Source organism: Paenibacillus sp. FSL H7-689, assembly GCF_000517905.1.
GTDB classification, from domain to species: Bacteria; Bacillota; Bacilli; order Paenibacillales; family Paenibacillaceae; genus Paenibacillus; species Paenibacillus amylolyticus.
Genome location: NZ_ASPU01000057.1, coordinates 346,028 through 403,698, shown reverse-complemented (window position 1 = coordinate 403,698; position 57,671 = coordinate 346,028). Strand labels below are relative to the sequence as shown.

Annotated in this window: 51 protein-coding genes (2 of these 51 running past the window's edge); 36 read left to right on the top strand and 15 right to left on the bottom strand. The window is 43.9% G+C overall.

Annotated features, from left to right (window positions below):
- Positions 1-760, bottom strand: the 5' portion of a protein-coding gene (locus C170_RS26635; RefSeq protein WP_036616030.1) for an ABC transporter substrate-binding protein. 554 nt of this gene lie to the left of the window's left edge; only the first 760 of its 1,314 coding nucleotides appear in the window; it begins with the start codon at positions 758-760; its stop codon lies off the left edge, out of view.
- Positions 761-966: 206 nt separating this feature from the next.
- Between C170_RS26635 and C170_RS26630 the strand changes: the two genes are divergently transcribed.
- From C170_RS26630 to C170_RS26620, 3 genes are all read left to right on the top strand, one after another.
- Complete coding sequence (locus tag C170_RS26630; RefSeq protein WP_036616028.1) at positions 967-2,730, top strand: sensor histidine kinase; 1,764 nt, start codon at positions 967-969, stop codon at positions 2,728-2,730.
- Between the two features lie 16 nt (positions 2,731-2,746).
- Positions 2,747-4,273 (top strand): response regulator, encoded by a 1,527-nt coding sequence (locus C170_RS26625; protein WP_036616026.1) that lies wholly within the window; start codon positions 2,747-2,749, stop codon positions 4,271-4,273.
- Between the two features lie 243 nt (positions 4,274-4,516).
- Positions 4,517-6,502 (top strand): methyl-accepting chemotaxis protein, encoded by a 1,986-nt coding sequence (locus tag C170_RS26620; protein WP_051447407.1) that lies wholly within the window; start codon positions 4,517-4,519, stop codon positions 6,500-6,502.
- A gap of 106 nt (positions 6,503-6,608) precedes the next feature.
- Here the strand turns inward: C170_RS26620 and C170_RS26615 are convergent, their stop codons facing one another.
- The gene (locus C170_RS26615; RefSeq protein ID WP_036616022.1) at positions 6,609-7,481 is read right to left on the bottom strand and encodes an AraC family transcriptional regulator; all 873 of its coding nucleotides are present in this window, start codon (positions 7,479-7,481) and stop codon (positions 6,609-6,611) included.
- A gap of 245 nt (positions 7,482-7,726) precedes the next feature.
- On the opposite strand from C170_RS26615, the gene C170_RS26610 reads away from it, so the two are divergent.
- On the top strand, positions 7,727-8,926 hold the full coding sequence (locus C170_RS26610) for an MFS transporter (RefSeq protein ID WP_036616020.1): 1,200 nt from the start codon (positions 7,727-7,729) through the stop codon (positions 8,924-8,926).
- A 214-nt stretch (positions 8,927-9,140) separates the two neighbouring features.
- Positions 9,141-9,896, top strand: coding sequence for a gamma-glutamyl-gamma-aminobutyrate hydrolase family protein (locus tag C170_RS26605; protein WP_051447416.1), 756 nt, complete (start codon positions 9,141-9,143; stop codon positions 9,894-9,896).
- Between the two features lie 107 nt (positions 9,897-10,003).
- Here C170_RS26605 and C170_RS26600 read toward each other — a convergent pair whose 3' ends face one another.
- Positions 10,004-12,328 carry an MMPL family transporter gene (locus C170_RS26600; protein WP_036616018.1) on the bottom strand — a complete coding sequence of 775 codons (2,325 nt, stop codon included), beginning with the start codon at positions 12,326-12,328 and terminating at the stop codon, positions 10,004-10,006.
- Positions 12,329-12,347: 19 nt separating this feature from the next.
- Positions 12,348-12,995 carry a TetR/AcrR family transcriptional regulator gene (locus tag C170_RS26595; protein WP_036616016.1) on the bottom strand — a complete coding sequence of 216 codons (648 nt, stop codon included), beginning with the start codon at positions 12,993-12,995 and terminating at the stop codon, positions 12,348-12,350.
- 236 nt (positions 12,996-13,231) lie between these two features.
- On the opposite strand from C170_RS26595, the gene C170_RS26590 reads away from it, so the two are divergent.
- The 4 genes from C170_RS26590 (at position 13,232) to nspC (ending at position 18,907) form a co-directional block, all read left to right on the top strand.
- Positions 13,232-14,125, top strand: coding sequence for a TetR/AcrR family transcriptional regulator (locus tag C170_RS26590; RefSeq protein ID WP_036616015.1), 894 nt, complete (start codon positions 13,232-13,234; stop codon positions 14,123-14,125).
- A 215-nt stretch (positions 14,126-14,340) separates the two neighbouring features.
- The gene (locus tag C170_RS26585; protein ID WP_036616012.1) at positions 14,341-15,600 is read left to right on the top strand and encodes a cytochrome P450 family protein; all 1,260 of its coding nucleotides are present in this window, start codon (positions 14,341-14,343) and stop codon (positions 15,598-15,600) included.
- A 939-nt stretch (positions 15,601-16,539) separates the two neighbouring features.
- Positions 16,540-17,778 carry a saccharopine dehydrogenase family protein gene (locus C170_RS26580; protein WP_036616010.1) on the top strand — a complete coding sequence of 413 codons (1,239 nt, stop codon included), beginning with the start codon at positions 16,540-16,542 and terminating at the stop codon, positions 17,776-17,778.
- A gap of 1 nt (position 17,779) precedes the next feature.
- Positions 17,780-18,907 carry a carboxynorspermidine decarboxylase gene (gene nspC / locus C170_RS26575; RefSeq protein WP_036616008.1) on the top strand — a complete coding sequence of 376 codons (1,128 nt, stop codon included), beginning with the start codon at positions 17,780-17,782 and terminating at the stop codon, positions 18,905-18,907.
- A 185-nt stretch (positions 18,908-19,092) separates the two neighbouring features.
- Here nspC and C170_RS26570 read toward each other — a convergent pair whose 3' ends face one another.
- Positions 19,093-19,866: an SDR family NAD(P)-dependent oxidoreductase gene (locus C170_RS26570; protein WP_036616005.1), complete on the bottom strand. Its 774-nt coding sequence runs from the start codon at positions 19,864-19,866 to the stop codon at positions 19,093-19,095.
- 111 nt (positions 19,867-19,977) lie between these two features.
- Here C170_RS26570 and C170_RS26565 point away from each other — a divergent pair, with 111 nt between their 5' ends.
- Positions 19,978-20,334 (top strand): MerR family transcriptional regulator, encoded by a 357-nt coding sequence (locus C170_RS26565; RefSeq protein WP_017688527.1) that lies wholly within the window; start codon positions 19,978-19,980, stop codon positions 20,332-20,334.
- A gap of 90 nt (positions 20,335-20,424) precedes the next feature.
- A complete protein-coding gene (locus tag C170_RS26560; RefSeq protein ID WP_017688526.1) occupies positions 20,425-21,297 on the top strand; it encodes a YitT family protein in 873 nt (290 codons plus the stop codon).
- 73 nt (positions 21,298-21,370) lie between these two features.
- On the opposite strand, the gene C170_RS26555 is transcribed toward C170_RS26560, so the two are convergent.
- Positions 21,371-22,027, bottom strand: coding sequence for a cyclase family protein (locus tag C170_RS26555; RefSeq protein WP_235200839.1), 657 nt, complete (start codon positions 22,025-22,027; stop codon positions 21,371-21,373).
- A 178-nt stretch (positions 22,028-22,205) separates the two neighbouring features.
- On the opposite strand from C170_RS26555, the gene C170_RS26550 reads away from it, so the two are divergent.
- The 3 genes from C170_RS26550 (at position 22,206) to C170_RS26540 (ending at position 25,174) form a co-directional block, all read left to right on the top strand.
- Positions 22,206-22,400, top strand: a complete 195-nt coding sequence (locus C170_RS26550; RefSeq protein ID WP_017688524.1) for a hypothetical protein — start codon at positions 22,206-22,208, stop codon at positions 22,398-22,400.
- A gap of 181 nt (positions 22,401-22,581) precedes the next feature.
- On the top strand, positions 22,582-24,552 hold the full coding sequence (locus C170_RS26545) for an AraC family transcriptional regulator (protein ID WP_036616001.1): 1,971 nt from the start codon (positions 22,582-22,584) through the stop codon (positions 24,550-24,552).
- Between the two features lie 31 nt (positions 24,553-24,583).
- Positions 24,584-25,174, top strand: a complete 591-nt coding sequence (locus tag C170_RS26540; protein ID WP_036615999.1) for a nitroreductase family protein — start codon at positions 24,584-24,586, stop codon at positions 25,172-25,174.
- Positions 25,175-25,280: 106 nt separating this feature from the next.
- Here the strand turns inward: C170_RS26540 and C170_RS26535 are convergent, their stop codons facing one another.
- The gene (locus C170_RS26535; protein ID WP_036615998.1) at positions 25,281-25,688 is read right to left on the bottom strand and encodes a MerR family transcriptional regulator; all 408 of its coding nucleotides are present in this window, start codon (positions 25,686-25,688) and stop codon (positions 25,281-25,283) included.
- A gap of 148 nt (positions 25,689-25,836) precedes the next feature.
- Here C170_RS26535 and C170_RS26530 point away from each other — a divergent pair, with 148 nt between their 5' ends.
- The 3 genes from C170_RS26530 (at position 25,837) to C170_RS26520 (ending at position 29,519) form a co-directional block, all read left to right on the top strand.
- Positions 25,837-26,691, top strand: coding sequence for an aldo/keto reductase (locus C170_RS26530; protein WP_036615995.1), 855 nt, complete (start codon positions 25,837-25,839; stop codon positions 26,689-26,691).
- 257 nt (positions 26,692-26,948) lie between these two features.
- A complete protein-coding gene (locus C170_RS26525; protein ID WP_036615994.1) occupies positions 26,949-28,082 on the top strand; it encodes a serine hydrolase domain-containing protein in 1,134 nt (377 codons plus the stop codon).
- A 294-nt stretch (positions 28,083-28,376) separates the two neighbouring features.
- A complete protein-coding gene (locus C170_RS26520; protein ID WP_036615991.1) occupies positions 28,377-29,519 on the top strand; it encodes a DUF4309 domain-containing protein in 1,143 nt (380 codons plus the stop codon).
- Positions 29,520-29,625: 106 nt separating this feature from the next.
- On the opposite strand, the gene C170_RS26515 is transcribed toward C170_RS26520, so the two are convergent.
- A complete protein-coding gene (locus C170_RS26515) occupies positions 29,626-30,594 on the bottom strand; it encodes a DMT family transporter (protein ID WP_143781000.1) in 969 nt (322 codons plus the stop codon).
- A gap of 160 nt (positions 30,595-30,754) precedes the next feature.
- Positions 30,755-31,315, bottom strand: coding sequence for a TetR/AcrR family transcriptional regulator (locus tag C170_RS26510; protein WP_036615989.1), 561 nt, complete (start codon positions 31,313-31,315; stop codon positions 30,755-30,757).
- Positions 31,316-31,515: 200 nt separating this feature from the next.
- On the opposite strand from C170_RS26510, the gene C170_RS26505 reads away from it, so the two are divergent.
- The 10 genes from C170_RS26505 (at position 31,516) to glyA (ending at position 41,470) form a co-directional block, all read left to right on the top strand.
- On the top strand, positions 31,516-31,923 hold the full coding sequence (locus tag C170_RS26505; RefSeq protein ID WP_036615986.1) for a cupin domain-containing protein: 408 nt from the start codon (positions 31,516-31,518) through the stop codon (positions 31,921-31,923).
- Between the two features lie 307 nt (positions 31,924-32,230).
- On the top strand, positions 32,231-33,220 hold the full coding sequence (locus C170_RS26500; protein ID WP_036615983.1) for a LacI family DNA-binding transcriptional regulator: 990 nt from the start codon (positions 32,231-32,233) through the stop codon (positions 33,218-33,220).
- The gene (gene rbsK / locus C170_RS26495; RefSeq protein ID WP_036615980.1) at positions 33,213-34,091 is read left to right on the top strand and encodes a ribokinase; all 879 of its coding nucleotides are present in this window, start codon (positions 33,213-33,215) and stop codon (positions 34,089-34,091) included. The genes C170_RS26500 and rbsK overlap by 8 nt, the downstream gene beginning before the upstream one ends.
- Positions 34,091-34,492: a D-ribose pyranase gene (gene rbsD, locus C170_RS26490; protein ID WP_036615977.1), complete on the top strand. Its 402-nt coding sequence runs from the start codon at positions 34,091-34,093 to the stop codon at positions 34,490-34,492. Before rbsK ends, rbsD begins: the two co-directional genes overlap by 1 nt.
- A 14-nt stretch (positions 34,493-34,506) precedes the next feature.
- A complete protein-coding gene (locus C170_RS26485) occupies positions 34,507-35,988 on the top strand; it encodes a sugar ABC transporter ATP-binding protein (RefSeq protein WP_036615975.1) in 1,482 nt (493 codons plus the stop codon).
- A 10-nt stretch (positions 35,989-35,998) separates the two neighbouring features.
- Complete coding sequence (locus tag C170_RS26480) at positions 35,999-36,961, top strand: ABC transporter permease subunit (protein ID WP_370511443.1); 963 nt, start codon at positions 35,999-36,001, stop codon at positions 36,959-36,961.
- Between the two features lie 14 nt (positions 36,962-36,975).
- Complete coding sequence (gene rbsB, locus C170_RS26475; protein WP_036615972.1) at positions 36,976-37,908, top strand: ribose ABC transporter substrate-binding protein RbsB; 933 nt, start codon at positions 36,976-36,978, stop codon at positions 37,906-37,908.
- Between the two features lie 323 nt (positions 37,909-38,231).
- Positions 38,232-38,975, top strand: coding sequence for a YggS family pyridoxal phosphate-dependent enzyme (locus tag C170_RS26470; protein WP_036615970.1), 744 nt, complete (start codon positions 38,232-38,234; stop codon positions 38,973-38,975).
- A 19-nt stretch (positions 38,976-38,994) separates the two neighbouring features.
- Positions 38,995-40,200 (top strand): benzoate/H(+) symporter BenE family transporter, encoded by a 1,206-nt coding sequence (locus C170_RS26465; RefSeq protein ID WP_036615968.1) that lies wholly within the window; start codon positions 38,995-38,997, stop codon positions 40,198-40,200.
- 25 nt (positions 40,201-40,225) lie between these two features.
- The gene (glyA, locus tag C170_RS26460) at positions 40,226-41,470 is read left to right on the top strand and encodes a serine hydroxymethyltransferase (RefSeq protein WP_036615966.1); all 1,245 of its coding nucleotides are present in this window, start codon (positions 40,226-40,228) and stop codon (positions 41,468-41,470) included.
- A 96-nt stretch (positions 41,471-41,566) separates the two neighbouring features.
- On the opposite strand, the gene C170_RS26455 is transcribed toward glyA, so the two are convergent.
- Both C170_RS26455 and pdxR read right to left on the bottom strand, forming a co-directional pair.
- Positions 41,567-42,187: an NAD(P)-dependent oxidoreductase gene (locus C170_RS26455; protein ID WP_036615963.1), complete on the bottom strand. Its 621-nt coding sequence runs from the start codon at positions 42,185-42,187 to the stop codon at positions 41,567-41,569.
- A gap of 45 nt (positions 42,188-42,232) precedes the next feature.
- Positions 42,233-43,663: a MocR-like pyridoxine biosynthesis transcription factor PdxR gene (pdxR, locus tag C170_RS26450; protein ID WP_036615960.1), complete on the bottom strand. Its 1,431-nt coding sequence runs from the start codon at positions 43,661-43,663 to the stop codon at positions 42,233-42,235.
- Positions 43,664-43,947: 284 nt separating this feature from the next.
- Here pdxR and C170_RS26445 point away from each other — a divergent pair, with 284 nt between their 5' ends.
- From C170_RS26445 to C170_RS26430, 4 genes are all read left to right on the top strand, one after another.
- Positions 43,948-46,053, top strand: a complete 2,106-nt coding sequence (locus C170_RS26445) for a serine hydrolase domain-containing protein (protein ID WP_036615958.1) — start codon at positions 43,948-43,950, stop codon at positions 46,051-46,053.
- Positions 46,054-46,397: 344 nt separating this feature from the next.
- Positions 46,398-47,843: an amino acid ABC transporter substrate-binding protein/permease gene (locus C170_RS26440; protein WP_036615955.1), complete on the top strand. Its 1,446-nt coding sequence runs from the start codon at positions 46,398-46,400 to the stop codon at positions 47,841-47,843.
- Positions 47,836-48,564, top strand: a complete 729-nt coding sequence (locus C170_RS26435; protein ID WP_036615952.1) for an amino acid ABC transporter ATP-binding protein — start codon at positions 47,836-47,838, stop codon at positions 48,562-48,564. Before C170_RS26440 ends, C170_RS26435 begins: the two co-directional genes overlap by 8 nt.
- Positions 48,565-48,685: 121 nt before the next feature.
- Positions 48,686-49,042, top strand: coding sequence for a hypothetical protein (locus C170_RS26430; RefSeq protein ID WP_036615949.1), 357 nt, complete (start codon positions 48,686-48,688; stop codon positions 49,040-49,042).
- Between the two features lie 58 nt (positions 49,043-49,100).
- Here C170_RS26430 and C170_RS26425 read toward each other — a convergent pair whose 3' ends face one another.
- From C170_RS26425 to C170_RS26415, 3 genes are all read right to left on the bottom strand, one after another.
- Positions 49,101-50,381 (bottom strand): glycoside hydrolase family 27 protein, encoded by a 1,281-nt coding sequence (locus tag C170_RS26425; protein ID WP_036615947.1) that lies wholly within the window; start codon positions 50,379-50,381, stop codon positions 49,101-49,103.
- Positions 50,382-50,489: 108 nt separating this feature from the next.
- Positions 50,490-51,371: a helix-turn-helix domain-containing protein gene (locus C170_RS26420; RefSeq protein ID WP_036615944.1), complete on the bottom strand. Its 882-nt coding sequence runs from the start codon at positions 51,369-51,371 to the stop codon at positions 50,490-50,492.
- Between the two features lie 27 nt (positions 51,372-51,398).
- Positions 51,399-52,010 carry a TetR/AcrR family transcriptional regulator gene (locus C170_RS26415; RefSeq protein WP_036615941.1) on the bottom strand — a complete coding sequence of 204 codons (612 nt, stop codon included), beginning with the start codon at positions 52,008-52,010 and terminating at the stop codon, positions 51,399-51,401.
- 139 nt (positions 52,011-52,149) lie between these two features.
- On the opposite strand from C170_RS26415, the gene C170_RS26410 reads away from it, so the two are divergent.
- The 4 genes from C170_RS26410 to C170_RS26395 all read left to right on the top strand — a co-directional run bounded on the left by C170_RS26410 (position 52,150) and on the right by C170_RS26395 (position 55,862).
- Positions 52,150-52,911 (top strand): alpha/beta hydrolase, encoded by a 762-nt coding sequence (locus tag C170_RS26410; protein WP_036615939.1) that lies wholly within the window; start codon positions 52,150-52,152, stop codon positions 52,909-52,911.
- A gap of 257 nt (positions 52,912-53,168) precedes the next feature.
- Complete coding sequence (locus C170_RS26405; protein WP_036615937.1) at positions 53,169-53,603, top strand: ribonuclease domain-containing protein; 435 nt, start codon at positions 53,169-53,171, stop codon at positions 53,601-53,603.
- A gap of 13 nt (positions 53,604-53,616) precedes the next feature.
- Positions 53,617-53,892 carry a barstar family protein gene (locus tag C170_RS26400; RefSeq protein WP_036615935.1) on the top strand — a complete coding sequence of 92 codons (276 nt, stop codon included), beginning with the start codon at positions 53,617-53,619 and terminating at the stop codon, positions 53,890-53,892.
- 275 nt (positions 53,893-54,167) lie between these two features.
- Positions 54,168-55,862 (top strand): ABC transporter substrate-binding protein, encoded by a 1,695-nt coding sequence (locus tag C170_RS26395; RefSeq protein ID WP_036615933.1) that lies wholly within the window; start codon positions 54,168-54,170, stop codon positions 55,860-55,862.
- A gap of 126 nt (positions 55,863-55,988) precedes the next feature.
- Here the strand turns inward: C170_RS26395 and C170_RS26390 are convergent, their stop codons facing one another.
- Positions 55,989-56,858 (bottom strand): AraC family transcriptional regulator, encoded by an 870-nt coding sequence (locus C170_RS26390; protein WP_036615931.1) that lies wholly within the window; start codon positions 56,856-56,858, stop codon positions 55,989-55,991.
- 163 nt (positions 56,859-57,021) lie between these two features.
- Here C170_RS26390 and C170_RS26385 point away from each other — a divergent pair, with 163 nt between their 5' ends.
- Positions 57,022-57,671: the start of a glycoside hydrolase family 43 protein gene (locus tag C170_RS26385; protein ID WP_036615929.1), read on the top strand. Its footprint extends 868 nt past the window's final position; the window shows 650 of its 1,518 coding nt (coding positions 1-650); the start codon lies at positions 57,022-57,024; its stop codon lies beyond the right edge, outside the window.

Below are 57,671 nucleotides of genomic sequence, written 5' to 3'. Positions count from 1 at the left end.
TAGTGTAAATCTCATATTGTTGTTCCAGGAATGTTTTGAATTCCGGGATATCAGACCATTTTTTCTTGTTGCTGTTCAAGTCATCAAAAAACGTCGGTTCATTTTTGGCTACAAAATCGGCAAAAGCTGCAGCAGGCCAGATGTTGGCAGCCCAGGCATCTTTGTAAGGCATGAATACAGGTGTAATGCCACTCGCTTTGATTTTTTCACAGATCGCCAGGAATTCTTCGTAGTTGGTTGGAATCGACAACCCGAGTTCTTCAAAGATTTGTTTGTTATATACGACCCCTTGCATCCCTGTATCTTGGCTGACATGGAAGCTGTAGAGATGGCCACCAGAAGAGAGGACGTCTTTGTTCATAATTCTGCTCGCCCAAGGCTCGTTATCCAGAATCTCGAAGTTACGTTCAAGGTTCAGGTCCGTGACTGCGCTCGCCAGATTGTACTGAATAATATCAGGCGTTTCATCTACAGCCAGTTTGGTTTGCAGTACAGTTGTTGTTTGTTCCGCTGGAATCAGCTGCAAATTGACACGAATGTTTGTTTGTTTTTCGAATGCATCGAGAATGTCCTGCTGGATAAAGGCAGAGTCCTGAGAACTTTTAGAGATTGCCAGCTCCAATGTGACTTTGCCACTCTTGCTGTCCCCGCCAGCAGCTGTGCCGGAATCCGTACCTACTGATCCACAAGCGGTTAACGAGACCGTTAATAAACTGGCCAGAATAATAGAAAACGCCTTTTTTCTTTTTATTGTTTTCAATGCAAATCCCCCTCTAAAACGTTTAGTGAATCCGTTTACAATTCCGATTATAGATTCTTTTCTGGGCCCGGTACATGTCTGTGCTTGAACGTTGATGTGTAAAATCCTGAACTTGAAATCGCTATTATTTCATGAAATACCGTGATAGAGTAGACATGAATATAAGGGATTTCACATCATGTCAGAACAGGAGGGCATCTCTGAGAATGGCAAAGCTCATACATAAAGCAACTCAATTCAGTTTGCAGACAAAGGTGTTTTTGACGTTTCTGGCTCTGCTTTTGTTCGTGCTGGGCTGTTTTATCGTTTATGTGAATGTGATCGTTGTCCGCCCGCTCAAACTGAAAACGGAGCAGGATACGCTCGTTACAGCTACGAAGGTAAGAGAGCAAGTTGATCTCTACGTAGAACAACAGAACCAGATGTCACAGCGAATATTATCCAGCAAAAATATATTTGCAGCCATGGACAAGAGCTCCTCAGCGCATAGTAATTATGAAAGGCTGAAACAGATTCGGATCATCAAAGACATTATGTTTCAGGCCATCGGGCCGAGTATGAATATTAAGGACATGTCCATCTACGACAATCACGGGGTTCTCCTGACATCATATTTGGGTTCGGGCAATCCTCCCGCAATCCTGAACACCATGATGGAGAGTAGTCAGGTCGGACGAGATTGGACGGAAAGTGGTTTTGTTCTGCTGCGTCAAGACGATACAATCTCCTTTGTGCGCACGATCAATGATCAGAACGGCAAGGTGTACGGTTATCTTAGCATCCAGATGGAACAGGCCTATATACAGAACCTAACGGAGGGCATCACCGCTGGAGATGTCTATATTCTGAATGAACAAGGGGAGCAGATGACGGGCTCGGAAGCGGGTGTGACATTTACCAACTGGACAAAGCCTTCATCAGACGAGGGACTGGATGTGGACAAAAACGACAATTATATCACGCATTCCACTTCACCCAGTACAGGTTGGATCACGTATATCATAACGCCCAAAAAATCTGTTCTAGGCTCGATTCATTCGGTTCAGACGATGTCCATTCTGCTGATTACAGCACTGATGCTGGTTTCGTTTGTGTATATCTTCTTGTCGACACGTAACCTGCTGCTGCCTATCCGCAAGCTACGCGGTCAGATCTGGCGCATGAACTACAGCAATATGAATCTGAAAGTGGATGAAACGCCGAAGAATAACGATCTCTTATTGCTAAATGAAGCCTTTCAGGATCTGATGGAGAGGCTGCAGCAATCCATTGACCGGGAAAAATCGGCGCTTCATGAAGAAGTAAAGGCGCGTAATTCGGCGCTGCAAGCCCAGATTGCACCGCATTTTATTCATAATGTTCTATACCTGATCAGTATTGCCGCCCAAGAGGGGAAGACCAAAGTTGTATCGGATATGTGCAAACATCTTTCGGACAGTCTGCGTTATATTGTCTCTTCACCATACGCGCATGTGACTTTGGCTGAGGAGCTTCAACATACGAGACATTATCTGTCCCTTGTACAACAAAAGTACGAAGAGGATCTGGAGTGGGACATCCATGCAGACGAGCTGGCGAACGATATCCGATTGCCGCGGTTGGTCATTCAGCCGTTTGTGGAAAACTGCATTGAACATGCCTTTGCCAACACCACGCCGCCTTGGCGTATCCAGATTACCGTGAAACAATATAACGGATTATGGGCTTTGGAGATCAAAGATAACGGAGAAGGCTTTCCACCGGATAAGATCCAGGAGATTTTAGCCAATATTCAGGCATCGGGTTCCGGAATGAACCAGACTGCCGATCGTGCCACAGCCCTTGGTAACATGGGGATCATCAACAGTGTCAATCGACTCAAACTAATGTATAACAACCGGCTTTTTATTAATATATTTAACAACCATGCGGAAGAGCAACATGGAGCAACGATTCAAATCATCGGCTCACTGACGAAGGATTTTTACTAACTAGGAGGCATAGGCGATGTATAACGTTATGATCGTTGAGGATAGCAAACCGATATTACGTAATATTAAAATGCTCTTGGAAACGCTGAGCTTCCCGATTCGTGTAACGGCTACGGCAACAAATGGAGAGGAAGCCTTGGCGGCGATAAAGCAGTCACCGATTGATCTGCTGTTGACCGATATACGAATGCCGAAAATGGACGGACTGTCCCTGATTGAGCAAGCCAAAATTGCCAACCCGGATCTGAAGGTCATCTTGATTAGCGGTTACAGCGATTTTGAATACACAAGAAAAGCATTGAACCTGCAAGTGTTTGACTATTTGTTAAAACCCGTCGAGCGAGAGGCGATTGAAGAAGTCATGGGTCGGGTAATTGACCAACTTGATCAACAGATGTCCAAGGAACTGCTGGATTTGCAGGAAATCATTCATCCCCAATGTGAGACTACGTCGAAACAGGGGGAGCATTTTCCGCCTTTATTCAGCCAGATGATGATCATTATGAGCAGACAGCCTTTTACCGCAGGGCATGAACGTTGGGTGCAGGTGGAACTTGAGGGTTTAGTGCAGGATTTTTTTGCATTCCATCCTTGTCGTGTTTACACCAGTCAAACTTCATATCAATTTATCGCTTTTGTCAACAAGAGTGCACTTGAGGTGTACTCTTCCGTACATGAATGTCTTGAATCGATGCGACGGCATTTGGTTGCGCATGACATCGATGCAATCATTGGAGGACAACTTCTATTCGCTGAGTCTGGTAATCTGCCGGAGCTCTATCACCGAATGTCGTCCATTTTGTCTGAGCAGCAACGGTTGAAACAAGGAATAGTGTTGGATACCGGGAATCCGGTGTCGATGGCCAGATCTGAGACAGGCTGTCTGGATCCGCTGCAGGAATCAGCTTTTGTACAGATGATACAGGCTCGGCAGAAAGAACGGTTTGCTTTTAAGTTATCCGAATTGCTGAATCGATGGGCAGAGGAAAATGTACATATGACCGAGGTGGAGCGGTTTATTGGATTGATTGTAGACACGTTTGCTCATCTGTACGAGGAACAGGGGTCGGGCATGAGATTGGGTCTGGAGCTTCGGTCAAGACAATTCGCCCAGGCACAGTCCTATGCCGATTTTTGCCGGGAACTGGCGGAATGGACGGGACAGTGCTTCGATATGCTGCAATCCCACGTTCGAAAAAGCAAGGCGATCCTGTTTGAACAGATTGACGATTACGTAAAACTAAATAAATACTCTCAATTATCTATCAACGACATTGCCATGAAGTTTCACGTTAGCCCGTCGTACGTCAGCAGAGTGATCAAAAATGCAACACAAATTACGTTTGTCCAGTATTACACCCGGCTTCGCATTCAGGAGGCCTGCAGACTGATGGAAAGTCAACCCGACATGAAGTTTAAGGAGGTTTCCGATTTACTTTCATTTAGCGACCAGCACTATTTCTCGAAGGTGTTCAAAGAGTATACGGGGCTAAGTCCTACGGATTATAAACAACAGATGTCTGGTATAAAGACCCAATCATAGTTAACAAACCCTTTTTAATTATGTTATAATACTAAACAAATACGGCTTGTTACTGAATTCATTCAGGCAATACCTATGTATATACATGCTCAAAGCTTCTTTGGGTGTGCATATATATGGGTTTTTTTGCGTTTACTGGCCGATTAGTTCTACCAAAAATGAATAAAGAGAGGAAGATTGAACTTGAAAAAGGAAAGTGAAAAAAGGTCATTTTATAAGAAAGGAGGAGCCGTTTTACGATTAATGAGCACTCGACTCATTGCAGCTTTCCTTGCGGTACTTATTATCCCGACTGCACTTATCGGTTATTTCTCATATGATAGTGCCAAAGATCAGGTACAACAAAAAATGACAGATCCCCTCAATACAATATTAACGATGACAGGACAGCATATTAACAATCTGGTGGGGGAAAAAGCAGCATTATTGAGTTATATCGACAGTATGTATGGTTCCGCTCCCAGTCAGGCGAACAACGAAGCGGTACAAGTAGGAATCGACCAATTAGCTGATACATATCCTGATATTCTTGCCATAACCGTAGGCAACGACCAAGGCAGTAATATATCTTCTCCAGCAATTGAGGATGCAACATATGATCCACGCAGCACAGATTGGTATTCTAATGGTGAAAGTAAGAATGGATCACTCTATTTTTCGAGTATTATGAAAGATCCGGTATCCGGGAAGATTTATGTAGAGATTTCAAAAGCTCTGTCAAATGAACAAGGTGTAGCAAGTATTAAACTTGATCTGGAGCCATTAGCAAAAGCGTTATCATATGTTGATGTAGGAGGCAATGGAAGTCTGATTGTGGTTGACTCCAATCGAACGATTGCGGCTTGGTCCGGTGCGATTGCAAAAGGTGGAGGAGGAGAGCTCGGCGGAGCACTTATTGAGGGGATTCCAGTCCATCCTAATACGGCTTCAAGTTCCGATGAACCGATGGCATTTTCCCAATTTGTTAGAACGGATCTGGCGTATGATCTGGAGGTATATAACGGTGTTAATGCTTTGACGGGTTGGAATGTCATTGCTTTGATGGGCCATGAAGATTTTATCGCCGCAGCGAAACCCATCATGATATCGAGTCTAACGGTCATTGTTATATCTGTATTGATTGCCGGTGTAATTATTTTCTTCATTCTGAGATCTTTTATTGTACCTATGCAAAAACTGCGAAAGGCCACCCGCAGCGTAAGCGAAGGGAATCTGTCTGAACGGGTTAATCTGAAAACCGAAAACGAATTTGGTATACTGGCAAATGATTTTGACCAAATGACCATCTCCCTTCAATCGGTGGTTGCTGAACTTCACCAGACGTCATCGTTGTTGAGCCACTCTTCCCAGATGATTCAGGAAAGTACAGAACAAACCACCCAATCGGTTCAACATGTGGCTGAAACCATGCAACAGACTGCGGAATCAGCTATCGTTGGGGCGGAGAATTCGGAACAAACCGCGAATGCCGTAGAAGAGATGGCGAGAGGCATCAGTACAATTGCAGAATCTGCGAGTGCGATTGTGGATTCGGCTGAAGAGACGGAGCGCGCTGTTGCTAATGGTGGGAAAACGATAAACCAGGTCGGAGAACAAATGGAACATATTCTCGGAGCTGTTGAAGAAACCTCGGCATTGATTAATGAGCTGTCCAGTCTCTCCGCCGAAGCCAATCGAATGAATGAAGCGATTGCGGATATCTCTCGGCAAACCAATCTTCTATCACTGAATGCCTCTATTGAAGCATCAAGAGCAGGAGAACACGGCAAAGGTTTTGCTGTCGTTGCAGGCGAGGTACGAACGTTATCGATGCAATCCAAACAAAGTGCGGACGAGATTGGCGCTACCATTGGTAAAATGCTTGATCTGATTGCCAAATCCACGTCTCTTATGAATGATAAAGTTCGTAATCAAGTTGGTGAAGGAATACGGATCAGCCAAGAGGCTTCAGTAACCATATCGAACATTGAACAGTATACAACGCATATCGTGGATCAAATTCAGGATATTTCCGCTGTCTCAGAACAGTTGTCAGCCAGTACGGAAGAAGTCTCGGCTACCGTTGCCGCGATGAGTCATATCTCTAAAGTGTCGGCTGATAGTGCTCAGACAACTTCAGCAGCAGCCCAAGAACAAATGGCGGCGATGCAGGAGATATCGGCATCATCTGCACAGCTATCCAAAACAGCTGAGAACATGCAAGAATTGGTTCGCCGGTTTAAGCTCTAGAGTAGAAGTAAGTAAATGTGTAAAGAAATATGTAAAGAAATATGCAAAGAGATATGTAAAGCACCAGGCGCTCCCCCAATGGAGCGCCTTTTTGCATGTAGTAAGATTAGTAAGAATGTGACACCTTATCCCCGAACATATCCTTTTGATTCTTTTTTCGGAAACTTCGTGGTGATTCACCAACCGTTTTGGTAAATAAAATCGTAAAGTAATTGGGGTTATCATAACCGACCAGTTTAGCGATCTCCCATATTTTTTTGTTGGTTGAGACTAATAATCGGGTGGCTTCACCCATTCTTCGTTGAATCAGGTAATGATAAGGAGAAGTGCCATAGTGATTTTTATACATATGAATTAAGTAATAAAAATCGATATGAAATTGATCTGCCAATTCTTTGAGTTTAATGTTCTGCCGATAGTTGGTATCCAAATAGTCTTTAATGCTCTCAGCAAGGGTATTGCTCTCAACGATCTCCCCACTAGGAAACTGTTGACGGGACTGCCGATCGATGATCAGAAGTATTGCTTTCAGGACATGTCCAGAGATCGACTCGTATCCATGTTCCCGGATTGAAAATTCATTGAAGAGAGTCTGCATTAACGAATGGAGCTCATCGGAATATCGGTTGGCTCGAATGATCGGATTGTTAGAGGGAGGGATGACCCAATCCTCAAGGGTCTGGGTGCCTTCTGCAAAACGAAAGCCGCAATAAAAGGTGGATAACGGGAATTCAGGATTGGACTTCTCCTCGTGAAGAGTACCCTTGTTATAAATGAGCATGTCCCCTTTTTGAGCCCAGTGTTTGGTACCGTCAATGGTGAACAATCCTTTGCCTTCAGTTACGTAGATAATCTCATGCAGATCGTCATGTTTATGCGTCGGAAGGCTCCAATGGGGATTGTCGGCCAGTTTTCCTACATAAATAATGGTGCAATCTCGATTTGGATGCCGTTGGCCGAATTCGTGGTGTGTATTCATCTATGTCTTCCCTTCAGAATCTGTAATGAAAGTCTGTGTTGAAATGACAACATATATAATGTTTTGCAATAAAACCACAACAACCTTGATTGTCGCCATGGTATATCTGACAGTACAATTTCACTATCCAAAATGTACTATATATCGAAAGTGAAGGGATGGGAAAGCAGAAAATACATGAATTAATGATCGTAGACAGAATTGAAGCGCTTGCAACAATAGAAAGGATTAGTGAGTATTGATTTATGACTAGAAATAGAGAGAACCTACTTATTTTAACGCTTACGCTTGTTAGCTTTGTACTGGGAACAACCGAGTATGTTATCGTGGGTGTGTTGAAGGAAATTGAAAGTTACATGAAAGTATCACTTGCTGCCGCGGGTATGCTTGTCTCCGGTTTTGCGATTGCATACGCAGTGGGTACACCATTTGCTGTGGCTTTCTTGGCCAAAATATCCAGAAGAAGTTCCATATTGATCGGATTTGCAATCGTGTTAGCATTAAATCTATTGACCGTGTTCTCAACAACGTTCTCTTCTCTGATGGCCATTCGCATCGTGTCGGCCGTTGCTTGTGGACTTACGATATCACTTTCGATCTCGATCGTAAGCGACGCAGTGAACCGGGAGCGAAGAGGGGAAGCTATCGCCTGGATTCTGGGCGGATTTTCAATCGCTAATGTGCTAGGTGTTCCGCTCGGTACATTTATCGGACAACATCTGAGCTGGTCCATGACGTTTGTTGTTACGGCATGCATAGGTGTTGTGCCGCTGGTGTTCATGTTCCGTATTCTGCCACGCCAAACAACAACGATTGCAGGTTCGTTCAGTGATCAGATGTCTCTCTTTTTAAAACCACGGATATTGCTGGCCTGTCTGATCCCTGTACTGGGAAACAGCTGTATTTTCGTCGTTTTTACGTACATTACGCCACTCCTGAGTGAGACGATGGGTGTGCCAGTACAATGGATTAGTGCCATACTCCTGATCTATGGCGCCTGTAGCATACTGAGTAACTGGATTGGTGCCAAAATAGCCAGGGGTGACTTCCTGCCCAAGCTCAAGCGGCTTTTCGTCATCCAAGCCATCCTGTTCCTTGGCATGAGTTTTACCGTTTCTAATGTGTGGCTCGGCTTGGCATTTCTATTCCTGATTGGATGTCTGTCATCCTCCATGAGCGCGGCATCCCAGTTATATTTGTTTGATGTGTCAGGATCGATCGCGCCGGGTTCCAAAGCATTTGCATCTACACTCCTGCCTGTGGCGGCCAATGTAGGTATAGCGCTAGGCTCTGGTGTCGGGGGAATTGCCGTTAATATGGGTGGTCTCCAGTGGGTGCCTCCAGTTGCTGTGATGCTTGCCTTGCTGGCTTTTGTCGTTACCCTGATATGCCAGCGTTCCATCCAAGTGAATTCAGACGAAGCAACCACTGTAAAAGCAGCTTGATGAGATGCTGTCTAAACTAAACGGATGAATGCATATATATGGTATATGAACTACAAACAAAGTCGCTGTTATGCGGCTTTGTTTGTTTTTTTAGTTTTCCAGCATTCCGGATGAAACGGGTTCGTAGATGATAGAGGTAGGATAATGCAATAATTCAGTGAATTTATATATGAAGAGATCTGATAAAATGAATGAAAAGATTGGAGGTAATGCCATGAAAAAGCCCATGATCGGTGTACTGCCTTTATATGATACTGACAAAAAAAGTTACTGGATGCTTCCAGATTATATGAACGCCATAGAAGGAGCAGACGGGATTCCAATTATGCTACCTTTGACAACGGATATCGAGATCATAGCAACGCTGGCTAATCAGTTCGACGGGTTCCTGTTCACCGGGGGACATGATCTCAATCCTGAGCTGTATCATGAGCATGCAGAGGTTACCTGCGGAGAGTTGTGTATTGAACGCGATATGATGGAGTCGATATTATTACAAAAGGTAATTGAGCTTGATAAACCTGCCTTTGGCATATGCCGTGGACTACAACTATTTAACGTTATGTTGGGTGGAACGTTATATCAAGACATTCCGACTAGTCTTCAGCTTCATGTGAACAAGTTCGTTAACCATAAGCAAAGTCCGCCGTATACGAATCTTGTACATGATGTACATATTGAGGAAAATAATTTGCTTCGTGATATCTTGCAAACCGATACGATAAAAGTGAACAGCTACCACCATCAGGGAATCAAAATGTTATCGGATAAGTTAACTGCTGTGGCCGTCGCTGAAGATGGACTCGTTGAATCCGTGGTCATGCCAAACCGCTCGTTTGTTTTGGCTGTGCAGTGGCATCCAGAGTACAGCTATAAAGTAGATGACTACAGTCAGAAGTTATTTGCGGCGTTTGTTAATGCTGCTAAATCCCCACGCTATACTATCCATATTGAAGACATCACCGCATAAAATGTGAAAAAGAAAAAAGACCTCCTGTTTATAAAAACAGAGGAGGTCTTTGTATTGGTGAATCTAGTCGTAATAGTAATCATGGTATCACCATTCTATTGGCAGGATTATTTTAATCCAGACTTCGTGTTGGCATGCTCTGCAGCATTCAGGGAAGCAATCAGCTTCTCGCCTTCAACATCCAGGTTTGGTAGAATGCGATCCAGCCATTTTGGAAGTGCCCAAGCTTTGTCTCCGAAAATAGCCATGATGGCAGGGACCAAGCCCATACGGATGATAAAAGCATCAATCAGAATGCCTACCGCCAAAGTGAAACCAATCTGCTTGATCATGACATCGTCAGTGAATATAAATCCTGCAAATACAGAGACCATAATCACTGCTGCGGCAACAACCACGCGACTTACCTGATTGTACCCATGAACAACGGATTCGGTCCCGCGATGACCATGCACATAGGATTCCCGCATGGAGCTCACAAGGAAGACTTGATAGTCCATCGCCAGGCCATACAGGATACCTGTTACGATGATCGGCATAAAGCTCAGCAACGGGCCGCCGGTATCGAAACCAAAGAGCGAATGCAGCCAGCCCCATTGGAATACAGCAGTGGTGATCCCGAATGTAGCCAGGATACTAAGCAGGAAGCCAATTGTTGCTTTGATGGGAACGATAATCGAACGGAATACGAGTAACAGGATGATCAGCGAGAGCAGGATGATGATGCCTACATAAATAGGGAACACCTGCGCCAGTTTGGCTGACATATCGATGTTAACAGCTGTGAGTCCAGTAACTCCGAGTTTCACATCATAGGTCTGTGCGATGCTGGAATCAGCCGCGCGTAGATCAGTGACCAGTGTTTTAGTGAGATTATCGTTAGGACCCGTTTTTGGAATGAGACTAAAGATAGCCAAATCTTCTGTCATCCCAAGCGGTGTAACCTGTGCAACGTTGTTTTGACCTTGAAGCTCCATCACCAGACCACCCAAGAGTTCCGGTGTAACTTTTGCGGAAGACTGATTAGGCTCTGCGACCAGAATAAGGGGTCCGTTGAATCCATCTCCGAAACCTTCGGAGATGGCATCGTAGCTTTGTCTTGCAGTTGTATCCAGATTCGCTGAGGAAGCGCCGGGGATACCCATTTCCATTTTCGCGATAGGTGTCGCGGCAAAACCAAGAATGACGATGATGGCGATAATGGTAGCCCAACGATTTTTGATAACGAATTTCACCCATCTGTTCGCGACTCCGTGGTTAGTGGCTTTAGGATGTTTCGTGCTTTTCTCACGAGCTTTGGCGGAACAGATGCGTTCTCCTACCAATCCCAGTAAAGCCGGCAACAGGGTTAAAGCAACAAATACGTTGATGAGCACGGTGGCAGCTGCGACTAAAGCCATCGTAGACAAGAATGTAAGACCGATGACAAGCATACCGCACAGTGCAATAATGACGGTTAATCCGGCAAAAAATACTGCGCTGCCCGATGTACCAATGGCTCTGGCCGTTGCTTCTTTTGCGCTCAAGCCTTGATCAATGATCATTCGACGTTGGCGATTAACAATGAAGAGCGCATAGTCGATTCCAACAGCCAATCCAACCATGAGAGCTAGAACGGAAGTGACACTAGGCATTTCAATGAATTTGGAGATGGAGAACGCACCACCAACTCCAATGGCAACTCCGAGGAGTGCAGTGATCAGAGGCAGACCTGCTGCAACAACGGAGCCAAGTGTGATCAGCAATACAATGATAGCAATGACCAGTCCGACAATTTCTGCCGAGCCGACTCCAATCGATACCGTTTTGAGCGTTTCGCCCGGCAACACCTTAATATTGGTTCCTTGCTCTACCGTCATAACGGACTGAATAACGGAATCAAATACATCCTGTGTTATGGCAGACTGTTCAATTGTAAATTGGAACTGGAACAGTGCAATGCTGCCGTCCGAAGAGATCAGCATTCCAGGTACAGGAACACCATCCACCATCAAAGGTCCATAGGGAGGAGGCGTGGTTGTTGCGGATTGCGCCATATCAGTAGCCTGAGCATTCTGAGCCATCTCCGCCTGAGCACCCGAATTACCCGCTTCAGCTGCATAGTCCGCAGGGTTAATGACTTTGTCTAATCCGTAAACTTCATTAACACCTTTCATCATGGCCGCCAAACGTTCAGGCGTATCCAAACGCTCGTTGTCTGGAGCTTTGAAGACAACACTTCCTTGACCGCCGGAGGCGGCAGGCAGTTCTTTTGCCAATTGATCCAGAACCTTCTGTGACTCTGTGCCTTCAATCTTCATTTCGGAACTGATGTGAATACCATTGATGCTGATCATGGAGATGACAATTCCCAGAATTAAAACCCAGCCAATGATGAAATAGGCAGGTTTGCTAAAAGCGGTTTTCCCCACTCTGTATAATAATGTAGACATTTCTCTATTTTACACTCCTCTATGATGAATGTGGATGGTTGGCATGTTCAAATCCTGCCCGTAAATGATTAAACGTGGTTTCCAAAAATTGATCGAATGTTAAAACACCGGGCTTGGTATCTTCAGTAATGACTTGTCCGGGCAGTAACACATTGAGTCTTCCATCAATTAATGGCAGTATTGTTCCATATAGTGCGTTGATCAAAAGATAAGTATAGATCTCGTCATACTTCCCGTTAGATAAGTCTAATAAGGTATCTTGTGCCTGCGTCTGCATCCGGTGCATGGCTCCAAGGTAATGCGGTTCAAGCACGGGATAGGTCTGGGATAGCGATAGTAGCTGATGAAGTCTTCCTATTAGTTCTGTTGTAAGCTGCATCTTGATCAGGTTATACAGTACGTCAAGCAAGGAGACGTTGTCGGGCAATTCGGTAAGTAACTCTTCGAGTTCCGTTGTATTCTGAACGGATATTGCGCCTCTGGCTACTGCCTCTTCCTTACATGTGAAGTAGTTTGCAAATGTTCTGCGGGAACAACCCACCTGATGCACGATATCTTCGACCGTAAAGCCATCAAGCCCATGTTCAAGGGTAAGTTCAAATGCAGCACTAGCAAGTGCTTTTTCAGTTGCTTCTTTCTTCAAATGTCGCAAGTTTTGTTTGATCATTATTCTCCGCTTATGCGTTCACCTCCAACACCAATGACTATGGTTTAATTCTTTTAAGAAGAGCACACTTACTTAATATGCACTTTGTGAGGTTTATCATAACAAACAAGTTGCCCATTGTGCAAATTTACTCATTGTGCAATTATTTTATATGACAGCTATACTGCGAATCAATGCTTCAACTCCTGAGGAATGAATGTTAAAATCAATAGAAAAACTTGGGGCGATAACGAGATATGAGTAGTCGTAAACAAAGTTTATTGGAAACAGCACTTGCACTATTTTTAGAGCACAGCTATGCAAATACAACAATCCAGATGATCTTGGATCAATCGGGTGTATCCAAAGGCACATTCTACAAATTCTTCAGTTCCAAAGAAGACTGTTTATATTCTATTATTGATCAGCGTATGCAAGAGGATGTTTTCATTCGTAAAGAGCTTGAACAAAATCACTATACATCGGATTATGACCTGCTCGTAGATCAGATTGCGATTCCTATGTCTGTACCTAATAAAGAGCGAGTATGGGAATTATATTGGACGGGTTTTTATTCCGGGGAGATCAACTCAGCCAAACTGGCTACAGTTCACCTAAAATGGCTGTCCACACGCTTGATTCAGGTTTACGGGAACGATATTAGCTTATATGCCAACGAAGGGGCCATATTGTGCTACGGCATATTACATCAGATTGCCAACACATCAAGAAGTCTAAATACGCAAAAACCGGTATGGAGCGAAGTGGTTCCCAAAGTATTAACGTACATTGAAGTGATCCTAAGAACAATGCATCAGAGAAATGAACATATTTTCGACTTTCAGTCTCTCTATTTCCTGAATGCCGATGAGCGTAACCATGATATGGGTCTGGACATCGATAATATATTGATCGAATTTGATGAGTTCAACAACCGTGTACAAAAATCCAAGGAATCTGCATCATTCAAGCAACTTTCGAAGGGGCTCTTAGCGCTATTACAAGATCAAGAGGATTTAAATATTCCTGTAATCGAAGTGGTGCTTCAAGCGTTTCACAAAGAGTACAAATCCAGTGCGTTTCAATCTGAAGCCAATAGACTGACTGAAGCCTGTTGGTGGTATTTGGAACTAGTGAAGCAACGTAATTAATATGGGGGTTGGCTCGTAGCCGACCTCTTTTTTTGCTTTTTTATGTCTGTGGTTATTATTAATGTACTATTAGTATATTAATTATTTGTTGTTATAACAGTTGTTTTTACTGTTCAAACTATTAGATTTGAAATTAAATATACGAGTAGTATATAATCGGAATGAACATATATTTCCATAGATTTGAATAACTTCACTTCGAAAGGAAGATTTATATGAATAACTCGAATAACCAGACATCAGAAAAAGTAGAATTTAATTTGTTTAGCGAAGAAAATAGTAAAGATCCATTTGCCATGTTTGCACAGATGCGTGCCAAAGGTTCCGTTGTCCCTATTCCTAATCCAATGGGTGGAGCAGGGCAAACCTGGATTGTAACTCGGATGGACGTCGCCATGGAAGTGCTGAAAGATCACTCTCGATTTACGGTAGATATGAACTCTATTGATAGTGGCAATGATATTCGAAAGAATCTCTCAGGTGAGCTTGGTTCATCGGAACCCCAGACCTTTTTTACTGGAAAGTCGATGCTCTTTGTTGATGAACCGGATCACCGAAGACTGCGTAGCCTGGTTTCCAAAGCGTTCACGCCAAGATATATGGAAAGCCTGCGTCCACGCGTCCAGGAAATTGCCGATGAGTTGATTGACCAATTCGAAGGAAAAGGAGAGATGGATCTTGTAAAAGACTATGCCTATCCTTTCCCAATCAACGTTATTTCCGAGATGTTGGGTATACCTCAGGAAGACCGACCTCAGATCCATGTATGGTCTGAAGCCATTGCCAAAGGTCTTGGTTTTGGTAAACAGGACCCTGCCGTAGCGCAGCACTTGCGATCATTCGCAGAGTACACCTCACAACTTGTGGCGAACAAACGAGTAGAACCTTCAGATGACCTCATCAGTCAATTGATTGCGATTGAGGAAGAGGGGGATCGACTGAATGAAGATGAATTAATATCCATGATCACGTTATTGATATTTGCCGGACATGAGACAACTTCCAATCTGATTGCAACTGGTTCTTATCTTCTTCTGACCCATCCCGAACAACTGGAACAACTGAAACAAGATCTGAACCTGGTTCCTTCTGCGGTGGAGGAGTTGTTGCGATATAACGGACCCGCGACTTCCTCAGGTCCTCGTTATGCAACACAGGACACGGAGCTGGATGGACAATTGATTCAAAAGGGAGATGTTGTGATTCCCCTTCTGAAATCAGCGAATCGGGACGAGCAGCAGTTCACTGACCCCGAAGAGTTGGATATCGAACGCAAAATAAAACGGCATTTGGCCTTTGGACACGGAATTCATATGTGTCTTGGCGCTCCGCTTGCTCGTGTAGAAGGGGACGTGGCGTTTACTACGCTTTTACGTCGGCTACCGGATATTCAGCTCAGTATTCCTCAGGAAGAGATTCATTGGCACTCTGCTTTGTCATCACAGGGATTGGCAGCATTGCCCGTAAAATTTTAATAGATACACTTAGTGTGACCCATTGGAGTATGACGAATTATCGTCATACTCTTTATTTGTATAGATGATAGAATGGAATGAACAAGAAACATATTAATGGATTGAACACTGCTTAATGTAAAAGATAAAGTGGGATACATAATTTTTGTGGTGGAGGTAAACCTTATGAATAAAGATGAACAATTCATGCATAAAGCCATTGAGATTGCTCTGCAAGCTCGCAAAGAAGGAAACGAACCATTCGGCTCATGATCAATTAGCGGAAATTGCTGGCGGCAACATCATGATCTCGTGTGAAGAAGTATTCGACAAAAGTCCTCAAAAGCCTGAAGTAACAGGGAAATTACTTAACACAGAAGGCTTAAAAGTTTTCGAAGGATATCAATTTCATTCCAATGCGTAATCAGATCAAAAAATTAATTTTAAATTATTGCTTGATTTTTTTTTCGACGTCTGATAGTGTAAGACCTGTGATTTTGGGAAGTTAATTTATCAATATGAATTAGAGCTTTCCAGCAGATAATTTTGACCACTTCACCAGGAAGTTAAGGCCATACGGACAGCCGGGTCAAACGCCGATTGGCAACTTATGTTGCTTTATTGATTGAGTTCAAAGCTCAAATTTTATAAGTTGGTTACTTTACAACCAGTGCAATTGCACATCAACTTGTGAAACGGTCAATAAGAGTGGTAAAGGCGAATTATTTGCTATATAGACTCTGATCCAATATTGATATACATGAAGAAGCTTTCCGCCAAAGGAGTTCTTGTGAACTTTTTTGGTCATGGAGACTTCACGTCTTTTTTATGATGTATATCGATAAGCAAGTGTGATGATGCGCGATTGCGAGCATTTTTCACCTTGCTTTTTTTGTTGTCTTGTTGTCACCGTATTAAACCAATTTAAAAAAAATACATATTGGGATAGGAGAATGTAAAATGGGAAAAGCACTAATCATCGGCGCCGGCGGCGTTGCTTCCGTGGCAGTACACAAATGCGTTCAAAACAGCGAAGTTTTTGAGGAAATCTGCATCGCGAGTCGTACAAAATCCAAATGTGATGAACTCAAAGCCAAGCTGGACGGCGGAAAAACAAAAATTACAACAGCACAAGTTGATGCTGACAATGTTGACGAACTGATCGCTCTGATCAACGAAGTTAAACCGGATATCGTTATGAACCTCGCTTTGCCGTATCAAGATCTGACAATCATGGATGCTTGTCTTGCAACTAAAACAAATTACATGGACACAGCTAACTATGAGCCACATGATACAGCGAAGTTTGAATACAGCTGGCAATGGGATTACAAAGAGCGTTTTGAACAAGCAGGCATCACTGCATTGCTCGGTAGTGGATTTGACCCAGGTGTGACTGGCGTATTCTCCGCTTATGCCCTGAAGCACTACTTTGACGAAATTGAGTACATCGACATTCTGGACTGCAATGGCGGCGACCATGGCTATCCGTTCGCAACCAACTTCAACCCTGAGATCAACATTCGCGAAGTATCTGCGAACGGAAAATATTGGGAAAATGGTGAATGGATCGAAACGAAGCCGATGGAAATCAAACGTGTCTACGACTTCAAAGAAGTTGGCGAGAAAGACATGTACCTGTTGTATCATGAGGAACTGGAATCTTTGGCAAAAAACATGCCAGGTCTGAAACGTATCCGTTTCTTCATGACATTTGGCCAAAGCTACCTGACTCACTTGAAAGCTCTTGAAAATGTAGGCATGACTTCAATCGAGCCTATTGAATATGAAGGTAAACAAATTATTCCACTGCAATTCCTGAAAGCAGTACTGCCTGATCCAGCATCCCTTGGACCACGTACTGTAGGTAAAACAAACATCGGTTGTATTTTCAAAGGTAAAAAAGACGGCAAAGACAAAACATATTATGTTTACAATATCTGTGATCACCAAGAGTGTTATAAAGAAGTGGGTTCCCAAGCGATCTCTTACACAACAGGCGTTCCAGCAATGATCGGTGCAGCAATGGTCATGACAGGCAAATGGAACAAACCAGGCGTATATAATGTAGAAGAGTTCAACCCAGATCCATTCATGGAAGAGTTGAACAAATGGGGTCTCCCATGGGTAGAAGACTTCAACCCGGTACTCGTTGATGAGCTGCCAGAAGAAGTTAAAGAATCGGAGCTTGTTCGCTAAAATGCGGTTCGAGCAATTACCGACACCATGTTTTGTTGTTGACGAGGCGCTTATTGAGAAAAACCTGAAAATCCTGAACGGTGTTATGCAGCGTACAGGTGCCAAAATCGTGCTGGCTCAAAAAGCATTCTCTATGACTGCGATGTATCCGCTGATTGGAGAATACCTGAGCGGTGCAACGGCAAGCGGTTTGTATGAAGCGCGTCTGGGCCATGAGGAAATGGGCAAAGAGAATCATGTCTTTGCTCCAGCATACCGCGCAGAAGAGATCGACGAGATTATCTCCATCTGCGACCACATTATTTTCAACTCATTTTCGCAGCTTGCAAAATTCAAGGATAAGGCGCTTCAAGCTGGCCGTAAGGTCGGCTTGCGCGTCAACCCTGAATGCTCTACCCAAGAAGGACATGAGATCTACGATCCGTGTTCTCCGGGTTCGCGTTTTGGCGCGAAACTGGAGGATTTCGATGCAGACCTGTTGGAAGGCGTCTCCGGACTGCACTTCCACACACTGTGTCAGCAAAACTCCGACGATCTGGAGACTACGCTGAATGCAGTGGTCGAGAAGTTCGGACAATGGTTGCCGCAGATGGAATGGATCAACTTCGGTGGTGGGCACCATATCACACGTGAAGATTATGATATTCCAAGACTGGAAGCATGCATCAAGCGTATGCAGAACGATTATGGCCTGGAAGTATATCTGGAGCCGGGAGAAGCTGTTGCGCTGAACGCGGGTTATCTGGTGACCTCTGTGCTGGACTTCCATAAAAACGGTATGGACATCGCTATTCTGGATACTTCAGCTACGTGTCATATGCCGGATGTGCTGGAAATGCCATATCGTCCGCCGCTGATCGGTTCGGGAGAAGTAGGCGAGAAAGCCCATCTGTATCGTCTTGGTGGACAAACCTGTCTGTCTGGTGACGTAATTGGGGACTATTCATTCGATCAGCCTTTGCAAGAAGGCGACCGTCTGGTATTCGAGGACATGGCGATTTACTCCATGGTGAAAACCAATACGTTCAACGGCATGCCGCTTCCAGCGATTGCAATCAAAAGAAAAGACGGCGATTGCGAAGTTGTTCGCGAATTCGGATATCAGGATTTCAAAATGAGGCTGGCATAATTACTTCATTATATAGTAAGTATTAATATAGAATTGAAAATAAATACAAAGAAGGGAACCTGGAGACAGGTTCCCTTTTTAACGTCCAATGAAGTTTAACGATTAGATTTAATGATGTTTATCAGTGAGGTTAGGTGAATGTTTACCGGTATTGAGCCGACTTAGCTTCGACTTCAGTTTTCGGGTTAATTTTTCGGTTTAGAGGCTGCTCGTGCAGCGTAGGGAAAAATCGGTTCTCTTAGTTCAAAATCATACGTCAACCCATCCACAATGCCGACTACACTTTCACTGTCATACAACTCTAGCAAAAATCCAGCCATTTGTTCCGCCGTATGGAACTTGGGAACTCTGCCTTCATATTCAAACTCATCTACATTAAAAGAATGTTTCGCAAATTCTGTCTCGGTTGCAGCCGGTGCGAGAACCTTGGCTTGCATCGCTGCGTTCTTAGCTTTTAACTCTTGCGCAAGTCCTTCCGTAAAGGCACTTACATAGAACTTGGTTGCGCAGTAGGTTACTGCATCGGCTACAATCGTATATCCACCACCAGAGGAGATATTAATGATCTGTGTGCCATCAACATCTGCATAATCACGTACATACAGGGAAGAAAGAATCGTAAGAGCTTCTATATTTAGATGAAGCATCTGTTCAATCTTGGGCAGATGTTGTTCGCCCACGGAAGCAAAATTTCCGAATCCGGCGTTGTTAATCCACGTCTCAATGGAGTAAGCGTGAAGACTCTCATAGAATTCATGCACATTAGCGGCAATGGACAAATCCACTGTACGAATGACAACATCCAGAGCAGGATTGATTTCAGCTACTTTTGCTTTTAACTTGTTCAATTCATCGGTTCTGCGCGCTGCCAGAATTATATTTTTGCCACGAGTTGCAAAAGCTAAAGCCGCTTCATATCCAATGCCTGAACTGGCACCGGTAATCACTGTATATTTCATGGGAATTCCTCCTGGATCTGATTTCATTTTTTATTGTGATGTGACCACGAGTTGATTATACTGATTAGAGCTTACTCTAAGTCAAGCGGGAAAATGGAGGGGAGGTTAACCATGCATACCATTGGTGAAGTGGCAGAATTACTCCATATCAGTGCACATACGTTGCGTTATTATGAGAAGGAACAGATTGTAACTCCTCTCCGAGATGCCAGTGGAGACAGGCGATACAACGAGTCACACCTGAAGTGGCTGCAATTTGTGATCAAATTAAAAGAGACTCAAATGCCCATTGCTATTATTAAGAAATATGCGTCCTTGTTTCAGGAAGGGGAGCATACGGCGGCGGATCGTTTAAAGCTGCTGGAGGAGCATAAAGAGTCGATTCAAAAACAGATGCACATACTTAACACAGCAGATGAGATGCTTGAGCATAAAATTTCGTCGTATCGGGCGCTCATCGGACAATGAAGTAACACACACAAATGACGATCTATTGCCAAAACAGTGATTTTTATTATAGACTGTTTTTTATCGGTTGTTCATCAAGGGGGAAATGCAATGCATCAAAACAGAAAACAAAAGTCAAACAAGTTAAAGATCCTATCCAAAGTATTATTGATTATCATTGGGGGATTTATAACGGCATATGGCCTCGAAGCCATATTGATCCCGAATAATGTCTCAGATGGTGGTGTCACAGGTCTGAGTATCGTAGGATCACAGCTGTTCGGATTACCACTGGGGATGCTCATCGGGATTATTAACATTCCATTTGTGTGGCTCGGGTACAAGCAAATCGGAAAAAGCTTTGCGTTATATTCGATCATCGGTATTGCTTCACTCGCAATCAGCACCAGTCTGATGCACCATATACCAACCATCATTGAAGGTGATACCTTGCTTGTTACGGTTGTCGGCGGGATTATCATCGGTTTTGGTATGGGACTTGCATTACGTAATGGCGGGGCATTGGATGGCATAGATATGCTGGCTGTACTCCTTTCGCGAAAAGTACCTTTTGGAACCAGTGATCTCATCCTGTTCCTCAACATGTTTGTATTTATTGTCGTTTCTACCGTGTTTGGTCTGCAAGGCGCGATCTTGTCAGGACTTGCCTATTTTATTGCTTCTAAAGTAATACATATTGTTGAAGAGGGCTTGAGCGGCTCCAAAACGTTTAAAATTATTACGAATCAACCTGAGATTATGGTTGAAACCATTCGGGACCGTTTAGGCCGTGGAGCAACGTATACCGAGGCTTACGGTGGCTACTCTAATGAGCAATTCAAGGAAATTACTTGTGTCATTAACCGGATGGAAGAGAGTAAAATTAAAGATATCATTCACGAAATTGACCCAACTGCTTTTGTAGTCGTATACGATGTAGCTGAAGTGAGAGGCGGCAATTTCAAAAAGAAAGATATTCACTAACATACAAAAACGCGCTGACAGGAGGAATACTCTTGCCAGCGCGTTTTTGTTTACCTTATGTATATAAAAAAAATCAAGCTTCCGTAAAAACTGTACTGAAGCTACTGTCAACACCTTCAATATATAATGGAACAGCATATACCTTTTCAATTCCAGATAAATTATGGTTTAAATTCATATCCTCTATAAGTAGAATGAACTTGCCATCAACCCGACCTTTCCCGAGCATAATTTGATGAAAAGCGATAGCTTCATCCACATGAATCACAGAGCCTGAAGAGATCATATCCATCCCAACTGCTCGCAATGAATCAAAAACCATCAGGTAGCTTGCAGCATCCGCTGCAAATCCTGGGTTATGATCACTATAACGAATAGGGTCAGATGATCGAAACTTGCCAAAACCTGTACGTATGAGCAGTAGATCAGAGCCAGCGATCTGGTGCTCATACGGCTCCAGGTCAGCTTTGGTAATAAGTTCATCATTACCTTTGGGAATATCGAGGATTGTTGGATGAGTAAAGATAAAATAGTCTATTGGAATCTCGCTTATTTTTAGACCTTGCGGATTGAAATGCCAAGGCCCGTCAATATGAGTTCCATTATGGTTGAGGGATGTGATGATAAATTGGTTATACAGGTCTCCTTGATCTATGCTGGACTGCTGCTGAATCTCAACAGAAGGGTTATCTTTATAAACGGGAGTATTTACACTAAGAGGATAGGACAAGAGGATCCGCTTCATCTATTGTTCTCTCCTTTATGTCACACAGGATTTATATAATGTTTGGTGAATGTATGGACTCATATTATGAAAGGAATCGGTACTTCATGCATAAGCACAGCTCTATTATGGAAAACTTCTGTAGTGTGATTAAATAGCATGATTCCTATGGGAGGTTAGCATAGTGACAAAGCAGGACCCGCAAGAGCTTTTGAAGCAAAAACATGAACTGGATGAACAAAAAAGACAGTTCACTAATTTTTCCCGAAATATTTCAGGTCATGGTGAGGTTGAAGCTGGTCAAGAGTTCAGTGTTGACCGAGTGCCAGATGACCAAAACCGTATGAAATCGGTTGAGAACAGACGCGGCGAAGTCTAAAACGTTACAACATAAGCCGATCCTTTCATGGATCGGCTTATTCGTGCGTAGCATTTTATCTAACAGGAAGATATATGTTGTAGTTGAGAATGATTATCGATAGAATGGAGAAAAGTGAAAATATCCGCTGATTTTGCTGATGTTTTGCTAACTTAATGGGTTGTGGAAGGTGAAGGAAGAGATGCACGTAGAAGAGCATGTGAAGTTATGGAATCTGGCCTCAATTAAAATATGGGATGTGCGTCACGTCGTCGTGCGCGCTGGCGAACCCATCCATGCCTATCGATTTCCAATTAGCGGTTTTATATATACAGTTCGCGGCAATGCAACGATTACGCTGGATGACACGATGTACGCGATCGATCAGATGCAAGTCTTACATGGAGGCAAGGGGGTATGGATGAATATCTCCCTGAGCGAGGATTCATTCGAATTTTATTTGATGTTTTATCGGGCTAATTTGTCGTTATCCAATACTCGTGAGAATCAAGCTCTGCTCAGGCAACATGTCCCGTTTCACGTGCAATATGCTTTCGCCCCAAGCTATCCCATTGACTTATATGATAAAGTCCAAAGAATAGAGCAACATTGGGAACGGACGGATGCGTTCTCGAAATTTCAGGTAAAGACGTTATTTTATCAATTTATTAATGAATTAATGAGGCAGTTAAGTGCACAAGGAATTGAGACTGCCAAGCCCGATCTGGTAGCTCAAGCCGTTCGTTATCTTCAAGAGAACTACATGTTGCCCGTTATGGTCGATCCGCTCGCAGAACTTCTGGATTGCAGTGCAGGGCATCTGTCGAGAACGTTCAAGAAAGAGACAGGCAGCAGTCTGATTACCTATTTAACTCGGATACGGATGTACAAAGCCAAGGAGCTGCTGTTGCACACAGATGCATCTCTTCAGAAGATTGCCGAGGCAATCGGCATTCCAGATGTGATCTATTTTAATCGTTTATTTAAAAAGCATGTTGGCCTTTCACCAGGTCGGTTCAAACAAAAATGTATCGCCCTGCCAACCGGTCAGAATAATGCTATTCAAGAATCAGAATTGTCCATTGTCAGTCCCATGCATCGCGGTTATGATCCTATTGATGATGATAATTATTATCAATACAACTCAAAAGGAGAATCACTTACATCTATGAGATCGAGAAAACCCGTTGCATTGCTTTTGATGCTCAGCCTTACTTTATTAATATCAGCCTGTTCCCCTTCTCAGGGCAGTTCAGCAACAAGCAGTAATGGAACAAGCGGTAACAATGCTCCAACCACCGAAGTCGCGCAATCCACCGAATCAACAGTACAGGAGCGTGTTGTTAAACATCCTTGGGGAGAAACTGTCATCAAAGGTGATCCTCAGCATATTATTTCGTTGTTCCCGGCTGCAACTGACTATTTGTTAGCACTCGGTATTGTACCCCAGGCAGCATCCAGTAATGAGGAGGGGAGTGATCAGTTTCCTACCTACCTGTCCGATCAACTACAAGGAAAAGAAAATCTGGGCTGGCAGGTTGATCCCAACTACGAAAGCATATTGGCGGCAGAGCCAGACCTGATTATCGGTCAGGATTTCATGAGTGATGCCTATGACAGTCTCAGCAAAATTGCCCCTACCTTGCTGGCAGAGAAGCTGCAGGACGAGCAAGGTATTATTCGTATGAAGACAAGCCTGTTACATATGGGAGATATGTTAGGGAAGACGGATCAGGCCAAACAGGTCATTGAAGAATACGAAAAGAAGGCTGCAGAAGCCCGTGAGAAAATCAAGCAATCCATCGGAGACGAGACCGTGATGTTCCTGCGTTTATCCGATAAAGAAGTGCGTTATTACAGTAAAAGAAACTACGAGGTTCTGTACGACGATCTAGGCTTGACACCTCCTGTATCCATACCTGACCCGACAGATTCAATGAAAGTAATCTCCATGGAGTCGTTACCATCGATTAACCCGGATCATATTTTCCTGTTGTCATCAGACGAAAATGAAACGACAGAATTGCAAAAAACAGCAGTGTGGAAAAGCCTGAATGCTGTTAAAAACAACAATGTCTACATCGTTGACTACGGCTTGTGGTTCCAAGGTCCGGGAGGACCCATTGGACAGAGCAAGATTATCGACGAAGCGGTAAGTTTCCTTACCCAATAAATAAGGAAACTAGACAGGAGGATTAATGCATATGGAAACGTCCGTCGTAGAGAAGCTCATTCGTGAACGAAGAACCATTCGTCAGTTCAATGGCAAACCGCTGGCGAAAGAAACGATCATGCACTTGCTGGAAGCGGCCGTGTGGGCACCTGTTCATTCCCGTAAAGAGCCATGGCGCTTCATATTATTTGTAGAAGAAGGTCGGAAGCAATTTGCTGATGCGGTGCTACATACGTTTTCCAAAGATGAGCGGGAGCGCTGGACAGAGAAGCTGCAAAAGGACTATTGCGAATCTATCCAAGCCCATCTGCTGGTTGTGATTGAGGCTGATCCGAGACAACGGGTATGGGAAGATGCTGTGGGGGCTAGTGCTGCCCTTATTCAAAATATTCAACTCCTGGCATGGGAGCAGGATATCGGCGTAGTGTGGAAGACGAATGAATATAATTTCGATCCTGATTTCTACTTCAAGACCGGTGTGAGACCAGGGGAGAGAATCATTGGCACACTTCATCTGGGGTACTTTGATCAGGATAAGATTCCCAAGCCTCGTCCTCGTACTCCAGCAGAAGAGTTATTGACCTGTGTCTCGGTGGCAGGAGAAGACGCGCAACAGCATTAGTTGCCATTAGTAACGTACTATCAGATGTTCAAAAATTCATAGAATATTTCTCACCAAGCCGCTAAATTAGCGGCTTTTTTGGCGATCTTTGAATTTTGCGTAACAGTCAGGCTTTCATTTTGTTCCAATGTCCCGGATTGGTATCATCTGGGATGATTAAGTTAATAATATCCTGATAATGGTCTGCTTTATTGATCATATATTGGACTCGTTGTTGGGCTTCTTCCAACTGAGCAAACGCGGCTTCCTTCTGCCGTAAAATGATCTCATAGCGCTTTTGTATGGTTGAGTTCCCCTCAAGGCAGAGATCCACATAAGCTTTAATTTGTTCCACAGACATACCGCACTGTTTTAGATATTTTACACCCGTAAGCCAGTTTACGGATTCTTCGTCAAAAAGACGGTTATTGTTTTTGTCGCGTTGCAGATTTGGAACGAGCCCTTTATCTGTATAGAAACGAACCGTATGTTCGGAAAGGTCGAGCAGTTTGGCGACTTCTTTGACGTTATACATGACGAAACTCCTTATGTCTTCAAGTATGGAATGAAAAATGATAGAAAAAGATTGACTTCGAGTTACTCGAAGGTGATACCCTAAGTATAGTTTAAGGTTATTAGACTGTAAATCTCAAAAAATTATAACTAACAAGGAGTGTCACTCGATGGAATATGTTACGTTGAATAACGGAGTTCAGATGCCTATTTTGGGATATGGTGTGTACCAGATTGCTGATCAGGAAGAATGCGAGAAATGTGTGCTTGATGCAATCAGCGTTGGGTATCGTTCTATTGATACAGCACAAGCCTACCGTAACGAAGAAGCCGTGGGCCGCGCTATTCAAAAAAGCGGAGTACCTCGAGATGAATTTTTCATCACGACCAAGGTATGGATTTCAAATGCAGGGTATGAAAAAGCCAAAGCATCCATAGAGGAATCTCTGCGGAAACTCCAACTGGAATATCTGGACCTGGTCCTGATCCATCAACCGTTTAATGACTATTATGGAACATATCGAGCTATGGAAGAGTTATATAAAGCGGGGAAAATCAAAGCTATCGGAGTAAGCAATTTCTATCCGGACCGATATATCGATCTTGTTCAGTTCAGCGAAGTCGTACCGGCAATTAATCAAGTTGAAACCCATGTGTTCAATCAGCAGACAGAGGCACATGAGATCATGAAAAAATATAATACGCAGATTGAATCCTGGGGACCATTCGCGGAAGGCAAAAATGACTTATTCACGAATGCGACGTTGCATGAAGTAGGTCAAAAATACAACAAATCGACGGCCCAAGTCGCTCTGCGTTTCTTGATTCAAAGAGGAGTGGTTGTTATTCCGAAAACGGTCAACAAAAATAGAATGGAAGAGAACTTCAATGTATTTGATTTTGAATTGACCTTGGAGGATATGGAAAAGGTAGCAGCACTGGATACAGGAACAAGCTCCTTTTTCTCACATTATGATCCTCAAACCGTAGAATTCTTGACTGACTATGGCAAGAAAGGACTGTAATCCAACTTATTCAATATCGTGCTCATTGTAGACGAACTTATGAAATTACAACAAGCCAGACAGATCATCTGTCTGGCTTGTTGTATTACAGGAAGAGAATCTCAGTTAACCAGCTGTTCCTGTTACGATCATTGAAGCAATATAGATGGTAGTCAATCGTTGTAAAAGGTCGTATATTAATAATATGTCGATTGTGGGAGGGAACATGTACCACATCGCGAAATGATAAACGATTTTACATAGAAGGACGGGAAAAAATGGACTTTAAACCGCTTGCTTCATTTATTGACCGCATTACATCCTGGCGTGTACCGTGGGCAGAGGTGCTGGTGATGCATCGAAATGATACCGTTTTCCATTATCGTAATGGATACGCCAATCTGGAAGAGAAAACACCTATCGGTGATGGAGCGATCTTCAATCTATACTCCATGACCAAAATTATGACTTGCGTGGCAGGGCTGCAACTGGTGGAGAAAGGGGCAATGCTGTTAAGCGATCCCTTATCTGATTATCTGCCAGAGTACGCTGAGATGACGGTTAAGAAAACGATGCCGAACGGGGAGATCCGACTGGAAAAGGCGACAAGAGCCATTACAGTACGTGATTTGTTCACCATGACTGCCGGGTTCTCGTATGACGTTGGTTGTCCAAGCATTCAAGAAGCTGTAAAAAGCACCGATGGAACATTGCCAACACGCGACTTTGCGAGAGCGCTTGCGAAAGAACCGTTGCTGTTTGAACCAGGGACACACTGGAATTACAGCATGTGCCATGATGTGCTAGGAGCCTTGGTGGAAGTGGTAAGTGGCAAACGCTTTGGTACCTATCTGCGGGACGAAATCACCGGACCACTTGGCATGAACGATACAGCATTTAATCTGAACGATGAGCAGCAGAAGCGCCTGATTCCACAGTATGCGTATAATGATGAGCTTGAGAAGGCTGTCCGTCTGGACGGCAATGGATTCCGTGTAGGTACGGAGCTGGAGAGCGGTGGTGCAGGTTTGTTGTCAACCGTTAGTGACTATGCACTTTTCTTGAACGCACTAACTGGGCGTGGTACGAGTCCCGAAGGCGTGCGCATTTTGTCACAAGCTTCAGTGGAACTGATGCGAACGGACCACCTGAACGAGATGACTCGTGCTGATTATTCGTGGGATCATATGTATGGATACGGCTATGGACTGGGTGTTCGCACTCATATCTCCAAAGCAGGAAGCGGCTCACTGAGTCCAGTTGGCGAATTTGGATGGAGCGGCGCTGCTGGCTGTATGGCTATTATTGATCCGGATTCAGAGCTTACAGTCATGTATGCACAGCACCTGCTTAACAGTCAGGAACCATACGTTCAACGACGCTTACGTAATGTGGTTTACTCCTGTCTATAAATCATATCGTATTCGAAGTTACTTGAAGAGCCGCTAAATAGCGGCTTTTTTTATGTTATATGATTCGAAATCTATTAATTAGATTGTTATTTCTTTATTAGAAAGGGTATGTTATCATTCTTAGGAAATTAGTACTAGTAGGAGGATATGCTTATTGAACATGAACCTAAATTAATTACATAGTTTGATCAAGATTACAGGCTAGCAAGTACCTGTTTGAGTGTTGAGATTGTGAACGATTCATAATTAGAAAAAGCTGTTAGATTTTATTTTTTACTCAAAGGAGAGTCATCGATGATACACCCTAAACACAATGCAAAATGGGCTTCTCTGGCCGTGCTTACCTTAATCGCCTATGTTCTGAGCGCATTGCTTCTGCTACCACCCAATGCTGCTGCCAAAGGAGAGCAAATCTCCGCCAAACAGCTGGAAAGTATGAGCCGGCTTTCATTTACGCTTCGTGATGCCAAACAAACGGCTTACACCGTTTATATTTTCGCTTATGATGAACAGAAGAGAACGCTGACCGAAGAAAATGGTTGGACCAACAATAAAAAAGGCGACAAGAGTTATTCAGGCACGTATCGTGCAGCCTTGCTGAAAAAAGGTGCAGCATACGGAACTGTTCAGGCAGCAAAACTGGATCTGAATACGATTATTTTGCCTCAAACCTGGAACTTCGTTGTGAAAAGCAAAGAGGCTAGTACACCAGACATGCTGATGATCACCGATTGGGGAACTTCTAATTTTAATGAGGTGAAAACGTATATTGTTCGTTCCGGGGAATTGCGCCGTGTAACATATGTCGATAATAAGGGGAAAAAAATCGACGATTCCTACTCTGCAAGCAGAGATGATGGAATCCGTACTCTTTCAGGTGCCCGAGTGCAGTTCAAAAATTACAACAACCTTCAATTTGTCTATGGAGTTGATACGTTTAAGCTGAATGTGAACAAATTGGAATTACGGTTGGAAGATACGCGTAACCTTCGTTCAAAAGCTTGGCCAAACTCGGGTGTTGGCGATCGCGCTTACCTGAAAAGCCTAAAGGAAGCCGCTTTAAAGGGTGTGCTGCCAGGCCGGACGGACATCAAGATTGGTATGACGCTTCAAAATGCGCAAAAAAAGCTGGGGAAACCCAATTCTCGTTCAAACGGGGAATGGGGAGCGTACTATTTTTATTCTAAATTCGGCGTCGGGTTTGATTCATACATGCACGAGCTTACCAATAAATCACGTATTGCCGTTTTTGATTTGTACAATGAAAAGCAGAATCTTTCACCACGGAATGTGAAAATATGGATGGGAAAACCTTCCTCAGAATATTACAATGAAGTCGTGGTTGGTTATGAGATGGTATACCAATTGGGTAATCACGCCATTGTATTCACTTATGAGGAAGAAGAGGACTTGATTGATTTTACGAGTATATATTAAGGTATAGCATTCATCGTAAAGAAATGAAAGCATAGCTTAATCACATTTACAAAAAAAGCCGCTGATTAGCGGCTTTTTTTGTTATCCATGGAAGTGGACGCGTAGTCTATTTCATTGGAGTGTTATTAGAGCTCTGCACAGAACGTACACGATTGACTAAATAAATGCCGACTGATACGAACAGTAATGCGACCAGATTTTTCAGTTCCAGAATCGTTTCCCCCAGGAATAACGCTGATAACAATGCGCCAAACACAGGGATTAGAAAGTTATAGACAGACACTCTTCCGACCTTGTTGTACTTGAGAAGCATATTCCATAGACAAAATGCGACAGATGACAGCAAAGCCAGGTAGATTAAGTTACTCGTGGATTCCAAGGTGAAATGGGTGACACGACCGCCGAGTGATAGACCTAACAGCGTAAGTACCAGTCCCCCGACGAATAAGCTGACACCTGTTATGATCAGAACATCGATGGTGGCGGTGAGACGTTTTGCGTAAAGGGCCGTAACGGAAAAAACAAGTGCCGCTATAATAACGAAGCCTTCGCCTGTGAATGAAAAGGAAAAAGCAAGCAGATCCGTATGGAAGTTTACGATGATTACACCAACGAATCCAAGCAAGCAACCAACGATTTTATTTCTGCTTAATTTGTCGTTTTTATAGATGAAATGGGCCAGAACAACACTGAAAAAGGTCGTAGTTGCGTTCATAATAGAGCCTTTGACACCTGTCGTATTGGCTACGCCAACGTAGAAAAACATATATTGCAAACCGGTTTGCAATATACCTAACATGATGAGACCTGTCCACTGAGGCTTGGTTAATTGGAGCTTCTGTTTTCTAACGATACGAGACAGGAGCAAGAGTAGCATACCCGCCAGTGTAAACCGGTATCCTGCAAATACATACTTGGAAGCAATATCTTCCGGCAGAATGTTAAACGCGATATATCCAAGTTTGATGGATGGGTACGCACTTCCCCATAACAAGCAACACAGGCTTGCCACGAGCATGACAAAAATGGGATCACTAAATTTACTCGGTTTCTCAAGGGTATTTCTCTCTATCACTTTCGATCTTCTCCTCACATTTCATGTACATATGTATGTATGAATCTATTAATATCCTCACTGACCATATCACATATCGCTAATGTTTGTAATGATAATTAATAAACCGCTCCTCGGCTGGTAAGATTATAAAGAAGGAACGGTTCATGAGGGGTTTTTGTTATAGATTCCTTTCTAATAAAATCCCAACTTGTTCTGCGACAATGTGAGGTTGCCGGGGTAATCCATTCGTGAAATAGGATTCCACGATACCAACGATTGCTGTACCAAAGAACGTGAGAATCACTTCTTTTGTTAGTCCTTTATTTTTTCCCTCCGTCACATTCACCTCATCCTCCAGTTCTTCAATGACGAGAGCCAGGAAGCGATTGCGGAAAAAAGGGGCTCCTTTACTCAGTAACATAACCGAGAAAAATGAATTGTGGACTTCAAAATAATCGAACCAGAGTACATTGCTTTCTATAAAATCCAGATCGGATGCTTCCTTGCACAATCTTCTTAGTTCATCAATATGTTCTTCAATTAATTTATCCAGCAAGTCAAATTTGTCCGAATAGTGATGGTATATCGTTCTGCGGCCGACATTTGCATGATCAGAGATATCTTGCATCGTAATGGTATCAAAAGGTTTCTCATTCATGAGTTTGATAAAAGCGGATTTGATCGCTTCCTGAGACTTAAGTATTCTTCGATCTGTGATAGAAACGATAGTAATCACCATTCTTTCCAGAGAGTAATTGCACAAATGTTGTTCCTTTGCGCCATAAGGCACAGATCGAGTTCATTTGATCCTTGCAGAGGCAGTGCAATTATTTTATATTATACACGAATGTGCGATATCGCACGTATGTGTGTAATCACTTTTAGGTCAACATAGTAGCAGGAAGCATTAATCAATAAGATCACACTGGAGGAAATAAAATGGCTAAACATGAAGAAGTTAAAGATGGAGTGATATTCCCGGTAGGAGAAAAAAACGAAGCATTTTCGCAATATTTCATAGGGCAAAGTTATCTCCAATCCTTGGTTGCTGATCCCAAAGTGAATGTGGGTGTTGGGAATGTAACGTTTGAACCGGGATGCAGAAATAACTGGCATATCCATCGTGGTGGATTTCAGCTGTTGTTAGTGACGGGTGGGGAAGGTTGGTATCAGGAAGAAGGAAAACCTGCTCAATTCCTCAAAGTCGGCGATGTTATTGTGACTCATGATGGTGTGAAACACTGGCATGGGGCCGCTAAAGATAGTTGGTTTGAACACATTGCGATCACTGCAGGTACACCGGAATGGTTGGAACCTGTTACAGATGAAGTTTATGGGGAGTTATAAAATAAACGCTATGAATTGATTTATTCGAAAATGGTACTATCTAATTTGTTAATTAAAGGCTAATTAAGTTCAGGAGATTGCTGATTCTTATGTTGATCTGGTGCCATCACTCTGAGTTTTAATCGAGTGATGGCTCTTTACATCTATGAAGTATCAATATCCTGGCAGGAAGAAACCATGATATAGATGAATTCTAGTGCACTTTATGTATACTTGGAGAAATTTCCAGAATGAAAACGCTTGTCAAATTGAAAATAATATGATAATTTAATGTCTGTAACCGGTTACACATAGAGGAGAGCAACTTATGACAACAATTAAAGACGTAGCTCAACTGGCTGGCGTATCTGTAGCCACCGTATCCAGGGTCATTAATGATAGAGGTTATGTTCATGCGGACACACGAAAAAAAGTGGAAGATGCAGTGAAGGCGCTTAACTTTTCACCAAATGAAGTGGCCCGCTCATTATATAAACGCAAGTCCAAACTGATTGGCCTGTTGTTGCCGGATATTACGAACCCTTACTTCCCGCAGTTAGCCCGCGGCGTAGAGGACCGGATGCAGGAGCAGGATTACAGACTGATATTTGGAAATAGTGACGAGGATGAACGGAAGGAGCAGGATTACATCCAGACGTTTATCCAGAACAACGTGGTTGGTGTGATCTCTTCAACGAACTACCCTCATTCTTCGATATATGAAAAACTGAAGATTCCCGTTGTGTTTCTGGACAGAACTTCACTGGATCGTCCATCCGTGTATGCGGATGGCAGGGAAGGTGGAAGACTAGCTGCAAGGGAGATTATCAAACGCGGCAGTCGCCGGATCACAGTTATGCAGGGACCGTCACAGATCAGACCCGCTCAGGATCGTTTTGAAGGGGCGATTGAAATCATCCGTGATGCTGGGTTAGACTACCGGGTAATCCAGACGACCTCATTTTCAATTAACGAGGCAGGTGTATGGGCTGAAGAATTATTCAGGAAGTATGCGGACACAGACGGGGTCATTGCCAGCAATGACATCGCAGCCATGGCAGTACTGCATGAGGCATCACGAATCGGGAGAAAGGTTCCTGATGACGTACAAGTGATTGGTTTCGATGATATTCCGATGAGCAGCCTGTTATCGCCGGCATTGTCCACCATCCGTCAGCCAGCATACGAGATGGGAAGAGAAGCGGCGGGATTACTTATCCAGCTTGTGGAACAAGCTGCAATAGAGAATAAAAACATACAGTTGCCCGTGAGTTTCATCGAACGGGGCACTACGAGAAAGGTGAGATCAGATGGCTAAAATATGTGTAATTGGAAGCAGTTCAATGGATCTGGTTGTTACTTCGTCAAGACGGCCGGGGGCGGGTGAAACCGTTCTTGGCGATAGCTTCAAAACGGTTCCAGGTGGCAAAGGAGCCAATCAGGCTGTTGCCGCTGCACGACTGGGTGCCGAGGTTGCGATGATCGGCCGGGTAGGCGACGATGCTTTTGGCAAAGATATTGTAGAGAACTTTAGAGCAAATGCTGTAAATACGCAAAATGTGAAACCGGTTACACATTTAGAAAGTGGAACGGCTCATATCATTCTGGCAGAAGGTGATAATAGTATCGTAGTGGTTGAAGCGGCGAATCGGGAAGTCACTCCTGCATATGTCGATGAAGCAGCTGAAGTGATCCGCGATGCAGATATCGTATTAATTCAGCAGGAAATTCCGGAGGAAACGGTTGTGCATGTGAGTGCATTGTGTGCAGAATTCGGAACACCGCTACTGCTTAATCCCGCTCCGGCGAGAACATTGCCGCAAGAAGTGATCGACAATGCCGCATATATCACACCGAACGAGCATGAAGCCGAGATTTTGTTTCAGGGCATGAGTCCTGCACAGGCATTACGTCAGTATCCAAACAAGTTGTTCATCACGGAGGGCAGTAAAGGTGTACGGTACTTTGATGGCACTGACGAAATTCTAGTCCCAACTTATAAAGTTGAGGCTGTTGATACTACGGGGGCAGGGGATACGTTCAATGCCGCATTTGCAGTTGCTTTGGCTGAAGGAAAAGCGTTGCAAGAGAGTATACGCTTCGCCAATCGGGCTGCATCGTTGTCCGTCACCAAGTTCGGAGCGCAGGGCGGCATGCCGACGCGTGATGAAGTAGAGGAGAGCTTGTAATGAAAAGAAATGGCATGTTGAATAGTCACATTTCCAAGATTTTGTCTGATCTGGGCCATACGGACATGATTGCGATTGCGGATGCAGGTCTGCCGGTACCGGACGGGGTACTCAAAATTGATCTGGCCCTCAAACTGGGAACACCAAGTTTTCGCGAAGTGGTGGAAGCGATCGCTGAAGATATGGTCATTGAGAAAGTCATTGTGGCTGAAGAGATTTGCGAAGGCAATCCCGTAGCGATGCAATTCATCACAGAGAAATTTGGGGTAGAAGCAATCGATGCTTCCGTCAGCCACGAACAATTCAAAGCATTAACACGGCAGGTGAAAGTGGTCATCCGCACAGGTGAAGCCACACCTTATGCCAATTGCATTTTACAATCGGGAGTCCATTTCGGTTAAAAGGAGGTTGCGTAATGCACATTCAGATGCAAGACATTCATAAAGCGTTTGGAACGAATCAGGTGCTGAGCGGAGTGGATTTTGAACTAAAGGATGGTGAAGTTCATGCCCTGATGGGGGAGAATGGAGCCGGCAAATCCACACTGATGAATATTCTGATTGGTCTTCATCAGCGTGATCAGGGAACCATTACCATAGACGGAGAAGAAAACTATTTTGCAAGTCCGAAGGAAGCCGAGAAACTGGGTCTCACATTCATACATCAGGAGCTGAATGTATGGCCTGAAATGACGGTGCTGGATAATCTCTTTATTGGTAAGGAACTGACATCATCGTTCGGATTGCTCAATACAAGACAAATGAAAGCGCTTGCCAAAGAACAGTTCGCCAAGCTTTCCGTAGACATACCACTGGAACGTCCTGCGGGAGAGTGCTCTGTCGGGCAGCAACAGATGATCGAGATTGCCAAAGCGCTAATGACAGATGCCAAGGTCATCATTATGGATGAGCCAACAGCAGCACTTACGGAGCGTGAGATCCAGAAGCTGTTTGGTGTAATCAGCTCGCTGAAGAAGGAAGGCGTATCCATCGTCTATATTTCTCACCGAATGGAGGAGATATTCACGATCTGTGACCGGATTACCATCATGCGTGACGGAAGAACGGTAGACACACAAGCTATTCCGCAGACAAGCTTTGATGAAGTGGTGCGGAAAATGGTAGGTCGTGAACTTACCGAGCGTTATCCTGTCCGGAATCCTTCTTATGGTGAAGTTGTCCTCGAAGTAAGGAATGCAAGTAGCAAAGGTCTATTCGAGAATATTAACTTCACCGTGAGAGCGGGGGAAATACTCGGTTTTTCAGGACTCATGGGTTCTGGACGAACAGAGATCATGAGAACCATCTTTGGTTTGGATACGTTGGATAGCGGTGAAATCTTCATCCGCGGCAAAAAAGCGAACATTCGTAAACCGGCAGATGCAGTGAAACATGGAATCGGGTTTATTACAGAAGACCGCAAGGATGAAGGGCTGGTATTAGACTTCTCTATTCGCGAGAATATGGCGTTGCCAAATCTGTTCAGTTTCTCAAGCAAAGGTTTCATCTCAACTTCAAAAGAACAAGACTTCGTAGATACACTGATCAAACGTCTACAGATCAAAACGCAATCCTCCGAGACGGCGGCAAGGAATCTATCCGGGGGTAACCAGCAGAAGGTGGTTATCGCGAAATGGGTTGGTATCGGACCAAGCGTACTTATCCTGGATGAACCTACCCGCGGAGTGGATGTCGGGGCGAAGCGCGAAATCTATGAATTGATGAATGAACTGACTGACCGCGGCGTTGCAATCATCATGGTATCGTCGGAGCTACCTGAAGTGCTTGGCATGAGTGACCGGATCGCGGTTGTGCATGAAGGACACATCAGTGGCGAGGTTGCAAGGGAAGTAGCAACACAAGAACACATTATGACATTGGCCACAGGGGGACAGTGATATGACAACAATGCAGGAAAACAAAACGGCTAAAAGCGGCTTCCGTTTCTCAAACGTGATACAAAAATTGGGACCGCTGCTTGGCTTAATCATTCTTATTCTCATCGTATCGGTGTTGAATCCAAGTTTCTTGGAACCGCTTAATATCTTGAATTTATTGCGTCAAGTCTCGATTAATGCGCTGATTGCCTTTGGTATGACGTTTGTTATCCTGACGGGTGGAATTGATCTGTCGGTCGGCTCAATCCTGGCTTTATCCAGTGCTTTTGTAGCAAATATGATGTTGTCTGGTCTCGATCCGATCTTGTCCATCATTATTGGTGTAGCACTCGGTGGTGTCATGGGCATGGTGAACGGACTGATGATTACCAAAGGTAAAATGGCTCCGTTTATCGCTACATTGGCAACCATGACGATATTCAGAGGACTGACGTTGGTGTACACCAATGGTAATCCAATTACAGGACTCGGGGATAACCTGTTGTTCCAACTGTTTGGCCGCGGTTACCTGCTGGGCATTCCGGTACCTGCAATTACGATGCTGATTACCTTCATGATTCTGTGGATTGTTTTGCATAAAACGGCTTTTGGTCGTAAAACGTACGCCATCGGCGGTAATGAGAAAGCTTCCATTATCTCGGGTATCAAAGTTAATCGCGTGAAAATTATGATCTACTCCCTGACAGGTATGCTCGCTGCTCTGGCAGGTGCAATTCTGACATCGCGTTTGAATTCAGCGCAACCAACGGCAGGTACATCCTACGAGCTGGATGCGATCGCAGCAGTTGTATTGGGTGGTACAAGTCTTGCTGGAGGACGCGGACGCATCGTTGGTACACTGATCGGTGTTCTGATTATCGGCGTGTTGAATAATGGATTGAACTTGCTTGAAGTAAACTCATTTTATCAAATGGTTGTAAAAGGTATCGTCATTGCCATTGCCGTCCTGCTGGACCGCAAGAAAACAGCATAAGGAGAGAAGCGAATATGAAAAAGTGGACTGTAACACTCATAAGTATGCTGATGATCATCGTTCTGGCCGGGTGCTCTCTGGAGCCACCGGAATGGGCGAAACCTAACCCAAACAAAAGTAATGGACAGAAGAAAATAGGTTTGTCGATATCTACACTAAACAATCCATTCTTTGTATCACTGAAGGACGGGGTAATGGCTGAAGCCAAAAAACAGGGAATACAGGTCATCGTGGTTGATGCGCAGAACGATTCGGCCAAACAAACCAATGATGTGGATGATCTCATTCAGCAAGGCGTTAGTGCACTGTTAATTAACCCTGCGGACTCTGCAGCGATCTCCACAGCGGTTCAATCCGCTAATAGTGTGGGCATTCCTGTGATCACGCTGGATCGCTCCGCAGATAAAGGCGAAGTGGCGGCACTCGTGGCATCGGATAACGTTAAAGGTGGACGCATGGCAGCTGAATATTTTGTGGAACAACTGGGTGAGGGAGCAAAAGTCATTGAACTTGAGGGTGTACCTGGCGCTTCCGCAACAAGAGAACGGGGTAAAGGTTTCCATGAAGTGGCCGACAAGCAACTTGATGTGGTTTCCAAACAATCTGCTGATTTTGATCGGTCCAAAGGATTAAATGTCATGGAGAACTTGCTACAGGGTAATCCTGACGTGCAAGCGGTATTTGCCCATAATGACGAGATGGCACTTGGTGCAATTGAAGCGATTCAAAGCTCAGGTAAAGACATTCCGGTCATCGGATTCGATGGTAATGATGATGCAATCAAATCCATTCAGGATGGGAAATTGACGGCAACAGTCGCTCAGCAGCCTATACTGATTGGCCAACTGGCGCTGCAAGCAGCTCTGGATGTGCTCAGTGGCAAGCAGGTGGAGTCATCGATTCCCGCTGAATTGAAGCTGGTAACCAAGGAAAATGTGAACGAGTAAATCATCATAAAACATGTATCTTCTTGGACATGAACATAGAACTAAACCAAGCCGCTAATTTAGCGGCTTTTTTCATTTTGGAAGAAGCGTGCGGGCATCACATCAATCAGATTATTGACTTTTAAAAGCATATTAAAGGAACCCCAATTGAATTAATGTCTACTTTGTCATTTTGGACTGTTCCAAAATACCATTTTTGGATATGTATATCCAATCCATGCGTTGCTATACTAGCATGACGTTCCACACATTCTTCACAATACATAAGAAGGAACTAATCTCAATTATCCATTCCTGTTCGGAATAGAAAGAAGGTGGCTGACATGAAACATCTAGTAGAAGAAAATCTTCAAGCTGTAAGACAGCAAATGGCATTGGCCTGCCAGGCTTCAGGTCGCAACATAGAGGACATCCAATTGTTGCTCGCGACCAAAACGGTACCGCTTGAGAAATTACAAATAGCTATCCAAGCAGGTGAGCTCCTGTTTGGAGAAAACAAAGCTCAGGAACTCCGAGACAAATTCCCACTCATGGAACAAAGCAAGCAGGTGGAATGGCATTTTATCGGGCATCTGCAAACAAATAAAATAAAGGACGTTGTTAAATATGTTACGCTCATCCATTCCGTAGATCGTCTGAAACTGGGTCAAGCGTTACATAACCAGCTTCTCAAAGAGAATAAGACCTTAGACATTCTTGTGCAAATTAATACGTCCTACGAAGAAAGTAAATTTGGTGCCTCTCCAGAAACAGCCGTCGAGCTTGTAGAACAGTTGTCTCAATTCGAGACATTAAATGTGAAAGGTTTAATGACCATTGGAAAACTGAATGCGACAAACGAAGAAACACGACATTGTTTTCGATTGTTAAACCAGATCCGTACACAGATTAAAGAGAAAAATATTCCACGCGTAGAAATGGATATTTTATCGATGGGTATGTCTGGTGACTTCCAAGTCGCCATTGAAGAAGGAGCTACAATGATACGTGTAGGAACAAGTGTATTTGGACCACGGTATTTACCAGACGAATATTACTGGAATGAAAACACACGCATCGATGATTAAGTGAGAGGTAGTGTTAAATATGAAGACAGCATCCCCTTCGTTACGTGGCCGTGATTTGATATCGCCGGTAATCGCCGCTTTGATATCCGTAATTGTTAATTACGGGGGTACGTTTATCCTTGTTTTTCAAGCTGCAAAAGTGGCTGGTTTAAGCCCGGAAATGACCGCTTCCTGGATATGGTCCATCTCGATTGGGGTAGGAGTAACGGGGATTTGGCTCAGTTATCGATATAAGGAGCCGATTATTACAGCCTGGTCTACACCGGGTGTGGCGTTTCTCGTTTCAGCATTAGCGGTAACCCCTTATCCAGAAGCTATTGGCGCGTACATGATTTCAGCAGTTGGATTTATTATTTTGGGTTGGTCAGGCATGTTTGAACGTTTCGTTCGACTTATTCCCCCAGGCATCGCTTCCGGATTGTTAGCTGGTATTTTACTACAGTTTGGAATATCGGCCTTTGGAGGGGCGAAGGTAGATCCTTTGCTTGTGATTGTACTCTTTGCAGCCTATATCGTGTTAAGAAGGTTTACTTCCCGTTACGCTATTGTTGGCATAATGGCAATCGGTTTGATTTATTTGATATGCATGGGGAAAACAGACTTCAGTACAATCCAATTGGCTGTAGCATCGCCTGTATTTGTTGTTCCAGCATTTTCGTTAAATGCTTTACTTGGCGTTGCGCTACCGCTGTTCATTATTACTTTGACAGGGCAGTATATGCCCGGAATGCTTGTTCTGCGTAATGATGGATTCAAGACAAGTGCCAATCCCATTTTAGCTGTAACAGGTTTGGGTTCGCTTCTTGCAGCCCCATTCGGATCACATGCTTTTAATGTGGCAGCTATTACAGCAGCGATTTGTACAGGAAAGGATGCACATGAGGATTCAACCAAACGTTATATTGCAGGTATTGCTTGTGGTGTTTTTTATATTTTTGTCGGCATTTTTGGCGTAACATTGGCTGCTCTGTTTTTGATTCTTCCTGCTACCTTTATTGCAACATTAGCGGGATTAGCCTTACTTGGAACGATCGGTGGCAGTCTTGCCAATGCATTAACGGACCCTAAGGGACGTGAAACTGCATTGATTACGTTTTTGGCGACAGCAGCGAATGTGACTTTGCTTGGTGTGGGTGGTGCATTTTGGGGACTGTTTGCAGGAATGATGGCACATCTACTGATGAATAGTAAATTTCCCAAAAAACAGTTTGGAACGAATAAATAACCGTAATATTGAGAGGAAGATGTTCATGAAACATTTGGAGAAGCAAGATAAAGTAATAGGAATGGCTGTCCAGCAAGAGCTTGGAAGGCAGCAGGATAAGATAGAACTGATTGCATCAGAGAATTTTGTAAGTCAAGCTGTAATGGAAGCAACAGGTTCGGTATTGACCAATAAATATGCGGAGGGGTATCCGGGCAGAAGATATTATGGCGGGTGTGAGCATGTCGATACAGTCGAAGAGATAGCAAATAGCCGCCTTAAAGCACTTTTTGGCGCTGAACATGCAAATGTGCAGCCTCACTCCGGTTCTCAGGCCAACATGGCTGTGTATTTTGCCTCGGTTGAGATTGGGGACACAATACTTGGCATGAATCTATCCCAGGGTGGTCATCTAACACACGGAAGTACTGTTAATTTTTCAGGTAGGTTTTACAATTTTGTTTCATATGGTGTCGATGCACAGACGGGCCGCATTGACTTTGACGAAGTACGTAAACTTGCTTATAAGTATCGTCCACGCATGATTGTTGCAGGTGGAAGTGCATACCCGCGGACCATTGAGTTTGAATTATTTGCCCAGATTGCCGCCGAAGTGGGAGCTCTTTTCTTTGTAGATATGGCGCATATAGCAGGAATTGTTGCGGCAGGTTTGCATCCTAACCCGGTACCACATGCCCATTTTGTTTCAACCACCACACACAAGACCTTACGAGGACCACGAGGGGGAGCCATTTTGTGCCGGGACTCCTGGGCAAAGGTGATCGACAAAGCTGTATTCCCGGGAACCCAGGGTGGGCCATTCATGCACGTTATCGCGGGGAAAGCGGTGGCATTAGGTGAGGCATTGCAATCCGATTTCACAACATATATTGAAGGTGTTCTGAGTAACGCCAACGTATTGGCAGAAACTTTAATGAATGAAGGACTCACCCTTGTATCGGGAGGAACAGATAATCATATCGTGTTGGTTGACTTACGAACTATGGGCCTTACAGGCAAAGAAGCCGAAGCTTTACTGGATGAAGTAGGGATTACGGCGAATAAAAATGCAATTCCTCACGATACGGCAAGTCCTTTGGTTACAAGCGGTATTCGTTTTGGAACTCCGGCTATGACTTCAAGAGGGCTTGGAGCCAGGGAAATGAAAGAAATTGCTCAGCTGATAGGGCTTGCTTTTAAAAATCCAAAGAACTCGGATGTGAAAAATCAAATATTAGGTAGTGTCCGTGAAATCACTTCGCAATTTCCTCTATATGAAGGACTTAAATAGCTCAACAGCAGACACAAATAGAGCCTGCAATTGTTCCTAATGGATAACAATTGCAGGCTCGTAATGTGCTTGTTTATATTGAAACTTAAGACAGCCCTAGTAGGCTATACCTACACGAGACTGTACATACTCATCAGACATTAATTGCTGATAAGCAAACTCCGCAGTATCGATTACAGATATAGAAGTTCCACCGTCAGGCAAATAGTCGCGCTCAACCCGGTACTTACCAAGAGATTCTCCATCAAATAAGTAGGTAGGACACACGATGGTCCATTCTAACTCTGAAGCCTTCAGAATGTTGTACATCTCCAGATGCTCTTCAGCTGCTCGCGTGGACTTACGTTTGGACTCAGGGGATTGAAAACGAAGCAAGCCAGGATCCGTTCGACTTTCCAATATTCCTGCTGTACCAATGGTAATGATTCTTTTGATACGCTCCTGAGCCATAGCCTCAGCAATATGTCCCATGGATTGCGATAATGTAGTTGTTCCATCGGTACTTAAGGAACTAACAACGAGATCCACACCCTGTATGGCGTGATGAATATCCTCTTTGACTAAAGCGTTTCCTTGATGTAGAACGAAATTGTCATCGTTGATTTGTACCTTTTCCGGGCTTCTAACCAGTGCAGTTACATGATGATTGGAACGTAGGGCATTAGAGACGAAATGACTTCCAACCCGTCCGGTGGCTCCTAACACTAAAATTTTCATTACAAAAAACATCCTTTCGAATCCGATTGGAGAGCATGTTCTCCATCATAATACAATCTTTGCAAGCCGATGTATGCCTTCCTCAATCTGCTCCTCATCCACTTTCGCAAAACCTAATATCCATCCTTTTCGATGACTCTCCAAGCAATATCTACTAAGCGGATACACGCGTACACCTTGATCAAGGGCAGCATTTGTCAGCGCTTCTTCGTCAAATGACGTTTCAGATTCTAGAAGCATATGTAATCCCGTTTCCACACCACTTAATGTAAATCGTGAGCCTAGCCCAGAAGCAACAATGGCTTTGGTCATGACTTCGTGTCTGCGTCGATATATGTTCCGAACTCTTCGCATATGGCGCATAAAATGACCACGCTCAATAAAATGAGTTAGCGTTAATTGTTCCATAATCGGCAGATGACGATAGGTTAATTCATGAACTTGGGTAAGGCGATCGATGGCTATTTTGGGGCCGATGATAGCGGATAGTCGAATGCCAGGTGCAACCATTTTGGAAAAACTCATCATATAAAGCGTATTCTGAGGTTGCTGACTAAATATAGTTGGAAGTGGATCTCCACGGTACCTAAATTCGCTATCGTAGTCATCCTCAACAATCCAATATCGATGATGAGTTGCCAAGTGCATCAATTGTTGCCTGCGTGGCTCCGACATAATAACACCAACGGCGCATTGATGAGAAGGTGTGACAAATACGAGTTTCGTCTGTGGGTGAATATGATCTACACATAATCCATACTCATCAACCGGAACGGGATCGACTTGCATCCGGCGGTATTTCATCGCCATCCAAGCGGCAGGGAAGCCGGGATCTTCAACCGAAACTCTGTCTCCCTCACTTAAGAGAGCCTGGGCAATTAAATCAATGCTATGTTGTGCACCTGAGGTTAACAAGATTTGATCAACATCGATATGAATGCCTCGTTCAAGTGATAAATAACGTTGAATCTGCTCTCTTAACGCCAGTAACCCTCTGGCATCGCCATAAGCCCATATATCCAAATTAGGTTCAGCGGAAGCTTGTAAAAAGGATTGCCTCCAGGCTTTTGTGAAACTTTCATCCAGATAAGGCTCGTGGGGATTAAAATCAATTTCTATTTTGCGATTGTCTCTATTGCCAAACCAACTATGCAGATGACCAATCGATTCGTTTAGTGTAGGCAATTCGGGCGGAATAGGCCCTTGCATCGTGACGTCTTCTGATGAACGAGGTGCATATGTCCAATCACTAACTCTTGTCCCGGCTCGTCGGGAGGTTATCGTATACCCTCGACTGAATAATTCCTCGTACACAATCTGTATGGTTGAGCGTGAAACACCAATTAATTGAGCAAGTTCGCGTGAGGGGAGTAGCAATTCTCCTGGTTGCCATTTCCCGGTTGTGATATTATGAATCGCTTGATCCAAAAGTTGCTGCCAGATCGGGCGTTGGTCATTCCGATTAACTTTTAGCATTGCTTCAACTCCATTACTCATGCTGAATTATGGACTGCATTTATTTATGTACTTAGCCATGTTATTGGCACTCCATTGATTGATATACCATTATAGCAAAAGTTTAATTTGCAAACAAAACAAAGATGGACTAAAGCGATTTTACCGTGTGTCCAACCTATTTGGGTTGGTCCTGCTTGGTTCATACTCGATTCATATTCAAGCCACAGACAGTTCATCTTCTTCGGTTACACTACGGGAGTACGAACACAGAGATTCCTAATCCATAGACTAGACAGGAGAAGATGAGATTGACACGAAAGAAACGAACGTCTATCGCCGCCATAACTTTGGTGTTTGCAATGATGTCCCCAATGTCGGCCATGGCCACACCCGCTACCAGTAACGGTAGTAGCTCTACGTATGATCTAACTAAAAAGGCAGTAAGTGCAAAGGCCAAGGTACTCACTGAATCATACGCTACGACAAGTGTGCAGTACGCACTGATGGATGAGGGTGAGATTGTGATCTCCGGTCAGGCAGGAAAAAGCGACCTGATAAACAACATCCCGCTTTCTTCAGATACTATGTATGGCATTGGTTCAACCAGCAAAATGATGCTCACAACCGCCGTAATGAAGCTAGTGGACCAGGGCAAGATCGATCTTGATGAGCCTGTCGTGAAGTATATTCCGGACTTTAAAATGAAAGACAAGCGTTACCAACAGATTACACCACGCATGTTACTGAATCATTCATCCGGGCTTCTAGGAACGTCAAGTAACAGTGCAATACTGTTTGGAGATAATGATACCTATGCACATGATACGTTACTGGAACAATTGGCGACGCAACATCTGAAGGCCGATCCTGGCGCATACTCGGTGTATAGTAATGACGGTTTTACATTAGCTGAAATTTTGGTTGAGCGGGTCAGTGGCATGGACTTCACAACTTTCATGCACCGGTACATAACCGAGCCTCTTGGTATGGAGCATACCAAAACACCGCAGGATATTGTAGAGCTTAGCAAGATGGCAGCAACATATGCCCCTTCGGATGAGGAGAAACTTCCATTAGAGACTACAAATATGATTGCCTCGGGAGGCATCTATTCCACCGCTGAAGATCTGGTTCAGTTCTCGAAAATCTTTACAGGTGAGGTTGAAGGTGTTCTTTCGGAGGAATCCGTAGAGGCCATGGAGCAAGAAGAATACAAGAGAGGCATGTGGCCGGAAGAAGGCGATTCTTCTATTGGTTACGGCCTGGGCTGGGACAGCGTGAACCTGTTTCCTTTTAATGATTACGGCATCCAGGCAGTAAGCAAAGGTGGCAATACAATAACCTATCATTCCTCCTTGATTGTGTTACCGGAATATAATATGGCTGCTGCCGTAACCTCTTCGGGTGGTCATAGCTCAACGGATCAATTGCTGGCAACTGAGCTGTTGCTTGGCGCGCTTGAGGAGAAGAATATCATTCCAGATCGTAAGCCGGAGAAGTCACATGATGCACCTGTGAAAACAACTATGCCAACAGAACTTTCACAGCATACAGGCATGTACGCTGGTGGGGCAAACATGTTAATGAAGCTGGACGTAAAAGATGATGGGCAATTAACGCTATCTAATCTGTCGTCTCCTAACAGTTCTGATCAGACCTATACGTACACCGCTGATGGCTCATTTGTTAATGATGCGGCTACGGAAAAGCTGAAGTTCGTTCAGGAAGTCAACGGGCACACATATTTGTGGTCTCGCTCGTATCAGTCTGTTCCTGGGCTTGGGCAAGTTGCTTCCTCTGAATATAAGGCAGAAAAGCTTGAAACCAATGAATTGTCGGAAGAAGTAAAGGCCGCATGGCAGAAACGGGAAGGCAAAGCCTACGTGTTGGTCAATGAAAAATACACATCAACACTGTACAACGCAGCGATGCCGATGATTCCCATTCATACTTTTAATGAGCTGCCGGGTTATGTCTACACGAATAAAATCGTTGGAGCTAACCAAGCTGTGAACCAATTGCAAATTCCTGGATTAGCGGGCCGTGACACGATGGAGTTTAATTTCTATGAGGAAAATGGCGTGGAATATGTTACAGCTGGAGGCAACGTTTATGTTGCTCAAGACATCATCAAACCGATCTATGCGGGAAAACAATCAAAGACAACGATTCAGGCGAATGGTCATGCCACATGGTATTCGATTCCTGCATCAGCTGCAGGTAAAGAAATGACGGTCAAGATGTCTGCAAACAGCGCATTTGCTGTATATAACCAAGCTGGCATAGGCATTAATCATACAGTGGTCAGTGGACAAAACGAAATTGTGTTGCCTGAGAACGGAACTATTGTATTCGCGGGTGAAGCTGGTTCGAAGTTCGAGATTGTATTGACAACCAGAGCAAATTAATAGATTATAAAAAACTGTACAATAAAAAGTCGCGGAAATCGCGGCTTTTTTTGAGTTTTAAATTTTAAATAATACGTTTTAAAGTAAATGTACCTTTTTTCAGATTCACAATGTAATATTGGGTTTCGCGAAGCTTACCTAAAGGGTAAGTATTAAAAGGACTTTTACTGGTTGGAAAAAAATGATGGAGGAAAATGTTGCAAGTGGAAAGGCAAAGCATTGATTGTTAATATACAGTAAATAATAACAATCAAATGGGCAGAAGATCGACAAAAAGCATAACCGTAATACCGATTCCAAAGAAAATAATGATTATTCGGACAATACCGAGACGGGGAGGACACATGAAAACAACGAAGATCTCATTTTTTATACTTTCACTGATGCTGCTCCTGGTGAGCGGTCTATCAGGATGGGTAGGGAACGCTGCCGCAGCGTCCGATTCCGGTAAAACCTATGTTATCGGAACTGATGTCACATTTGCTCCATTCGAATATGAAGATGAGAATGGTGATTTTGTTGGTATCGACATGGATTTGCTGGATGCCATCGCCAAAGATCAAAATTTCAAGTATCAAATCAAATCCCTGGGATTTAACGCAGCTGTACAGGCACTTGAGGCGAATCAAGTCGATGGTGTGATCGCAGGGATGAGTATTACGGATGAGCGAAAAGCAAAATTTGATTTTTCAGAGCCATATTATGATTCAGGCGTTGTTATGGGGATTAGTTCCAATAATGATACCATTAAAAGTTACGAAGATCTTCGTGGTAAAAAGGTCGCTGTAAAAACGGGAACAGAAGGGTACAGCTTTGCTGAATCCATCGCCTCAAAGTATGGGTTTACGATTGTTCCATTCGACGAATCATATCAAATGTATGATGATGTAATGACTGGTAATTCGGTGGCCTGTTTTGAAGATGAACCCGTTCTAAGATATGGGGTAAAACAAAATAACGGATTGAAAATTGTTACCGACAAAGAGGACGGGGCTTCCTACGGATTTGCGGTAAGTAAGGGTAAAAATCAGGAACTTCTGGAGATGTTCAATGCGGGTCTTGTAAATATCAAAGCTAATGGTGAGTACAAGCGCATTATCGAAGAATATGTTGGAGAGAACGCCCAAGTCGTAAATCTGGGGCGTTGGGAGCTAATTCAGAAATCCCTTCCCTCACTTTTGAAAGGTCTGGGGAAAACACTCTTATATACGATTGTGTCCCTGTTCTTCGCGTTTATCATCGGTCTGATTTTCGGATTCATGAAGGTTGGACAGAACAAATTCCTGCGTGTTGTTGCCACCGTATTTGTGGATATCTTCCGCGGTATTCCGCTGATTGTCCTGGCATTCTTTATCTATTTTGGGATTCCACAGGCGATGGGCTTCACGATGCCATTGTTCCTGGCGGCTATTCTGACACTTAGTCTGAATGCAGGGGCGTACGTAACCGAGATTATCCGAGGCGGGATTCAATCGATTGATCGTGGTCAGATGGAAGCTGCCCGTTCATTGGGCATTCCTTATCGCAAAGCGATGATAAAGATCGTTATTCCGCAGGCAGTGCGGGTTATGATTCCGTCCTTCATTAACCAGATGGTTATCACGTTGAAGGATACGTCAATCTTATCCGTTATTGGTCTCGTAGAGTTGACACAATCGGGTAAAATTGTTATTGCAAGAACGTTCTCCTCTTTTGACATTTGGTTAACGGTTGCGGTTATGTACCTGATTGTCATTATCACATTGACCAAAATTGCTGATTATCTGGAGGTGAAGGTTCGTCGTGGCTAAAATAAAAGTTGAAGGTTTGAAGAAAAGTTTCGGCTCGAATCAGGTCCTCAAGGGAATTGATGTGGCGGTCAACGAAGGAGAAGTTGTCTGTGTCATCGGGCCTTCCGGTTCGGGAAAAAGTACCTTCTTGCGCTGCATTAACCAATTAGATGTGATTACGGCAGGCCGGGTTATTGTGGATGATCAGGATCTGAATGACCCTAAAACCAACCTGAACAAAGCTCGCGAAAATATTGGAATGGTATTTCAACATTTTAACTTGTTCCCTCATTTTAGTGTGCTTAAAAACATCATGTTTGCGCCCAGAGAACTCGGGATATTAAATGCACAGCAGGCTCGTGATACAGCACTCAAATTACTTGAGCGTGTGGGTCTGTCTGATAAAGCAGAGAGCTTCCCAACACAACTGTCAGGTGGACAAAAACAACGTGTAGCTATCGCTCGTGCGCTTGCTATGAATCCGGATGTTATGTTATTTGATGAACCGACGTCGGCGCTTGACCCTGAGATGGTAGGAGAAGTTCTCGGTGTTATGAAGGACCTCGCGAGCGAAGGCATGACGATGATGATTGTTACCCATGAGATGGGTTTTGCTCGTGAAGTAGCTGATCGTGTGATCTTCATGGACGGTGGTTATATTGTCGAGCAGGGCACTCCTGAAGAGATATTTGGAAATCCGAAGAATGAACGGACGATCAGCTTTTTGGAAAAGGTACTCTAGCACTGAATCGAGAATGAATACATTGAAAGTCGCTATTTTAGCGGCTTTTTTTGTTATATTTATGAGGTGATTTAATAGAAAGACCGAACAAACTAAGCCAAGAAAGTGAGGTCTATACTCCATGGAAAACGTGTCACAAGAAGATCAACTGCAATCCATTAAAGCCTTTCAATCAACCATCCGCAAATCGGAAAATGCCTTAGTGAATATGACTCAGAAAAGGAATAACACAACATTGTTACAGAAACGTCTCCAAGCTTTATACATCGGCCTAGCACTGTTGGAAAAGATATGGAATCAGAAATCTCATCCCTACACGGAGGAAGATATCGCAGAAGCCCGCCTTGTCTTGATGGGATTGTTCCCATCTCTAGAGAGCACGTATGCCAATTCCAAAGAAGGTAGCCCACAAAAGACTCTTCTAGAAAGAAGGATTAAAGCATTTCATCTGGCCGTTCAAGCCATGGATACATACTGATGAAATGAGAGAGAGGTCTGTCTAATGAACGACAGACCTCTCTTTTTCTTTTGCAAGCTTAGGAAAACCGATAGAGACGCACACCGTGCACAGGTACAGTAGTAACTAAGGAATTCTCTGTTAATTGAGCTGCTTCTTGGCTCCACAATTCGGTACCTTCGGTAATGCCGGACAGTCCGACCTCATCAATGGACAGATCCACAGGTAGAGCATTCTCGCCGATGTTAAACACAGCGACGTAAGAGGAACCATCCGTATGCTGGGCAGTCCACACAATAAGATCTTCTTTGCGTAAGGCTTCTCTGGCTCCGTAACTCTCGCGATGCATTCGCAGAACCTCACGATTAGTTAGCAGGGATAGTGTCCAGTCATCGTTATCTCGCAGTTCACCACCAAAGATGAGCGGGGAACGGAAGATGCTCCACAGTGACATCATCGTCAACTGCTCGTCAGGTGTGAACCGAGTCCAGCGATCTGCTCCACCACCGTCTACAGAACGGATACCGATATGACCCAAAGGCAACATATCACAGTCTGGCCAGCAGCCTGCTTTGGGAACGCTCTGCCACGTCCGGCAGCGGTCGAACATATCCAATAACAGTGGCCAGAGGTCCCAGAAATCGTCCGTGACACGCCACATGTTGGCATGATCAGCCAAGAATTCTGAGTATTCTACTGGAGCAGGGCCAGGAGAGAGACTTAGTACCATGGGCCGACCGGAGCGCTCAATCGCTTTGGATATCATTTCGATCTCAGGTTGATGGGTGTCATAGAGCCTTGAAGCAGCAATATCGTCAACCTTCACCAAGTCAACGCCCCATTGTGCATACAGTTCAAACAGCGAATCGTAGTAGGCTTGTGCGCCTTCTTTTGAGCTATCAACACCATACATATCTGTATTCCACGGACAGATGGAGTTAGGATGAGCAATATCGCGCGCAGTGGCGGTTGTTCCCAGAATCGGAGTAGCCGCATGTGCAGCTTGACGTGGAATACCACGCATGATGTGAATGCCGAATTGCAGCCCCAGACTATGAACGTAGTCGGCTAATGGCTTGAATCCCTGTCCACCTGCAGCGGAGGGAAACCGATTCTCGGCAGGCATAAGCCGCGAATATTCATCCATGATGAGTGGAACGAACGGACGATATTGCGAAGAATTGGCCAAAGGCTCGTACCATTGAATGTCGACCGTAATATAGCTCCAGCCGAAGTCTTTAAGATGTTCTGCCATGTACTCGGCGTTGCCACGAATTTCGTCTTCCGTAACGGCTGCGCCGTAACAATCCCAGCTGTTCCAGCCAAGCGGTGGAGTTGATGCTGCAAGTGTATGATTCATGGGAATGCTCCTTTATGGATTAATTATTGCTCTCGCTCAATTCATCATAATAAAGGAATTTATTAATATCTACAGTAATGTTGAGTGTCGAATAGCAAAATATTGCGGTTAATCGAAGAACAATTTACGGTACACAAGGCTTTCTCCGCCACTACGAAATTCACCTGGCGTAACGCCGGTTATGCTGCGAAAGGCTTTGATAAAATAACTTCCGCTGGAATACCCGACTTGCTCGGCGATGACTTCAATGCTAAGAGAAGTTCCGCGCAGCAGTTCCATTGCTTTCTCGGTACGTACACGGGTTAGATAAGAACCAGGCGTCAAGCCCGTACTGGAGGAAAAGCGACGTATAAAGTGATATTTGGAAAGGGAAACATGCTCCGCTAGGTGATCGATACTGATCATCTTGGAGTAGTTGTTTTCTATGTATTCAACGGCTATTTGAATGTTTTCAGACCAATTCTCCCTGTTGCGCAATGTTGTTCTCTGTAATCGCGTTAATTCTGTCATGAACTGATATACGCTGGATGATGCGATCAGAGGATCAGTTATTCTGCCTGTTGCCGCATCAGTCACGATCATCCGCAACAGTCGGATGGGTGTACAATCAGCGGGAAGATAGGGAACTTCTCCCGCTTCACGAAGAAATTTTCTCCAATGGGGCAGAATAAGAGTGGGCCTGAAAAGCAGGAACAGAAACTCCCAAGGTTCTTTTGATACTGAATGGTAGTAATAGCGATGTGGCCCTGGAATTTCTGCCAAAAAAGCTTGTCCTGCGGTAACATGATGAATGCGATTATTCGACTCAAATACACCTTCACCCGAGACTGTATATTGGAATAACAGAAGAGGCCCGTCCGAACGTTCGAGTCCATCCCAATGATAAGAAGGATCGGTTATTGAATCACATCCAGCCGCATACAGTACACACAGTTGGAGCTCCTGGTCTTCCGCGAATCGAAACCCATAGGTTCCTCTAGGGATATTCATGTCAGCTCTCCTTGTTGCCCTGAATTTTTACTGTGCTCCGCGAATGAAAATATCTACTAGCTTTTGGCCCAATGAAAGATTGGAACCATATTTATGCAAGTTATCTTCCCGGTTACCCATTAACATCAATGTCGAGAAAGTCTCTGCGAGGAAAAATGGATCGTCCGTTCGTAGTCTATTTTCATCCATTGCCCGTTGGAAATGGGAAGCTAACACTTCATGAATCTGATGCTCCGCGTTGCGTATATCCTGAATTTGAGCTGGTTCAAGAAAAGGCTCAGCTTCCCTGAGCATGGTTTCAATCTCCGCATGCGGATTTCCCAGTCTGGCCTCTGCCAGACGAACAAGCCCCGACTCTAGATTCTCGGCTTGATCAAGGATATGCGAGGTTAACCGACTCACATTCTGTAGCATCGTTGTAAAGGCAACCTTAAAAAGCTCGGGTTTGCTGGTGAAATGATAATAAATGGTTGGTTTTGACACGCTACATGTTTTGCCAATTTGCTGAAGCGTGACTGTTTCGTAGCCATACTCCATGAATAACTGTGAAGCGGTTTGAATAATGGTTTGCTGAATTGAGATATCGTCGTTGCCATGTTTGGGTCTTCCAGGCAATCGTTTGGGTGATTTTTCTGTCATTGGACTTCCCTCCATGAATATTTTATGACAAATAACGATAGTAAGCAAAATCATCTTGTAATTATACTTACCGGTAAGTATAATTATGAAGAGTTAAATAAGACATATCATTATCCTCAATACTAAGGTGGTTTTAAGGTTGAAAACAGCACAACGTACTAACAATTGGAAAAAAATAATCATGTGGACCATCTTGTCCATCGTTATCATCGTGGCCGGCGTTTACGTATATCTCAATTCGGTTACGTATAGTCCTTCTGAGCGAGCTGAAACGGCGATGACAAGTGATGCTCAGGTTAAAGTCGCCAAGTTTAAGGACGGTTACCGATTTGAACCCGTGGGTACAGAGATAACCAAACCGAATATTATTTTTTATCCAGGTGGTCTGGTTGAACCTGAAAGTTATTCTCCACTTGCCAGAGAAATGGCAGAACAGGGTCACCGCGTATATATCGCGAACATGCCAATAAACTTGGCGATTTTCGGTCAAAACAAGGCTGATTCCTTTATCGAGGAACATCCTGACGAAGCGTTTGTTATTGGTGGCCATTCTTTGGGAGGCTCATTTGCATCACGGTATGCTGCGGAGCACAATGAGAAGTTGGAAGGCGTCTTTTTCTTGGCTTCTTATGCAGATGAAGGGGGGAGCGTGAAGAATACGGACTTGTCTATCTTACAGATTACAGGCTCGGATGACGGAGTGCTTAACTGGGAAGACTGGGAGAACTCCAAAGCAAATCTTCCGGAAGACACGACATATGTGAGTATTGAGGGTGGAAATCACGGTCAATTTGGCTCATACGGCATGCAAAAAGGAGATAATCAACCTGCCATTACGGAAGATAAGCAGTTGGAAGAGGTTGTTGTAGCCCTGGAGAACTGGATGGATACATTAAATTAAACTATTAAATGAATGTGTTGAATGGTAATGATCGTGGTACGATTAAAGTCGCTATTTTAGCGGCTTTTTTTGTTGTAGAATAAAAATAATGCTTCAATGGAGCAAGGCAACAGCTTTTATTGATTTAATTTCAACTCCATAATAGGCTTACAGAATTGCTTTAATTACCACAAATCGTTAACATTAGAAGCATTGTCATCGAAATAGCACCAAAACGGAAGACAGCAAGAGCAAGAACATCAAAAGGAGAAAAGATTATGTTTTTCAGAAAATTTGCTTACACATTAGTGATCATCCTCGCTGCATTATTGTTCTCGGGTTGTACGTCAGAGTCTTTGCGTGATCTTGGATCACCTCAAGTTTCGGAGGATATGGGATTTGATGAGGTTGCCGACTATATCTCGGAGCACAATGAACTTCCACCAAATTATATTACCAAGAAAGAGGCCAGAGATCTGGGATGGGAACCAAGCGAAGGTAACCTGCGAGAAGTCGCTCCAGGCAAAAGCATCGGCGGCGACGTGTTCAGGAACCGGGAAGGATTACTCCCCAACAAAAAAGGCCGGATCTGGTACGAAGCGGATATAAATTACTCAGGAGGACGGCGCGGAAGCGACCGAATTCTATACTCCAATGACGGTCTAATCTACCAGACGACAGATCATTACAAGTCATTTGAACAGTTAAAATAACGGAGGAAATGATATGAGCATCATTCAGATTAACGGAAACGACTTTCACAGCAAGGAAGAGCTTCATCAAATTTTGCAGAACCAGCTTGAGTTAGACGAGAGTTATGGAGGCAATTTGGACGCTCTATGGGATGTCTTGACAGGGGCTGTAAGCATGCCGATTACTTTTCAATGGATTGGGTTCGAGAAAAGTAAAGAAATTCTTGGAGATTACGCTGATCAAGTCATGGAATTGTTGCGGGAAGTTGAAGCAGAAATCCAAGGATTTACGTTAGAACTATATTATTGAAAAGCAGGTTTGGCTTTATGAGGCGATGGGCAACCATCGCTTTTTTGGTCTTTACATTTTTACTGAGACTCATGTCTAGATCATGCTATTTTCATGGCTTAATAATCAAGGTTGGGGTTATTAGACTTCCTTATACTTTAAACATGGAATAGGGTAGGCAGGGTTGTAGTCGTTTACTAACGGTTGAATATGTAAGCGTATACTATCTCAAAGTGAACCATCGTAATGTCTGGATTGGTTATTACGACTAACATCATTTAGGGGGCAGAAAAATAATGAGAGCCGTATCAAAAGTGCTAGGAGCATGTCTCGTAACAAGTGTTGTGTTAGTTTCCGCCGGTTGCGGAAACGCTGGGGAGAATTCCGAATCAAATATGAGTGACCCCAACAGCCCAATCACATTTACCTTCTTCGGCGCAGATGCAAGTCCCAACTGGAACAAAATGCAGGATGCGGTAGGGAAGAAAATTACGGAAGAAACCGGTGTAAGTATTGATGCAGAATTCGATATTTCGAGCGGAGGCGGAAACGACCGCATTTCCCTGATGGCTGCCAGCGGCGATTATCCGGATTTGATCTTCCCAAAAGGTAACTTGACTAGACTCGTTGATGCCGGGGCAATGATTGATTTGACGGATCTGATCGAAGAACACGCCCCCAATTTGAAAAAGATCTACGGTGAGCACTTCAATCGGTTGAAATACAGCAATGATGATCCTTCAATCTATTGGATTCCAACGAACGGCGCAATCGATCAAGTTAGCTTCGATGCCACGAACGGTGCGGCTATTCAACATCGTGTAGTTAAGGAACTCGGGTATCCTGAGATCAAAACCTTAAACGATTTCGAAAATGTGCTACGTGACTTTTACGAGAAGAATCCGACAACAGAGGATGGCCAACCTACAATTCCACTGACGCTTAGTGCAGATGGATGGCGGCGAATGATCACTGTTACTGATCCCGCTGTCATGTCTACTGGAGGACCTGGAGATGGTGAGTATTTCATCAATCCGGACACCTACGAAGCCATTCTGCATTACAAACGTCCCGAGGAGAAGGAATATTTCCGGTGGTTGAACAAGATGTACAATGCAGGCTTGCTGGACAAGGACAGTTTTGTTCAGAAGGATGACCAATATAAGTCCAAAATCGCCAGTGGTCGCGTGTTATCCTTGCTTGATCCAAGCTGGGGATTCAGTGATGCGGAAAATGCGTTGAAAAGCGCAGGGAAAGACGATATGACCTACGGATTCTATCCGGTAACGTTAGATGACAGTTTTCAACGTAAAGATTTCCAGAATATCGGTTTTGATGGTTATGGCATTGGCATAACAGTCGATTGTGAAGATCCTGTCCGTGCCATCAAATTTTTGGATTGGATGTCTTCTGAAGAAGGGCAAGTATTGAGAAACTGGGGCGTTGAAGGCGAGCAATATAATGTGGAAAACGGTGTTCGCACCATCCCGGCCGATGTACAGGAACGTAAAAACAAAGACAATAATACATTCACCAAAGAAACCGGAGTAGGCTTGTATTACATTTTCGGTGCTCACTACGGGGATGGTGTCAAAGATTCAACGGATAACTACTATACAACGAATTATCCTGAACAGATTCAGCAAAGTTATTCTGATGAGGAGAAAGAAGCTTTGAAAGGTTATGGCATAACTACATGGAAGGACTTGTTCCCTTCCGAAGAAGAGTTTCCGGTGAAAGAGTGGGGCGCTGCTTACAATATGCCGATTCCTTCGGATAGCGGGGATTATAACGTTGTGTATCAGAAAACGCAGGATATTATTCAGAAACGGATCGCCGAAGCGATTACATCCTCTCCGAGTGCCTTTGAAGGCATATATGACAATATGATTACCGAACTTGATAATGCAGGTGCATTGGCCATGGAACAGCAGTATACGGAGTGGATTAAAGATCGCGTTCGATTGTGGACGGGTAAAGAGATCAATTAACTTGCGGATACGATCACAATAATGAATTGTTTGCAGATCCGAAGTATATCAAGAACTAAAAAACATCGAGCCATGCAGGATGGTTCGATGTTTTCAGTTTACATTTTACATTGAATGAACTTGTCATTATTGTGGTAATGCTTCAATTGCATCACGTCTTTGTTTGATATACTTACCGGGGGAGATGCCAACCATTTTGGTAAAACTGCGAATAAAATTGGCATAGTCACTAAAGCCCGATTGAAAGCATGCATCCGTAATACTCATTCCTTCTGACAGGTGGAATTTGGCCCGTTCAATACGACGACCCAAAATGTAGGAACGGATGGTCAATCCAGTATGCTTTTTGAACTGGCGGCTGATATAAGTACTGTTCATGTAGAACACTTCGGCAAGTTTGCGAAGCGTTATGTCTTGATTCAGATGTGTTTCAATATAATCCATGGTTTCACGAACCAGTTCAGGCATAATGTCATTGGGAACAAAGGAATTGTTATAAAACCAGACGTTAATCATGACCAACAATTGGGCTACGGCTGCATTTATTTTGATATCGGTGCCATAAGCATCGGAAGCAAGCAACCCTTCCAGTTCGTTTGTACATTGCAGCATCTGCTTCAAGTTATCGTCGTCTAGATGTACGATGTTGCCTGTTCCTTTGGGGCGATGGTCAAAACATGACGATAGATTGGTTGATGGTGTGGAAAGCTGAAACAGATATGTTTTTTTGAGATTGATTGTAATTCGTTCATACTCAGATTCATCCAGAATAAAGGCTCGGTGCATCTCCTCGGGTGACATCACAAGCAGATCACCAGGCTGTACATGGTAACATCGATTATCTACATAAAAGTGAACGTTTCCACGAAGAAACAGGTAGATTTCGTATGCATTATGGCGATGATAGATCGTTTCCAGCTTATACTTCGTTACGCTGTGCAGATATAAGAGCTCAGGCTGGATGGGATCATAAAAACACTCAGAGGATCCACTCATGAAGTACCTCCCGTCATTTCACGCAATAAATAGAGCGGTTAACGCAATGAAATTGTACTCAGCTTACCTTAAAATGTAATCATCCTATCATGATACCTTTTGTATTGCAAACGCTTTCTCGTAAAAAGACACAACTAAAAACGATTATAGGGGGATTCTCTTGATGAATCATCATTCTACACCACATGCTGGTGAGCAAAAGCAAGACCAAGCTGCCAATCTGGAGAGCATTCCAGGGGAGATTGGAAAGCTTCGTCCCAACGGTAACCCTCTGGTGGCCCACAAATTTGGAGCCGATCCCTATGCTTTAGTATTTAACAATCGAGTCTACTTATATATGACTAGTGATAAGCTGGAATATGATAAGGACGGTCTTCCTCAGAAAAACAGCTACAGTTCAATCAACCGGATTACGGTCATTTCATCGGATGACTTAATCAACTGGACCGATCATGGAGAGATCAGAGTTGCTGGTCCTCAAGGCGCAGCAACATGGGCTTCGCAATCCTGGGCCCCGGCAGCTGCTCATCGAATCTTGGATGGCAAGGACTGTTTCTTTCTTTATTTCGCCAACAATGCCAGTGGAATAGGTGTACTGTCTGCACCAACACCTGTAGGTCCGTGGATAGACCCTATAGGAAAAGCACTTATTACAAGAGAGACTCCGGGAGTGGAGGAAGTAACCTGGCTATTCGATCCGGCTGTCATTGTAGATGATGATCATCAGGCCTACATCTATTTCGGTGGTGGTATTCCACAGGGGAAAGCAGAAAGACCGGATACCGCAAGAGTGATGCGATTGGGAGACGATAT

Excerpts from the sequence above, each read along its gene's own strand:
- C170_RS26630 (WP_036616028.1), top strand. The coding sequence starts at position 967 with ATGGCAAAGCTCATACATAAAGCAACTCAATTCAGTTTGCAGACAAAG.
- C170_RS26625 (WP_036616026.1), top strand. The coding sequence starts at position 2,747 with ATGTATAACGTTATGATCGTTGAGGATAGCAAACCGATATTACGTAAT.
- C170_RS26620 (WP_051447407.1), top strand. The coding sequence starts at position 4,517 with ATGAGCACTCGACTCATTGCAGCTTTCCTTGCGGTACTTATTATCCCG.
- C170_RS26615 (WP_036616022.1), bottom strand. The coding sequence starts at position 7,481 with ATGAATACACACCACGAATTCGGCCAACGGCATCCAAATCGAGATTGC.
- C170_RS26610 (WP_036616020.1), top strand. The coding sequence starts at position 7,727 with ATGACTAGAAATAGAGAGAACCTACTTATTTTAACGCTTACGCTTGTT.
- C170_RS26605 (WP_051447416.1), top strand. The coding sequence starts at position 9,141 with ATGAAAAAGCCCATGATCGGTGTACTGCCTTTATATGATACTGACAAA.
- C170_RS26600 (WP_036616018.1), bottom strand. The coding sequence starts at position 12,328 with ATGTCTACATTATTATACAGAGTGGGGAAAACCGCTTTTAGCAAACCT.
- C170_RS26595 (WP_036616016.1), bottom strand. The coding sequence starts at position 12,995 with ATGATCAAACAAAACTTGCGACATTTGAAGAAAGAAGCAACTGAAAAA.
- C170_RS26590 (WP_036616015.1), top strand. The coding sequence starts at position 13,232 with ATGAGTAGTCGTAAACAAAGTTTATTGGAAACAGCACTTGCACTATTT.
- C170_RS26585 (WP_036616012.1), top strand. The coding sequence starts at position 14,341 with ATGAATAACTCGAATAACCAGACATCAGAAAAAGTAGAATTTAATTTG.
- C170_RS26580 (WP_036616010.1), top strand. The coding sequence starts at position 16,540 with ATGGGAAAAGCACTAATCATCGGCGCCGGCGGCGTTGCTTCCGTGGCA.
- nspC (WP_036616008.1), top strand. The coding sequence starts at position 17,780 with ATGCGGTTCGAGCAATTACCGACACCATGTTTTGTTGTTGACGAGGCG.
- C170_RS26570 (WP_036616005.1), bottom strand. The coding sequence starts at position 19,866 with ATGAAATATACAGTGATTACCGGTGCCAGTTCAGGCATTGGATATGAA.
- C170_RS26565 (WP_017688527.1), top strand. The coding sequence starts at position 19,978 with ATGCATACCATTGGTGAAGTGGCAGAATTACTCCATATCAGTGCACAT.
- C170_RS26560 (WP_017688526.1), top strand. The coding sequence starts at position 20,425 with ATGCATCAAAACAGAAAACAAAAGTCAAACAAGTTAAAGATCCTATCC.
- C170_RS26545 (WP_036616001.1), top strand. The coding sequence starts at position 22,582 with ATGCACGTAGAAGAGCATGTGAAGTTATGGAATCTGGCCTCAATTAAA.
- C170_RS26540 (WP_036615999.1), top strand. The coding sequence starts at position 24,584 with ATGGAAACGTCCGTCGTAGAGAAGCTCATTCGTGAACGAAGAACCATT.
- C170_RS26535 (WP_036615998.1), bottom strand. The coding sequence starts at position 25,688 with ATGTATAACGTCAAAGAAGTCGCCAAACTGCTCGACCTTTCCGAACAT.
- C170_RS26530 (WP_036615995.1), top strand. The coding sequence starts at position 25,837 with ATGGAATATGTTACGTTGAATAACGGAGTTCAGATGCCTATTTTGGGA.
- C170_RS26525 (WP_036615994.1), top strand. The coding sequence starts at position 26,949 with ATGGACTTTAAACCGCTTGCTTCATTTATTGACCGCATTACATCCTGG.
- C170_RS26520 (WP_036615991.1), top strand. The coding sequence starts at position 28,377 with ATGATACACCCTAAACACAATGCAAAATGGGCTTCTCTGGCCGTGCTT.
- C170_RS26510 (WP_036615989.1), bottom strand. The coding sequence starts at position 31,315 with ATGGTGATTACTATCGTTTCTATCACAGATCGAAGAATACTTAAGTCT.
- C170_RS26505 (WP_036615986.1), top strand. The coding sequence starts at position 31,516 with ATGGCTAAACATGAAGAAGTTAAAGATGGAGTGATATTCCCGGTAGGA.
- C170_RS26500 (WP_036615983.1), top strand. The coding sequence starts at position 32,231 with ATGACAACAATTAAAGACGTAGCTCAACTGGCTGGCGTATCTGTAGCC.
- rbsK (WP_036615980.1), top strand. The coding sequence starts at position 33,213 with ATGGCTAAAATATGTGTAATTGGAAGCAGTTCAATGGATCTGGTTGTT.
- rbsD (WP_036615977.1), top strand. The coding sequence starts at position 34,091 with ATGAAAAGAAATGGCATGTTGAATAGTCACATTTCCAAGATTTTGTCT.
- C170_RS26485 (WP_036615975.1), top strand. The coding sequence starts at position 34,507 with ATGCACATTCAGATGCAAGACATTCATAAAGCGTTTGGAACGAATCAG.
- C170_RS26480 (WP_370511443.1), top strand. The coding sequence starts at position 35,999 with ATGCAGGAAAACAAAACGGCTAAAAGCGGCTTCCGTTTCTCAAACGTG.
- rbsB (WP_036615972.1), top strand. The coding sequence starts at position 36,976 with ATGAAAAAGTGGACTGTAACACTCATAAGTATGCTGATGATCATCGTT.
- C170_RS26470 (WP_036615970.1), top strand. The coding sequence starts at position 38,232 with ATGAAACATCTAGTAGAAGAAAATCTTCAAGCTGTAAGACAGCAAATG.
- C170_RS26465 (WP_036615968.1), top strand. The coding sequence starts at position 38,995 with ATGAAGACAGCATCCCCTTCGTTACGTGGCCGTGATTTGATATCGCCG.
- glyA (WP_036615966.1), top strand. The coding sequence starts at position 40,226 with ATGAAACATTTGGAGAAGCAAGATAAAGTAATAGGAATGGCTGTCCAG.
- C170_RS26455 (WP_036615963.1), bottom strand. The coding sequence starts at position 42,187 with ATGAAAATTTTAGTGTTAGGAGCCACCGGACGGGTTGGAAGTCATTTC.
- pdxR (WP_036615960.1), bottom strand. The coding sequence starts at position 43,663 with ATGCTAAAAGTTAATCGGAATGACCAACGCCCGATCTGGCAGCAACTT.
- C170_RS26445 (WP_036615958.1), top strand. The coding sequence starts at position 43,948 with ATGAGATTGACACGAAAGAAACGAACGTCTATCGCCGCCATAACTTTG.
- C170_RS26440 (WP_036615955.1), top strand. The coding sequence starts at position 46,398 with ATGAAAACAACGAAGATCTCATTTTTTATACTTTCACTGATGCTGCTC.
- C170_RS26430 (WP_036615949.1), top strand. The coding sequence starts at position 48,686 with ATGGAAAACGTGTCACAAGAAGATCAACTGCAATCCATTAAAGCCTTT.
- C170_RS26425 (WP_036615947.1), bottom strand. The coding sequence starts at position 50,381 with ATGAATCATACACTTGCAGCATCAACTCCACCGCTTGGCTGGAACAGC.
- C170_RS26420 (WP_036615944.1), bottom strand. The coding sequence starts at position 51,371 with ATGAATATCCCTAGAGGAACCTATGGGTTTCGATTCGCGGAAGACCAG.
- C170_RS26415 (WP_036615941.1), bottom strand. The coding sequence starts at position 52,010 with ATGACAGAAAAATCACCCAAACGATTGCCTGGAAGACCCAAACATGGC.
- C170_RS26405 (WP_036615937.1), top strand. The coding sequence starts at position 53,169 with ATGTTTTTCAGAAAATTTGCTTACACATTAGTGATCATCCTCGCTGCA.
- C170_RS26400 (WP_036615935.1), top strand. The coding sequence starts at position 53,617 with ATGAGCATCATTCAGATTAACGGAAACGACTTTCACAGCAAGGAAGAG.
- C170_RS26395 (WP_036615933.1), top strand. The coding sequence starts at position 54,168 with ATGAGAGCCGTATCAAAAGTGCTAGGAGCATGTCTCGTAACAAGTGTT.
- C170_RS26390 (WP_036615931.1), bottom strand. The coding sequence starts at position 56,858 with ATGAGTGGATCCTCTGAGTGTTTTTATGATCCCATCCAGCCTGAGCTC.